The 57671-nt window shown below is 42.4% G+C and carries 54 protein-coding genes and 3 pseudogenes (2 of these 57 cut by a window edge); 17 read left to right on the top strand and 40 right to left on the bottom strand.

The window, feature by feature from the left end; all coding sequences use genetic code 11:
• The 3 genes from CWO27_RS08395 to bla form a co-directional block, all read right to left on the bottom strand.
• On the bottom strand, positions 1 to 846 hold the 5' portion of the coding sequence (locus CWO27_RS08395; RefSeq protein ID WP_048663438.1) for a microcin C ABC transporter permease YejB. The gene continues 243 nt to the left of window position 1, outside the view; 846 of the gene's 1089 nt are visible here — the first part of the coding sequence; the start codon lies at positions 844 to 846; its stop codon lies off the left edge, out of view.
• Positions 847 to 858: 12 nt separating this feature from the next.
• Positions 859 to 2751 (bottom strand): extracellular solute-binding protein, encoded by a 1893-nt coding sequence (locus tag CWO27_RS08390; RefSeq protein WP_102480808.1) that lies wholly within the window; start codon positions 2749 to 2751, stop codon positions 859 to 861.
• A 191-nt stretch (positions 2752 to 2942) separates the two neighbouring features.
• Positions 2943 to 3806 (bottom strand): class A beta-lactamase, encoded by an 864-nt coding sequence (gene bla, locus CWO27_RS08385; protein ID WP_102480807.1) that lies wholly within the window; start codon positions 3804 to 3806, stop codon positions 2943 to 2945.
• 192 nt (positions 3807 to 3998) lie between these two features.
• Here bla and CWO27_RS08380 point away from each other — a divergent pair, with 192 nt between their 5' ends.
• Positions 3999 to 5042 (top strand): endonuclease/exonuclease/phosphatase family protein, encoded by a 1044-nt coding sequence (locus CWO27_RS08380; RefSeq protein ID WP_107898837.1) that lies wholly within the window; start codon positions 3999 to 4001, stop codon positions 5040 to 5042.
• A 114-nt stretch (positions 5043 to 5156) separates the two neighbouring features.
• Here CWO27_RS08380 and CWO27_RS08375 read toward each other — a convergent pair whose 3' ends face one another.
• The gene (locus CWO27_RS08375; protein ID WP_107898836.1) at positions 5157 to 5753 is read right to left on the bottom strand and encodes a porin family protein; all 597 of its coding nucleotides are present in this window, start codon (positions 5751 to 5753) and stop codon (positions 5157 to 5159) included.
• 440 nt (positions 5754 to 6193) lie between these two features.
• On the opposite strand from CWO27_RS08375, the gene CWO27_RS08370 reads away from it, so the two are divergent.
• The 8 genes from CWO27_RS08370 to CWO27_RS08335 all read left to right on the top strand — a co-directional run bounded on the left by CWO27_RS08370 (position 6194) and on the right by CWO27_RS08335 (position 15656).
• A complete protein-coding gene (locus CWO27_RS08370; protein ID WP_057621940.1) occupies positions 6194 to 6508 on the top strand; it encodes a winged helix-turn-helix domain-containing protein in 315 nt (104 codons plus the stop codon).
• A 200-nt stretch (positions 6509 to 6708) separates the two neighbouring features.
• A complete protein-coding gene (rbsD, locus tag CWO27_RS08365) occupies positions 6709 to 7128 on the top strand; it encodes a D-ribose pyranase (RefSeq protein WP_102433585.1) in 420 nt (139 codons plus the stop codon).
• A gap of 61 nt (positions 7129 to 7189) precedes the next feature.
• Positions 7190 to 8695 carry a ribose ABC transporter ATP-binding protein RbsA gene (gene rbsA / locus CWO27_RS08360; RefSeq protein WP_048663433.1) on the top strand — a complete coding sequence of 502 codons (1506 nt, stop codon included), beginning with the start codon at positions 7190 to 7192 and terminating at the stop codon, positions 8693 to 8695.
• A complete protein-coding gene (gene rbsC / locus CWO27_RS08355) occupies positions 8692 to 9684 on the top strand; it encodes a ribose ABC transporter permease (protein ID WP_107898835.1) in 993 nt (330 codons plus the stop codon). The genes rbsA and rbsC overlap by 4 nt, the downstream gene beginning before the upstream one ends.
• Before the next feature lie 149 nt (positions 9685 to 9833).
• The gene (rbsB, locus tag CWO27_RS08350; protein WP_102478578.1) at positions 9834 to 10712 is read left to right on the top strand and encodes a ribose ABC transporter substrate-binding protein RbsB; all 879 of its coding nucleotides are present in this window, start codon (positions 9834 to 9836) and stop codon (positions 10710 to 10712) included.
• Between the two features lie 193 nt (positions 10713 to 10905).
• Positions 10906 to 11832 carry a ribokinase gene (gene rbsK / locus CWO27_RS08345; RefSeq protein ID WP_102478579.1) on the top strand — a complete coding sequence of 309 codons (927 nt, stop codon included), beginning with the start codon at positions 10906 to 10908 and terminating at the stop codon, positions 11830 to 11832.
• 152 nt (positions 11833 to 11984) lie between these two features.
• Positions 11985 to 12986 carry a substrate-binding domain-containing protein gene (locus CWO27_RS08340; protein WP_102530363.1) on the top strand — a complete coding sequence of 334 codons (1002 nt, stop codon included), beginning with the start codon at positions 11985 to 11987 and terminating at the stop codon, positions 12984 to 12986.
• A gap of 210 nt (positions 12987 to 13196) precedes the next feature.
• Positions 13197 to 15656: a CHASE3 domain-containing protein gene (locus CWO27_RS08335; protein WP_102480177.1), complete on the top strand. Its 2460-nt coding sequence runs from the start codon at positions 13197 to 13199 to the stop codon at positions 15654 to 15656.
• Between the two features lie 78 nt (positions 15657 to 15734).
• On the opposite strand, the pseudogene CWO27_RS08330 reads toward CWO27_RS08335, so the two are convergent.
• Together CWO27_RS08330 and CWO27_RS08325 are read right to left on the bottom strand one after the other, a co-directional pair.
• Positions 15735 to 16178: pseudogene (locus CWO27_RS08330) on the bottom strand (carbon-nitrogen hydrolase family protein); the annotation flags it as partial.
• Between the two features lie 73 nt (positions 16179 to 16251).
• A complete protein-coding gene (locus CWO27_RS08325) occupies positions 16252 to 16674 on the bottom strand; it encodes a lysozyme inhibitor LprI family protein (RefSeq protein WP_102480181.1) in 423 nt (140 codons plus the stop codon).
• 374 nt (positions 16675 to 17048) lie between these two features.
• Here CWO27_RS08325 and CWO27_RS08320 point away from each other — a divergent pair, with 374 nt between their 5' ends.
• A complete protein-coding gene (locus CWO27_RS08320) occupies positions 17049 to 18626 on the top strand; it encodes an EAL domain-containing protein (RefSeq protein WP_102480183.1) in 1578 nt (525 codons plus the stop codon).
• 82 nt (positions 18627 to 18708) lie between these two features.
• Here CWO27_RS08320 and CWO27_RS08315 read toward each other — a convergent pair whose 3' ends face one another.
• The gene (locus tag CWO27_RS08315; RefSeq protein ID WP_107898834.1) at positions 18709 to 19608 is read right to left on the bottom strand and encodes a LysR substrate-binding domain-containing protein; all 900 of its coding nucleotides are present in this window, start codon (positions 19606 to 19608) and stop codon (positions 18709 to 18711) included.
• 139 nt (positions 19609 to 19747) lie between these two features.
• Between CWO27_RS08315 and CWO27_RS08310 the strand changes: the two genes are divergently transcribed.
• Complete coding sequence (locus CWO27_RS08310; RefSeq protein ID WP_107898833.1) at positions 19748 to 20596, top strand: DMT family transporter; 849 nt, start codon at positions 19748 to 19750, stop codon at positions 20594 to 20596.
• Positions 20597 to 20783: 187 nt separating this feature from the next.
• Here CWO27_RS08310 and CWO27_RS08305 read toward each other — a convergent pair whose 3' ends face one another.
• Positions 20784 to 21263, bottom strand: a complete 480-nt coding sequence (locus tag CWO27_RS08305) for an Sbal_3080 family lipoprotein (protein ID WP_057621948.1) — start codon at positions 21261 to 21263, stop codon at positions 20784 to 20786.
• Between the two features lie 195 nt (positions 21264 to 21458).
• Here CWO27_RS08305 and CWO27_RS08300 point away from each other — a divergent pair, with 195 nt between their 5' ends.
• Complete coding sequence (locus CWO27_RS08300) at positions 21459 to 21857, top strand: hypothetical protein (protein WP_102480185.1); 399 nt, start codon at positions 21459 to 21461, stop codon at positions 21855 to 21857.
• Positions 21858 to 21924: 67 nt separating this feature from the next.
• Here the strand turns inward: CWO27_RS08300 and CWO27_RS08295 are convergent, their stop codons facing one another.
• The 3 genes from CWO27_RS08295 to CWO27_RS08285 all read right to left on the bottom strand — a co-directional run bounded on the left by CWO27_RS08295 (position 21925) and on the right by CWO27_RS08285 (position 24453).
• Entirely contained in the window at positions 21925 to 22476 is a 552-nt protein-coding gene (locus CWO27_RS08295; RefSeq protein WP_102433574.1) for a hypothetical protein, read from the bottom strand.
• A 134-nt stretch (positions 22477 to 22610) separates the two neighbouring features.
• Complete coding sequence (locus tag CWO27_RS08290) at positions 22611 to 23555, bottom strand: RDD family protein (protein ID WP_102433573.1); 945 nt, start codon at positions 23553 to 23555, stop codon at positions 22611 to 22613.
• Between the two features lie 127 nt (positions 23556 to 23682).
• On the bottom strand, positions 23683 to 24453 hold the full coding sequence (locus CWO27_RS08285; protein ID WP_102441112.1) for an alpha/beta fold hydrolase: 771 nt from the start codon (positions 24451 to 24453) through the stop codon (positions 23683 to 23685).
• A gap of 932 nt (positions 24454 to 25385) precedes the next feature.
• Between CWO27_RS08285 and CWO27_RS08275 the strand changes: the two genes are divergently transcribed.
• Positions 25386 to 27023, top strand: a complete 1638-nt coding sequence (locus CWO27_RS08275) for a methyl-accepting chemotaxis protein (protein WP_102431309.1) — start codon at positions 25386 to 25388, stop codon at positions 27021 to 27023.
• 127 nt (positions 27024 to 27150) lie between these two features.
• Here CWO27_RS08275 and CWO27_RS08270 read toward each other — a convergent pair whose 3' ends face one another.
• The 3 genes from CWO27_RS08270 to CWO27_RS08260 form a co-directional block, all read right to left on the bottom strand.
• A complete protein-coding gene (locus CWO27_RS08270; protein WP_102431308.1) occupies positions 27151 to 27738 on the bottom strand; it encodes an SAM-dependent methyltransferase in 588 nt (195 codons plus the stop codon).
• 47 nt (positions 27739 to 27785) lie between these two features.
• A complete protein-coding gene (locus CWO27_RS08265) occupies positions 27786 to 27965 on the bottom strand; it encodes a hypothetical protein (protein ID WP_102431307.1) in 180 nt (59 codons plus the stop codon).
• Between the two features lie 381 nt (positions 27966 to 28346).
• A complete protein-coding gene (locus CWO27_RS08260; RefSeq protein WP_107898832.1) occupies positions 28347 to 31235 on the bottom strand; it encodes an Ig-like domain-containing protein in 2889 nt (962 codons plus the stop codon).
• A gap of 755 nt (positions 31236 to 31990) precedes the next feature.
• Between CWO27_RS08260 and CWO27_RS08255 the strand changes: the two are divergent.
• Positions 31991 to 32277, top strand: a pseudogene (locus tag CWO27_RS08255) (helix-turn-helix domain-containing protein); the annotation flags it as partial.
• A gap of 254 nt (positions 32278 to 32531) precedes the next feature.
• A complete protein-coding gene (locus tag CWO27_RS08250; protein WP_102431681.1) occupies positions 32532 to 33575 on the top strand; it encodes an AraC family transcriptional regulator in 1044 nt (347 codons plus the stop codon).
• Here the strand turns inward: CWO27_RS08250 and CWO27_RS08245 are convergent.
• The 3 genes from CWO27_RS08245 to CWO27_RS23745 form a co-directional block, all read right to left on the bottom strand.
• The gene (locus CWO27_RS08245; protein WP_107898831.1) at positions 33553 to 34464 is read right to left on the bottom strand and encodes an alpha/beta fold hydrolase; all 912 of its coding nucleotides are present in this window, start codon (positions 34462 to 34464) and stop codon (positions 33553 to 33555) included. The genes CWO27_RS08250 and CWO27_RS08245 overlap by 23 nt on opposite strands.
• 540 nt (positions 34465 to 35004) lie before the next feature.
• Positions 35005 to 35364: a Ypar14, super integron cassette gene (locus CWO27_RS08240; RefSeq protein ID WP_107898830.1), complete on the bottom strand. Its 360-nt coding sequence runs from the start codon at positions 35362 to 35364 to the stop codon at positions 35005 to 35007.
• 144 nt (positions 35365 to 35508) lie between these two features.
• Positions 35509 to 35784, bottom strand: coding sequence for a hypothetical protein (locus CWO27_RS23745; protein WP_258185095.1), 276 nt, complete (start codon positions 35782 to 35784; stop codon positions 35509 to 35511).
• 215 nt (positions 35785 to 35999) lie between these two features.
• Here CWO27_RS23745 and CWO27_RS08230 point away from each other — a divergent pair, with 215 nt between their 5' ends.
• The gene (locus tag CWO27_RS08230) at positions 36000 to 36968 is read left to right on the top strand and encodes an IS30-like element ISVa6 family transposase (RefSeq protein WP_102479413.1); all 969 of its coding nucleotides are present in this window, start codon (positions 36000 to 36002) and stop codon (positions 36966 to 36968) included.
• A gap of 410 nt (positions 36969 to 37378) precedes the next feature.
• Here CWO27_RS08230 and CWO27_RS08225 read toward each other — a convergent pair whose 3' ends face one another.
• From CWO27_RS08225 to CWO27_RS08175, 9 genes and pseudogenes are all read right to left on the bottom strand, one after another.
• Positions 37379 to 38050, bottom strand: coding sequence for a hypothetical protein (locus CWO27_RS08225; RefSeq protein ID WP_107898828.1), 672 nt, complete (start codon positions 38048 to 38050; stop codon positions 37379 to 37381).
• Positions 38051 to 38177: 127 nt separating this feature from the next.
• A pseudogene (locus tag CWO27_RS08220) lies at positions 38178 to 38440 on the bottom strand (MerR family transcriptional regulator); the annotation flags it as partial.
• Positions 38441 to 38529: 89 nt separating this feature from the next.
• Positions 38530 to 38850, bottom strand: coding sequence for a hypothetical protein (locus CWO27_RS08215; protein ID WP_061031117.1), 321 nt, complete (start codon positions 38848 to 38850; stop codon positions 38530 to 38532).
• A gap of 229 nt (positions 38851 to 39079) precedes the next feature.
• Positions 39080 to 39985 carry a DUF4868 domain-containing protein gene (locus CWO27_RS08205; protein ID WP_239962153.1) on the bottom strand — a complete coding sequence of 302 codons (906 nt, stop codon included), beginning with the start codon at positions 39983 to 39985 and terminating at the stop codon, positions 39080 to 39082.
• Positions 39978 to 40565 (bottom strand): hypothetical protein, encoded by a 588-nt coding sequence (locus CWO27_RS08200; RefSeq protein WP_061031119.1) that lies wholly within the window; start codon positions 40563 to 40565, stop codon positions 39978 to 39980. Before CWO27_RS08200 ends, CWO27_RS08205 begins: the two co-directional genes overlap by 8 nt.
• A gap of 145 nt (positions 40566 to 40710) precedes the next feature.
• Positions 40711 to 42051, bottom strand: coding sequence for a hypothetical protein (locus tag CWO27_RS08195; RefSeq protein WP_107898884.1), 1341 nt, complete (start codon positions 42049 to 42051; stop codon positions 40711 to 40713).
• Between the two features lie 146 nt (positions 42052 to 42197).
• Positions 42198 to 42530 (bottom strand): hypothetical protein, encoded by a 333-nt coding sequence (locus CWO27_RS08185; protein WP_107898825.1) that lies wholly within the window; start codon positions 42528 to 42530, stop codon positions 42198 to 42200.
• On the bottom strand, positions 42530 to 43201 hold the full coding sequence (locus tag CWO27_RS08180) for a hypothetical protein (protein WP_107898824.1): 672 nt from the start codon (positions 43199 to 43201) through the stop codon (positions 42530 to 42532). The genes CWO27_RS08185 and CWO27_RS08180 overlap by 1 nt, the downstream gene beginning before the upstream one ends.
• A gap of 131 nt (positions 43202 to 43332) precedes the next feature.
• Positions 43333 to 43830, bottom strand: a complete 498-nt coding sequence (locus CWO27_RS08175; RefSeq protein WP_107898823.1) for a hypothetical protein — start codon at positions 43828 to 43830, stop codon at positions 43333 to 43335.
• A gap of 1200 nt (positions 43831 to 45030) precedes the next feature.
• Between CWO27_RS08175 and CWO27_RS08170 the strand changes: the two genes are divergently transcribed.
• Positions 45031 to 45318 carry a hypothetical protein gene (locus CWO27_RS08170; RefSeq protein ID WP_102265895.1) on the top strand — a complete coding sequence of 96 codons (288 nt, stop codon included), beginning with the start codon at positions 45031 to 45033 and terminating at the stop codon, positions 45316 to 45318.
• 62 nt (positions 45319 to 45380) lie between these two features.
• Here CWO27_RS08170 and CWO27_RS08165 read toward each other — a convergent pair whose 3' ends face one another.
• The 14 genes from CWO27_RS08165 to CWO27_RS08100 all read right to left on the bottom strand — a co-directional run.
• Complete coding sequence (locus tag CWO27_RS08165) at positions 45381 to 46145, bottom strand: hypothetical protein (RefSeq protein ID WP_107898822.1); 765 nt, start codon at positions 46143 to 46145, stop codon at positions 45381 to 45383.
• A gap of 254 nt (positions 46146 to 46399) precedes the next feature.
• Positions 46400 to 46903, bottom strand: coding sequence for a peptide deformylase (def, locus tag CWO27_RS08160; protein ID WP_102479337.1), 504 nt, complete (start codon positions 46901 to 46903; stop codon positions 46400 to 46402).
• Positions 46904 to 46996: 93 nt separating this feature from the next.
• Entirely contained in the window at positions 46997 to 47410 is a 414-nt protein-coding gene (locus tag CWO27_RS08155) for a nucleotide triphosphate diphosphatase NUDT15 (protein ID WP_102479339.1), read from the bottom strand.
• Between the two features lie 21 nt (positions 47411 to 47431).
• Positions 47432 to 48202: a GNAT family N-acetyltransferase gene (locus CWO27_RS08150; protein WP_107898821.1), complete on the bottom strand. Its 771-nt coding sequence runs from the start codon at positions 48200 to 48202 to the stop codon at positions 47432 to 47434.
• Between the two features lie 22 nt (positions 48203 to 48224).
• Positions 48225 to 49061: a GNAT family N-acetyltransferase gene (locus tag CWO27_RS08145; RefSeq protein WP_107898820.1), complete on the bottom strand. Its 837-nt coding sequence runs from the start codon at positions 49059 to 49061 to the stop codon at positions 48225 to 48227.
• 108 nt (positions 49062 to 49169) lie between these two features.
• Positions 49170 to 49508: a DUF952 domain-containing protein gene (locus CWO27_RS08140; protein WP_102479344.1), complete on the bottom strand. Its 339-nt coding sequence runs from the start codon at positions 49506 to 49508 to the stop codon at positions 49170 to 49172.
• A gap of 66 nt (positions 49509 to 49574) precedes the next feature.
• Complete coding sequence (locus CWO27_RS23895) at positions 49575 to 49898, bottom strand: hypothetical protein (protein WP_107898819.1); 324 nt, start codon at positions 49896 to 49898, stop codon at positions 49575 to 49577.
• A gap of 59 nt (positions 49899 to 49957) precedes the next feature.
• Positions 49958 to 50314, bottom strand: coding sequence for a DUF6404 family protein (locus tag CWO27_RS08130; RefSeq protein WP_102413573.1), 357 nt, complete (start codon positions 50312 to 50314; stop codon positions 49958 to 49960).
• Positions 50315 to 50402: 88 nt separating this feature from the next.
• On the bottom strand, positions 50403 to 50894 hold the full coding sequence (locus tag CWO27_RS08125; RefSeq protein WP_017106677.1) for a GNAT family N-acetyltransferase: 492 nt from the start codon (positions 50892 to 50894) through the stop codon (positions 50403 to 50405).
• 405 nt (positions 50895 to 51299) lie between these two features.
• A complete protein-coding gene (locus CWO27_RS08120; RefSeq protein ID WP_240699539.1) occupies positions 51300 to 52622 on the bottom strand; it encodes a hypothetical protein in 1323 nt (440 codons plus the stop codon).
• A complete protein-coding gene (locus CWO27_RS08115; protein ID WP_170960784.1) occupies positions 52615 to 53205 on the bottom strand; it encodes a hypothetical protein in 591 nt (196 codons plus the stop codon). The genes CWO27_RS08120 and CWO27_RS08115 overlap by 8 nt, the downstream gene beginning before the upstream one ends.
• Before the next feature lie 263 nt (positions 53206 to 53468).
• Positions 53469 to 53927, bottom strand: a complete 459-nt coding sequence (locus tag CWO27_RS08110; protein WP_107898817.1) for a hypothetical protein — start codon at positions 53925 to 53927, stop codon at positions 53469 to 53471.
• A 355-nt stretch (positions 53928 to 54282) separates the two neighbouring features.
• Positions 54283 to 54957: a hypothetical protein gene (locus CWO27_RS08105; RefSeq protein ID WP_107898882.1), complete on the bottom strand. Its 675-nt coding sequence runs from the start codon at positions 54955 to 54957 to the stop codon at positions 54283 to 54285.
• A 387-nt stretch (positions 54958 to 55344) separates the two neighbouring features.
• Positions 55345 to 57671 carry the 3' portion of a molybdopterin oxidoreductase family protein gene (locus CWO27_RS08100; RefSeq protein WP_107898816.1) on the bottom strand. 256 nt of this gene lie beyond the right edge of the window, so the window shows 2327 of its 2583 coding nt (coding positions 257–2583); its start codon lies beyond the right edge, outside the window; it ends in the stop codon at positions 55345 to 55347.

Raw genomic sequence — 57671 nt, 5'->3', positions numbered from 1 at the left:
CAGCATGGCGTTACGGAAAACGTGCTTATAGAGAATACTGCTCTCGTCCAAGCCTTTCGCTCTCGCAGTCACCACATATTGCTTATTGATTTCATCAAGGAAGGAGTTTTTGGTCAGCATGCTGAGTGTGGCAAAGCCACCGATGACCATCGCAAAAATAGGCAATGCTAAGTGCCAGAAATAGTCGCCAATTTGCTGATACCAATTAAGCTGCTCAAAGTTACTTGATACCAAGCCACGCAATGGGAACCAACTGAAGTAGTTACCACTCGCGAACAAAATAATCAGGATAATCGCAAACAAGAAGCCCGGAACGGCATAGCCGACAATCACGACCGCGCTCGACCAAATATCGAAGCGAGAACCGTGATGTATCGCCTTCATGATGCCTAAAGGTATCGAAATCACATAGATGATTAACGTACTCCACAACCCTAAAGAAATGGAGACGGGCAGCCGCTCGATGATTAAATCAATCACGTTACCGCCCTTAAACAGGCTTTCACCAAAGTTAAAGGTCGCGTAATTTTTCAACATATCGAAGTAGCGAACATGAATCGGCTTATCAAAACCAAACTGCTTTTTGATCTCTTCAACCACTTCCGGATCAAGCCCGCGTGAGCCTTTATAACCACTGGCAGATGCTTGGTCACTTTCGCTTAAATCAACTTCTTGTCCACCACCAGAAAAGCGCTCCATGATCCCAGAGTTGTGCCCTTCTAATTGGGCAACAGCTTGCTCTACTGGGCCACCAGGTGCAATCTGAATGATGAAAAAGTTGATGGTGATGATCGCCCACAGCGTGGGGATCACCAACAGTAAACGCCGAAATATATACGCGGCCATGCTAACTAACTCCTAGCGACGTTTTTCAGGAAGCAATGCCGCCTTCTCTTCTGAAATCCACCATGTATCGATACCTAAATCGTATTTAGGCAATACATCCGGACGCTCAAACTTGTCCCACATTGCTACGCGGTACTCGCCAACGTGCCATTGCGGGATGTTGTAGAAATTCCACTGCAATACACGGTCTAGTGAACGACCTAATGTAAGAAGCTTTTCAGGATGTTGTTGGTTACGAGCAATTTCTTCTGTTAACGCGTCAACCACCGGATCCATCACACCTGCAGTATTGTAAGTAGAATCAATGTAGTTAGAGTTCCAAACAATCATTAAGTTCGGGCTAGGATAAGGGTTGGCAGAAAATGACGAAGACACCATGTCGAAATCTCGGTCACGAAGACGCTTGATGTACTGAGTCGTATCGATGGTACGGATCTTCATCTCGATACCCATGCGCTTCAAGTTCTTCTGAACAGGTGTTGCGATACGCTCCGTGGTTGGACTGTAAATCAGCAACTCAAACGACATCGGCTTGCCAGTCTTTTCGTTGGTCATCACTTTGTCTTTCAGAACCCAACCCGCTTCCTTCAATAATTTGAAAGCTGTACGCATTTGGCTACGAATACGGCCGCTACCATCGGTGACTGGAGGCTGGAATTCTTCGGTAAACACTCGCGGAGGAATCTGATCTTTGTACTGAGACAGCAACGCTACTTCAGCTTCGCTTGGTAAGCCTTTCGCCTCATAGTCGGTGTTTTGGAAATAACTACGAGTTCGCTTGTACTGACCGTAGAACATGTTCTTATTCATCCACTCAAAGTCCATCGCGTAGGTTAACGCTTCACGAACTTTAGGATCAGAGAACACAGGAGATTGAATGTTGAAGACGAAGCCTTGCGTCGTTTCTGGCTTCTCATGGTTGATCTCTTCTTTGATGATGTAGCCTTTATCGAAGTTCGCGCCCGTGTATGAATTGGCCCAAAACTTAGCTGAGTTTTCGGTTCGAAGATCGAACTCCCCTGCTTTGAAGGCTTCTAGCATTACTGTGTCGTCACGGTAGTAATCGTATTGTACTTCTTTGAAGTTATTACGACCGACGTTAACAGGCAGGTCGGCTGCCCAGTAATTTTCATCTAAACCGTAAGTCACGCTTTGACCAGATTTGTAGCTGATGATCTTATAAGGGCCACTTCCTACCGGCGGTTCACTTAGAGGTTCAGACAGCTTCTTGTCTTTCCAATAATGCTCTGGCAATACGCGAGTGCTTTGGGCAAAGCTAAACAACTTCTCGCGGTTTGGCTTCTCCATCTCAATACGTACCACTAAATCAGAAACCGCAGTGACTGACTTAATTTCTTTGTAATACACTCGGTATTGAGGCACACCCTCGGTTGAAAACTTATTAAAGGTGAATGCCACATCATGAGCCGTAATAGGCTCGCCATCATTAAACTTAGCTTTTGGATTGATATCGATTTCCATCCAAGTGAAGTCACTGGCGTAGCGAACCTTTGAGGCGATCAATGGATAATAGGCATCGATCTCGTCGCTCGGAGAAAACATCAAGGTATCGTAAATCTCTCCGGTATAACTTGCAGCAACGCCGCGAGAACCGAATCGATTAAAGCTATCGTAGGTGCCAATGCTTCCATAGGTCACTTTGCCTAGTTTTGGCGCATCGGGATTAACGTAATCAAAGTGAGTGAAATCGACTGGATATTTCGCTTCACCAAAACCAACCAGTTGAGTGGTCTCAATTACGGTGACGGCAGGTGTTTCGGTATCAGAAGCTTGTGTAACGGAGGGATATAGAGCAATAAGCGGCAGCATGACTGCACATGAAGTTAAATTTAACCTGAAAAACTGAGTGCGCTGCGAGGCTTTGCTTAGGAAAACTGTTCCCATTTGACTCTCCCTTCAAATGTTATGAATTCGATATTCAACTTGATTAATCGGCTTTGAATGCACACCGCTAAAACAAGTATAGGTTCAAATCTAACATCATGTAATAACTAATAAAACCATCAGCACTTCATCTCTGACGGTTTATTTACAAATTACTCGGGTTCAGTCTAGAGAAATACGACACGCCCTAACTATTCAACGCGGTACTCATCAAAGATAAGTTCACCAATTTCGTTAATCACCGTGTCACGCTCTGGTATGGTTAACTCGGTTTCCGTAAGAGAGATACTGATGATCAACGGAGCGCGATTTTCACTCCACACGATAGCCGTGATAGCACGTGAGCCATAAGCGCCCGCACCTGATCTATCGGCAACCTTCCAACCATCAGGCAGAATCGAACGGATCATCCCATCAGAGACTTTGTTATCTATCATCCAAGTCTTGAGTTGAGCTTTGGATTCTTCTGATAAGGCGCTGCCATACAACAATTTATTTAACGTTTTCACCATAGTGTTTGGTGTTGTGGTATCACGCTCATCTCCCGGACGAGCATGGTTCAAGTCAGGTTCGATATGATCAAGGCGTGTTTTTCTGTCTCCCGTGGAACGCAAAAACTCAGTTAACCCGTTAGGTCCACCAATACTAGCTAACACTATATTAGCGGCCGTGTTGTCGCTCATTGCCATGGTTGCAGCACATGCGCCTCTGAGTGAGATTTCTTTACCGACAAACGCTTTAGTCACCGGAGACCAAGCAATAAGCTCATCAGAATTAACCCCAACCTTAGACTCTAAATCTAATCCTTCATTCTCATGGTCATAGAGAAGATTCGCACAAGCCAGGGTTTTAAAGGTACTCATCATCGGAAAGCGTTCGTCGCCCTTATAACTCCATGTTTGCTTAGTTGCAGAATCATAAACAGCAATACCAATGCGTGCCGATACACGAGATTCAATTTGCTCAATAGATTGAGGTTCTAAGGAATGACTCAACGATGACGTAGAAAAGAAAACGCTCAACAACACAAGAGCGAGAGAAGTATATTTTTTCATTGTGAAACCATAAAAAAACGATCGATTGATCGTATATAAAATTAAACTCGACACCTAAAGAGCATCGAATTGAGAGAATCTAAGCAGAAAGCGACAACCTTCGCTAGATCAAATGAAAATAACTAACTAAATCCGAACAATATCTCAGTATTTTAGATATCCTTAAAAGAGTGATTTCAATAGGATTCAACCTTGAACAAACCAAACCAAATAACATTCTCAACGTTCAACCTTTTGAACTACCTCGAACCACCGAATGCTTATTATGATTTTGAGAACATCTACAGCCTCGATGAATGGCAAAAGAAACAACATTGGATTGCTGAGGCGATTCGCTCAACAGATTGCGATGTGATTGGCTTTCAAGAGATCTTCAGCCCAGAATCTTTACAGCAGCTAATGAATGAGCTCGGTTACCCCTACTTTGCCGTGGTCGATAGTGCACACGTTGAAGATGATTACCTATACACCTCCCCTGTAGTGGGTATTGCTTCCCGTTACCCGATTGAAAATGTTCAGCCTGTCACACCGGATTCGAGCCTACTTGCCGCCTTTAACCTTAGCGACAATTTTTCATTCAATCGCACGCCAGTGCACGCCACCATTGAATTACCTCACTTAGGCTCAACCGATTGTTATGTCGTACACTTTAAATCACAACGCCCAACTGAGCCAAAAATTGAGCCAGCAGAACCCAGCGACAGTTCAGCAGAGCAAAAGCCACAAAGCGATACACTGATTAAACTTCACCAGGAACAACTAGGTTCTTGGCTATCGAGTGTTCAACGCGGTTTAGAAGCTCAACTGCTACACCAATACATTACCAATCAACGCTATCTCACCAACCAGCCCGTTGTATTGATGGGCGACTTTAACAAGCCCCTATTTAACGATGAGTTCAAAGGGCTGTTGAGCTATTCGTTGAATCGAGATGAAACCAGCCAACATTGGCTTTCACACTTTAGATTGAGAGACAGTTGGGATCTCTACCATCAATTACACGAAGAAGACCTGCTCGAACAACGTAAACCAACTCACTATTACGGCGCATCAGGCTCAGTCTTGGACTACATATTGATGTCGAACGAATGTGACAGCCACAACTCCTCAAGTTTGATGGAAATATCACACTACACCGTGCTCGATCATCATCTGATTAACCCAAGCTTCGAACACGACCAATTCAGTACCGATCACGCTGTCGTTTCCGTCACCGCTCATATCCGCGAGGCCTAAGTTAGACATAAAAAAGCCGCAGCAAACACTGCGGCTTTTCCACTTCAGACAAACGGGTTGAGCCAACCGACGCCCCATTTAGAAATCGATTTACCGTTTAACAAAGTGTGAAACTTAAAAGTTGTATGTTGCGCCTAGATAAAATGAATCAATCACGAGATCTTTATCATTTTCAAAACCTGAATCGCTCTCAATCGCAAATGCATCCGCTTCATAACCTAACCTAAAGCTAAAGTTTTCAGCCTGTTTTGGTGTGTACTCAACTCCGAAACCATAGCGAATAGCGTCACCACGATCATCATCAAGCAACGGAGCCGACTGGTCTAAATCAATCGTCGACAAACCCACGACGCCAAAAGGGCGAATTCCGTTGTCAAACGTGTAACCTAGATTAGCAACGATCGAAAATGCAGTTGGAGACCAAGTATAAGAATCTTTGGTTAATGCATCTTTTGCAACAACCTCGCCATAATTCGTATATTGCGCCTCTAGTGCGACGATGCGATTGAATTGGTATCCAGCAATTATCTTGTATGTTCGATCTTCTGCATCAACAGTAATGGGCCTTGAAGAGCCCTCATAAAGCCCACCATCATCAATACCAGTTGTACCAATTGCACCACCTAAGTAGAAACCATTGTCCTCTGCCATTACACTATTTGCCACAAGTGCAGACATCATCGCGATGCTTAAAATATATTTGTTGTTCATTACTGCTTGACCTTACTTATTTCAAATCAAGATTGCTACGTCTTCCCCTGCTACACAATCTTGTCAGAGTTATCCGACACCCCGTCGAATTGGCAAGCAGGTTAATCTCACTGAAAACAAAAAAATAAATAAAAATATAATCACTTTGTAACTTCAGCCAACATAATCAGTAATAACAAAATAAACACATGAATAATAAAGAAATAAAAATACATCTTTTCTAGATAAAACCTTCCACTCAATTTTCAAACCATCCCATTTTTAGATTTTATTCACGCAGACTTACGAACGCTTACTTTCAAGAGTGATGCGATTCTGCATAATTCGCGCGCTTTGACCATTCGTACACTTAAATAACCACACTTAAATAGTTATCCGATCCAAAAGCAGCCAATTTCGCTCAATCTCCACAATTCAGAATAAGACGATCAAAAAACACGATGAATCACACAATAGACTTCAACGGCTTAATCATTGATATCGACGCTCGCACTATTACCAACGAGCAAGGGAATAAAATCACCTTGCGCCCTCACCTATTAGCAGTGCTCTGCTTACTGATAGAAAATGTGGGAAAGCCGATTTCGAGAGAACATATTGTTGATGTGTGCTGGGGCGGACAACTCTCGTCACCGCATGCCCTTGCAAACGTCGTCTATAACTTACGCAATGTCTTCGCGCGATTGAGAACGCCAAACGTCCAGATCATTACCATCAGTAAGTTTGGATATGCGCTATCAATTGAAGCCACGTAAAAGGGTTTATGCAATCAATGTCGGTGACTGAGATCACCAAAAAACACCTCATCGAAACGTTTCGATGATCGTTATCACACTCTAAGAAAGTGAATAGTGCAAATGATAAATCAAACACTATTATCACTATCGAAACGTTTCGATGGCTTTTCTTGAGTTGTTCTCAACCCATCAAACGTTATTTTTCGATAGGTCGTGATATGAAAAAAAGTACTCTAATAAACTCTGAACTCTCTTACCTAGTGGCGACTCTTGGCCACACAGATGAAATCACGATTTGTGACGCAGGCTTGCCGATTCCAGACCACGTAACACGCATAGACCTTGCTTTGACTCACGGTGTGCCAAGCTTTCAGCAAACCGTAAAAACCATGCTGGATGAATCTCAAATCGAAGGCGTTGTAATTGCAGAAGAGTTTGCGAAAGTAAGCCCAGAACACCACGCAGCACTGATTGATTTAATCAAAACAGAAGAAGCGCGTTGCGGTAAACCGCTTTCGATTACTTACATCACTCATGAAGAATTTAAACAACGAACTCATAACAGCCGCGCAGTGATTCGTACTGGTGAATGCACACCATACGCAAATGTTATTTTCCAAGCTGGCGTGACTTTTTAATAAAAGCTAAACCATACACAGACACAACCAAATACAACTGGCCCCGAGTAAAGGAACCGACATGACTCAAGCCATTTTAGAACTTAGCTCAATTGAGAAAGCCTTCCCTGGTGTGAAAGCACTGGATAAGGCAAGCCTCAACGTTTACCCAGGACGCGTAATGGCGTTAATGGGCGAAAACGGTGCAGGTAAATCAACCCTCATGAAAGTGCTGACAGGTATTTATCACTTGGACGGCGGTACTATCGCCTACCAAGGAAAACCTGCCGCATTTAAAGGGCCGCGTGATTCTCAACAAGCAGGCATTAGCATCATTCACCAAGAACTGAATCTGATTCCTGAGTTAACCATCGCCGAAAACATCTTCTTAGGTCGTGAAATCACCGGCACCATGGGTCGCATCTTGTGGAGCGAGATGTACCAAGAAGCGGACAAGCTACTTAAACGCCTGAACGTAAAGCACAGCTCAAAAACACTTTTAGGCCAGTTGAGCCTTGGTGAGCAACAAATGGTAGAGATCGCGAAAGCCCTTTCGTTTGAATCAAAGGTCATCATCATGGATGAGCCGACTGACGCGCTAACCGATACTGAAACTGAGTCTCTGTTTAAGGTGATCAACGAACTGCGTGATGAAGGCTGCGGCATTGTTTACATATCTCACCGACTCAAAGAGATCTTTGAGATTTGCGACGACATCACCGTACTTCGCGACGGCAAATTCATTGGTCAATGTGAAGTAAAAGACACCGACGAAGATGGCTTAATCGAAATGATGGTTGGTCGTAAGTTAGACGAGCAATATCCACGTATCGGCCAAAGCCACGGTGAAACCTGCCTTGAAGTGATCGGCTTGACTGGTTCTGGTGTTCATGACGTGAGCTTTACGCTAAAACGCGGTGAAATCCTGGGTGTATCTGGGCTGATGGGCGCAGGTCGTACCGAACTGATGAAAGTGATTTACGGTGCCCTTCCAAGTGAACGCGGCGTCATCAACCTAGAAAACAAAACCATCAACCCTGTAAGCCCGAGAGATGGCTTGGCCAATGGCATTGCTTACATCTCAGAAGACCGTAAAGGCGATGGCTTAGTACTTGGGCTTTCTGTTAAAGAAAACATGTCTCTATGCTCACTGGATCTGCTGACTAAGAGCGGTCAAATCCAACATAAAGACGAAGTGATTGCGGTTGATGACTTCATCAAGCTATTCAACATCAAAACCCCAACTCGCGAGCAAATTATTGGCAACCTTTCTGGTGGTAACCAACAAAAAGTGGCTATTGCGAAAGGCTTGATGACCAAACCAAAAGTACTGATTCTCGACGAACCAACGCGTGGTGTCGATGTCGGTGCCAAGAAAGAGATTTACCAACTCATTAATAAATTTAAAGCCGACGGCATGAGCATTATTTTGGTCTCATCTGAAATGCCAGAAGTGTTAGGAATGAGTGACCGCATCATGGTGATGCATGAAGGCCGTGTAAGCGGTGAATTTGATGCTAAAGAAGCAAACCAAGAATTATTACTGGCGTGTGCGGTCGGTAAAAAGATCAACGAGGACGCAGCATGAGTACCAAAACCATGAGCAAAACAACTGAAACTGAAGCGCCTAAGAAGAAGCCGTTAATCAGCAAAGAGTGGCTGATTGATCAAAAATCATTGATAGCTTTGATCTTCCTGATTGTTGTCGTTTCTTTCTTAAACCCGAACTTCTTTACTGTCGACAACATCCTAAACATTCTGCGCCAAACCTCGGTTAACGCAATCATCGCTGTGGGTATGACGTTGGTTATCCTAACCGCGGGTATAGACTTAAGTGTCGGCTCTGTACTGGCACTTTGTGGCGCATTCGCAGCCAGCATGATTGGCATGGAAATCCCTGTGATGATAGCAGTGCCAACTGCTTTTGTAGCTGGTGCAGCATTGGGCGCTATCAGTGGTGTGATTATCGCTAAGGGTAAGGTTCAAGCCTTCATCGCAACGCTTGTAACCATGACACTACTTCGCGGCGTAACCATGGTTTATACCGATGGTCGCCCTATCTCAACTGGCTTCACAGACACAGCAGACGCATTCGCTTGGTTCGGTACAGGCTACGCAATGGGTATCCCAGTTCCAGTATGGATCATGGTCGTGGTATTCGCAGCGGTATGGTACCTACTTAACCACACACGCTTTGGTCGCTACGTTTACGCACTGGGTGGCAACGAATCAGCAACTCGCCTATCAGGCATCGACGTAGACAAAGTAAAAATCGGCGTTTACGCAATCTGTGGTCTGTTAGCAGCAGTGGCAGGCATCATCGTGGCATCTCGTTTGTCGTCAGCTCAACCAACCGCAGGTATGGGTTATGAGCTAGATGCTATCGCAGCCGTGGTTCTTGGTGGCACAAGCTTAGCTGGCGGTCGTGGTCGTATCATGGGCACATTGATTGGTGCACTGATTATCGGTTTCCTAAACAACGCCCTAAACCTATTAGACGTATCTTCTTACTACCAGATGATTGCAAAAGCAGTGGTTATTCTTCTGGCGGTATTGGTCGACAACAAAAACAAATAAAACCTATTCACATCCTAGGTTAATACAAGTAACACTCTAGTTTAATAAAAGTAACAGTTTGTTTTACCTTAAAATATTAGAATCTATAAATAATGTAACTACGAGCTAGGACTCACCTCCTAGCTCACCCTACACAAAGGACTTACACCATGAAAAAATTAGCGACTCTTATTTCTGCTGCTCTTCTTTCTACAACGGTATCAGTGTCTGCACAGGCGCAAGATACAATGGCAATCGTTCTGTCTACATTGAACAACCCGTTCTTCGTAACCATGAAAGATGGCGCAGAAGCGAAAGCGGAAGAGCTAGGCTACAAGCTTATCGTTCTTGATTCTCAAAACGACCCAAGCAAAGAGCTTTCGAACATTGAAGATCTAACCATTCGTGGTGTTAAGGCTATCCTGATTAACCCAACGGATTCAGATGCTGTGTCTAACGCTATTCGTATTGCTAACCGCTCAGACATCCCAGTATTAACGCTAGACCGTGGCGCAAGCCGTGGTGACGTAGTGAGCCACATTGCTTCTGATAACGTAATCGGCGGTGAAATGGCGGGTCACTACATCATGGAAAAAGTGGGCGAAAAAGCGAAAGTAATCCAACTTGAAGGTATCGCAGGTACTTCAGCAGCTCGTGAACGTGGTGAAGGCTTCATGAACGCAGTAAACGGCAGCGACCTTGAGCTTCTTGCAAGCCAACCTGCTGATTTCGACCGTACTAAAGGTCTGAACGTAATGGAAAACTTGCTTGCTGCAAACCCAGACGTACAAGCTGTATTCGCTCAAAACGATGAAATGGCACTGGGTGCACTTCGTGCAGTTCAAGCTTCAGGTAAAGACGTAATGATCGTTGGCTTTGATGGCACAGACGACGGCATCGCTGCAGTTAACCGCGGCCTACTAGGCGCAACGGTTGCACAACAGCCTGACCTAATCGGTTCTCTAGGTATCGAAATGGCAGACAAAGTACTGAAAGGCGAAACAGTAGAAGAGTACGTACCAGTACCTCTAAAAATCATCGCTAAGTAATAGTTACTAGATAACACGATATAAAGCAGGGAGCCCCTATCCCCTGCTTTGCTTAACTCATTAGCTCACTGACTCAATACAAAAAAACCGACAGTGCATCGCTGTTTCTCATAAGCCGCTAACAAGGCGAGCAATCAACGTAATGAGAAAGACCCATGCATTTTCAAATACGATATATCATAAGGCTCGTATCATGACTCAACTGATTGTTTTAGGTAGCGTTAACGCTGACCACGTACTGCAAGTTCCTTCGTTCCCTCGTCCGGGTGAAACCTTGATTGGCGGTAACTATCAGGTCATCCCTGGCGGTAAAGGCGCTAACCAAGCGGTCGCTGCTGCGCGATTAAACGCAGATATCGGCTTTATCGCCTGTGTTGGCGACGACCCATTTGGCATCAACATTCGTCAAGATTTCGCTAAAGACGGCATCAACATCGACGGTGTTATCGTTGCAAACAACACCCCAACTGGCATTGCGATGATCCAAGTATCTGCAACGGGCGAAAACAGCATTTGTCTTTCTGCAGAAGCTAATGACAAGCTGACTTGCGACCAAATCGAACCACATCTAAAGAAGATTCGCGGAGCCAAGTACCTGCTGACTCAACTTGAAACACCGATTGAAGGCATTGAATACGCAGCAAAAGTAGCGAAAGAGAGCGGAACTCGCGTGATTCTAAACCCTGCCCCTGCTCGTCCATTGTCGGATACCTTACTAGCATGTGTTGATGTGATTACACCAAACGAAACCGAAGCAGAAGTATTGACAGGCGTTACCGTAACCGACAGCGCATCTGCTCATCAGGCGGCTTTGGCTCTGCATGCTAAAGGCATCAAGACTGTGATGATCACACTTGGCGCTAAAGGCGTTTGGGTGAGTAAAAACGGAGAAGGTGAGTTAATTGCAGGCTTCCGCGTTGAAGCGACAGATACCACGGCTGCTGGTGATACCTTCAATGGCGCATTAGTGACGGGCTTGCTTGAAGACATGCCATTAGAACGCGCAATTAAGTTTGCTCACGCTGCGGCTGCAATTTCAGTGACTCGCTTTGGCGCTCAGACGTCAATCCCAAGCAGAGCTGAAACGGATGCGTTTTTATCAGAGCAATTATCTGCTTAGCTTGACACCTATTTGAAGGCTTAACTCCTGAGCTAAACCGTAGTTAACGGGTGTTAGCCTTCAATTTCGGTAACAACAAATAACAAGCATAAGCCCCTGTTTTCGGGCAGAATATCGCGCAACGTGGCAAGTTACTCCCACAAGGATTTTTTATGACAACAATGAAAGACGTCGCTCGGCTAGCAAAGGTTTCAACTTCAACCGTCAGCCATGTGATCAACAAGTCACGTTTTGTCAGTGAAGAGATTGCTGAGCGTGTTAACAGTGCGGCTAAAGAACTCAACTACGCACCGTCTGCATTGGCTCGTAGCTTGAAAATGAAGCAAACCAAAACCCTTGGGATGCTCGTGACGACCTCTACCAACCCATTCTTTGGCGAGGTAGTAAAAGGTGTAGAACGTCGTTGCTACGAAAAAGGCTACAACCTTATCTTGTGTAACACCGAAGGCGATAGCGAACGCATGAAATCCTCTATCGATACGTTGCTGCAAAAGCGTGTCGACGGCTTAATGCTGATGTGTTCAACCCTTGAGGGCGAGCACATTGATGTATTTGAACGCTACCCAGAATTACCTATCGTTGTGATGGACTGGGGCCCAATGTTGTTCGCGAGCGATAAGATCCAAGATAACTCGCACCAAGGTGGTTACATGGCAACCAAGCACTTGATCGATAACGGTCATGCTCAGATTGGTTGTATCACCGGCCCACTTCACCGCAATCAAGCCTCTTCTCGTTATCAAGGCTTCAAGCAAGCGATGGAAGAAGCGAATCTAGAGATCAATCCTAAGTGGATTGTTGAATCAAACTTCGAATGCGATGGCGGTTTTGACTCTTACCAAACTTTAAAAGCGCGTGGTGAAATGCCATCAGCACTGTTTGTTAGCAATGACATGATGGCAATGGGTGTAATTCACGCGGCTGCTCAAGATGGCACATCGATTCCAAACGATCTTTCGATCATTGGCTACGATGACATCCACCTGTCTAAATACATGACCCCAGCTTTGAGCACTATCCACCAGCCAAAACATCGTTTAGGTAAAGCGGCTGTGGATACGCTTTTGAGTAGATTACAAACTCCAGACGCTTACCCGCAAGTCGTTGAACTGGAACCGACTCTTGTTGAACGAAGCAGTGTAAAAGCGATTTAGTACTCGCCATACACATTACACCGTTGAAAGCTAGCTTATTTGTTTTTTGGAACATAATAACGCCACTTACTCGCCCCTAAAATGCCTTGAATATTCAAAAACTTACACTCTAGAATATGCACTTACGGAATAAGCTACTAATTACACACATTACGACTAATTGTCATCTACACTATCAATACATGACATGGACATGGAGAGTGCCGTTTTATGATTGCGGGTTGGTTTGACAAGATATCCCTACAGAAAAAGCTATTAGTCAGCTTTTTGATTCCTATCACCTTAATGGTTGCTGTTTCCTTTTCTGTTCATGAAAACAGCCAATCTATGGTCGAAGACAACCACTTGGTTGTCCATACTCACAAAGCCATTGCTCGAGCTCAGGAGTTACTAAACCTAGTCGTAGATATGGAAACAGGACAACGTGGTTACCTAATCACAGGAGACCCTGTCTTTTTAGAGCCCTACCACCTCGCACTCGATGTGTGGCGTCAAAAAATTCAAACCCTTGCTACTCAAGTTAGCGATAATCCACCTCAAGTTGATCGCCTAAACAGAATTGATGATATCCATAAAACTTGGCTCAAAGAATCCGGAGAGGAGGAAATCTTACAGCGCAACCTCGTTAATAAAGGTGAAGCAGACATGCAGAGTGTCGTAGAACTCACCAAGCAGCAAACGGAAAAGCAACTGATTGACCAAATACGACGTGAAATCGCTCGATTTATCGAAATAGAAGAACAATTAATCAGTGTTCGTGTTGTTAAATCTGATAACTCCGCCAAGCAAACCGATTACGCTCTATTAGTCGGAACGCTCTTTTCGACATTAATTTCTCTGATTGTTGCTGCGTGGGCGTCAAACCGTATTAATCAAAGATTACACACCCTACTTGAAGCCACTAACCAAGTTGCCGCTGGCCATTTGGATCAAGGCGCTGCGACTCTGGAGTTGGGTTCAAATATAAACACCCAAGACGAAATCGCTCACCTCAAACAAAGCTTTCAAAAAATGACAGCCAATTTGATCAGTAATGACAGTGAAATGCGAGCGAAAAATCAGGAGCTAATCGCCGAACGAACCAAAGCAGAAGCCGCAGTAAAAGCTAAGAGCGATTTTCTGTCGACCATGAGCCACGAGATTCGAACGCCCATGAATGGAGTGCTTGGCATATCTCAGATCATTGCAAGCCAAACCCAAGAGCCTGAAACAAAAGAGAACATCAACATCATTCTTGAATCTGGCCACCACTTAATGACCATACTCAACGACATTCTCGACTTCTCTAAAGTACAAGAAAACAAGCTTGAGTTAGACTTTGCACCCTTTCATTTTACCCAAGTTATGCAACCCGTCTGTAGCGCACTTAAGCCATTAGCAGACGAGAAAGGCATTCGCTTGTTAATCGAAAATAACATCCCAACCCATATTCAACTTATCGGAGACTGTGCTCGGCTGCGCCAAATTATGTACAACTTGGGGGGGAACGCGACTAAGTTCACCAAAGAAGGTCACGTGTCCATTCAAGCGGATCTCAATAGACCAAATAACCAGCTCATTATCAGCGTGACAGACACGGGTATTGGTATTCCTAAAGACAAGCACGAACAAGTTTTTAACTCATTTGAACAAGCAGATACATCAACAACCAGACAGTTTGGCGGCACAGGGCTTGGCCTCGCGATCGTTAAGAACCTTGTCAATCTAATGAATGGGGAAATCATCTTGACCAGCGCAATTGGCCTTGGAACAAAATTCCAAGTCTCTATATCTATTGCGTGGCAAGAAGGCAAAACCGGTGAGAGTACGACACAGATGACGAATACAGAAAACCTCACGTGTAATTCAATGAACATCCTATTGGTCGAAGATAACCGTATCAATGCCATTGTTGCGCAAGGCTTCTGTGAAAACTTAGGCCACCATGTCGATCTTGCTAAAAATGGTAAGCTTGCGATTGAGCGCCTCAAAACCACTCAATATGACCTTATCTTGATGGACAATCACATGCCCGAGATGAACGGGGTCGAGACAACTCAATACATCCGCGAGAAACTAAAGCTCGACACCTTAATTTTCGCCTACACAGCAGATGTGTTTCGTGAAGCTCATGACAATTTTATTCAGGCCGGTGTTGACCATATTCTTACTAAGCCATTGCAGCAAGAGAGTTTCTTTGACGCCCTACAACAGTTTTCAAATCGATTACCTAAGCAAACTGAAACTAAAGACTCAAATTATGATGAAAATATCGTTGAGCTTCACCGAAAACCAATTGAAACGTTGAGATTAACGGAAGAAGAAATAAGCCATTCAGAGGTAATACACATACTGAAAGACGACACAGAAGGGTTCAACTTGCTTATCGATTCAACCATTATTGAGTTTGAACAGTCTGTTGATCGAGTCATCGAATATTATTTGGCGAAAGAGTTGAAGCTATTGTGCCGCACCCTGCACTCCATTAAAGGTATGTCTCTAAATTTAGGTCTTAAGATGCTTTCTAAACAAGCACTGGAGCTAGAAGTACAAGCAAAAAATCAACAGCTGCCTGATATTGAACTGCTACAAAAGTTGCTCAATCGCCTCATGGTCAATATCCATCAAGCTCAGCGGATGAAAACCGGCAATTCATTAGAACGTCTTAATCAAATGAACGATAAGACTTAAGAAAATGTCATTCCTAAACCAAAGGGCAAGGTTATCTAACCTTGCCCTTTTCGATCAAACGCCATTAGACGAGAAATTCTAACGACTCAACACTGAAGCTATCTCTTGCATTTCATCGAACACATCAACACCATTGTATTGAGGCGCAATAGACAGATCCTGAATACTCACACTTTCTACAGATTGCTTGTCGCTGAGTTGAGTCACTAACTCACCTTTTGGTGAATAAACTCTACTGCCACCACAATATGTCGCGGAAAACGCATCTACCACATCCTGCCCAACGCGATTACACGTCACGACATTACACCCGTCTTCTAAAGCTCTCGCTTGAGCAATGGCAAAGCTATGATGACCACCAAAATTCGCTGGATGGAGAATAACGTCTACCGACTGATATGCCCTCATGATTTCTGGGAACCAAATATCAAAGCAAATCGCGACACCGAACTTCAATCCTTTAAAATTAAATGTCAGTAGTTCACTTCCTCTAGAAAAGTACTCTTTGTCGAATTTCGTTTGATCCCCTCTCACTTGCCTACGCGAACGCCAACGGTTGAAGCAAGCGCACACTCTCATAAGCATCTCAGCTCAACTACTTCATCAGCTTGGGCTCTGGTAAAACGGGCGGCGTGCTATCCATATAGGTTAAGAAGTTTTCCCATACCTCATGTGTTCTCTGCTTAGTGAGTTTGGTTTTGCAAGAAAGCGTCATAACCCCTCGAATGGAACCATCGCGCCATTGGGTGTATACAGAGTCACAATGAGCCAACATGTACGTCTGCCAGCTCTCCTGAGCCTTCTTCATTGAAGCCACCAGCTCAGCATCATAAGCATTGTGCTCAAAGCTGGCTGCAAGGTATTTATCCAGTTCCGCTTGTGCAGATTCCAACTCAATTGCGGCACACTGATTGATCTCGATGGTATTCATCGCATTCTCACAATCGATAGCACTTTGATCAGCCAACGCAGAGAATGAGAAGCACACGGCTATGAATGCTAATATAAGTTTTTTCATAAACATCCTAAATATTGTCACCCCTGAACGGTTCGATGATATTTCCATATAACCTTGTTTAACTTGTGACCATATCAGCTAATTAGATTAAACATGGCTCTATATTTAAATCTCTTTCGATCTTTAAGCAAATAACATCAAAATTTATCGGGATATAAGCGTTTTTTATACGTGTGAATAATGCAAAATATCACCAATCCCACCAATAAAAAAACGAGATAACATCAAGATTTCGCTGGTAAAAATGGAAAATATATTATCTTTATCAATAATTCATGCGCGCATTCACAATATTTATTATTACTATTGCTACGCAATCGTTAAATTTATAAATTAAATTGAATGCTCACCCAATCGGTAACGCTTCTCCAACTATGGATATCAAGTACCAACATTTTGCCAAGACTTCGCTCTACTTTGCCATTTCTTTCTTCTTCTCTATGGCATTGCTTATCCCGTTTACACCATCTCACTATCAGAATTTAACCCAAGACACATCAAAGCTCGTCGAAACACAACTTGAAGGTATCCAATCGAGGTTCGACCGTTTTTTATCAGGCATCACCCCTGACCAATCTTGCGATGTAATTGTTAGACAGATGCGACAAACCGTTTTTGATGCCGATTGGGTAAAAGAAGCAGCGGTATTCGATAAACAGAACCAGTTTTATTGCTCGACTACAGATGGTGAAGTTTCGTTTCGCCTTTACAGCACCATCAGACAAAGACTCAATGACGATCCAAATTTAACGACCCTGTCGTATTCAAACTCGGCCATCACCCAAGTTCAGTCCATCATGCTCATTTTCTCGAACAAAGAAAATGCCGGTGTGAGCCTGATGATTCCGCCACACTTCATCTATGACATTGTCGAAACAAACCTTAACAGCCATGGAATACAGGCTAAAGTCGAAGTGATCAAAAGAGACATCCACCCTACTAACATTGACTCATCATTAGCCAAGGTGCGTATACAATCAAACATTTACCCGCTGACCATCACCTCATACATTGGGTATCAGTATTATCTTCACTTCATGTTGAGCTATTTATGGTTTGGCTTTTTGATGGCCGGAATTACGACCATTATTCTCCTTTCCGTCAAACATAAGAAACAGAGCCAACGTAGCTTAGAGTATTCGCTTTCAAGTGCACTAAAAAACAAACATCTACATGTTCACATGCAGCCCATCGTTAACCAAAACACCAACGAGATCGTTGGCTGTGAGTCATTATTACGATGGAACGACCCAATTGAAGGTAACGTATCCCCTGCTATTTTCATCCCACTAGCTGAAAGCTTAGGGCTGATTGAGGAGCTCACTTACTTCGTGCTACGCAAAGTATTAATGACGCTGAAAAGCAATCAAGACGTGTTCGAATCAAAGTACATCAGCGTCAACATCAGTCGCAACGTTGTGTCCAACAGTAACTTCTCCAACAAGGTAATTAGCATCTTTAAAAGACACCCTGAGATCCTCAAGCAGGTGGTATTTGAAGTAACAGAAGATGGTGAATGTTCTGATGCCGATATGGTCAAAATTAGAGACAACCTTACCAAGCTATCGAACATGGGCGTGAGAGTCGCGATTGATGATTTTGGTACAGGCTACGCCGGATTAGACTTTGTAAGACAGTTCCCGTTTAGCATTCTCAAAATCGACCGGGTGTTCGTGAAAAACATCTCCGACGAATCCATCTTTGGTCTCCCTTTACTCGAATCCATGCTTCAACTATCACGAACCTTAGGTATGCAAGTCATCGTCGAAGGTGTCGAGTACGAATCACAAGTAAAAATCTTGTCTAAGCTAGGTGTCGACTATATCCAAGGCTTTTATTTTTATAAGCCGATGCCGATAAACCTGACGCTAAGCTTGCTTAAGCAACAGCATTTTGAGTCTGATAGCATTGAGAAGCCTTCGGCATCAACGCCGGAGTGTGAGCAAATTTAAACTGTTTGATAATTGCAGCCTGCGTAGACTCTTTTTACTACGAGTCTACGCTTACCGCGAGCATAAGGGTCTTGTTTACGGCTTACTCATAATCAAAACATTGCTGTTTAAGCCAATGGCCTAACGTTTTGATTTCAAACTGCTTAGCTCTCGACTTTTTGTATACAAAATACATGTTGTCGCCAGTCGGCAAATCGTGCATTGGGATACGAACCAAGTTTTGTTGAAGATCTTGGTCGTTAAGAAAGTAGTCGTTCAGGAACGCAATACCTTGATGGTATTTCACGGCCTCGGCGGCCAGTACCATGTGGCTGAACTGGCTAATTTTCACATCCTTTGGCAAGCTGAAGCCACCGCGTTCACACCACTGAACCCAGTCTTTCGCTTCACCGCCATCCTTGAAGATTGAACTTACTGAAAGTAATTGCTGATCCCACAGAGCCTCTGGCAAAGGTTTATCTTCGATCCTCTGCCACACCTTTTGGCTACAGAACGGATATAACTGCTCTTTGTATAGGAAGTCACTAACGTAGTTTTTCTTAGGCGGGTAGGCAGTGATAAAGCAGTCGGCAACTTGATCTGAAAACTCAGGCTCATCGGCTACCATACTTAACGTTAAGTCGATTTCTGGATGCTGTTGGCGTAAGTTTTCGAGCCTAGGTACCAACCATTTCACGGCCAGAGAACTGTACATTGCAATCCGAATTTTGCCACTGTCACCTTCGCGGATTTGGTAGCTGGCTTGCGCGATATTCTGTAATGAATGAGACACATCTTCGTAGTAACGCTCTCCTATCGGGGTGAGCGATAAACGCCTTCCCTGACGCACAAACAAGGTTTCACCTAAGTATTCCTCCAGCAAGCGAACCTGATGACTCACCGCACTTTGAGTAACATGAAGCGCTATAGCCGCCTGAGAAAAGCTATTAAAACGAGCGACTGACTCGAAACATTGTACTGCTCTCAATGGTGGTAATTTCATTATTAGTTCAGCTCATACTAAGTGAATTTTTATCATTATATATGAAACGATTTTATGCATTAAGATTACGCCATCACACTTCTTCACTTTCTTTTTAACTCACACTGAACACGCGTCAGTCAATGATAGGAGCTTCTTCATGCCTACAATGTCTGTTGGAATGGCAATGAGTTTACTCATTGTCGGCAATCTAATTGCGGTTTTCTCTGATGCCTTAATTAAAACCTTAGGCGAAGACACTGCTGTGTTTCAATTTGTCTTCTTCAGACAACTAACTGCCGTGTTAATCCTTCTGCCTTTTTGTTTTGGCGTGAGTAAAAAGAGCTTCACCGACGGGCTAAAATGGCATGCCTTGCGCGCGCACATCTGGTTACTGGGTGCAATCTTTATGGTGTTTGCCATCAATGCCATGCCATTGGCTACCGCTAACGCGATTTTCTACGCCGCACCTTTGATGATGCTTCCGTTAGCCTTGGTCTTTTTCAAAGAACAACTCAACCGCTACTCTGTTGCTGCTGGAATATTCGGCTTTATGGGCGTTCTGGTCATCATTCGCCCGACAGAGATCGATTGGGCGGCCATTGCTGCGCTTATCGTGGCGTTAACCATTGCCAGCAATAACTTATTAATCCGCAAACTCCCGAAGCACCAAACCGTCGCACAAACGTTGCTGTTAACCAACTTAGCAGGCGTTCCGGCATCACTTGGACTCGCTATTTGGGAAGGCCGAGAATGGGATTGGTCACCACTGATCACTGCCGCAGGTTCAAGCAGCTTCATCCTCATCTACGCGGCGATATGTGTCGTCACTTACCGATCGGCAGAAAGCAATAAAATCGCCAGTGCTGAATACAGCGGCTTACTCGGAGCGGTGGGAGTTGGGTTGGTCTGGTTTGGTGAAATGCCTGATATTGCAATGGTGATTGGCACTGCGATGATCATACTGCCACTCATCTGGCTGGCTCGAAATGAAAAGAAGCAAAGCTAACAAAGTTTATTGATACCAGGCCTGAATACCAAGCGAAATGAGTAAGATATCACTTCAGATAAGAGCTTTAATTAATATAAACGATGTGAAGCCGTAGCTGTAAAAGCAACGGCTTCGTCTGTTCGAACAGAGCTTAAAGAGAAATAGAAAGCGAACAAAGGGTGAGTGAGTTAGTCAGCTAATTAGGCTAGTTCGTCGCTTTTGAATCTGATGAATTGGCCGCTTTCGTCGCTTCTTCAGCGGTTTTCTTACCAAACACCGTATCCATCATAAAACCAATACGCTTAGATGCATTACCGAACTTATTCGGGTTAGCCGTATATGGAACTTTAAACTCTACTTCACCTACTCTTTGCCCGTTCTGATAAGCATTGATCTCCGCTTGCTTTAAGAACAAGGCTAAGTCCCAGCCCCAATGGCCTTCATACTCCAATGTTAGCTTATCAAGATCGTGCTGCGACTTATCTGGTACGACGGTGTAAGTATAATCGTTATCTTGCAGCCACGTTTCCATGGTATTTAAGAACCCTTCACGTGTTTCAGCGTCTTTAACAATCACAACATCCACTTCAGTCGTAGGTTCTGGAATCGCGCTCCCTGTGTAACGAGGGGCTCCACAACCAGCCAAAATTAAAACCGAAAGCGATAATAGTAGGTATTTTTTCACGTTACATATCCATTAATGATTATTTGGGTGAATAGTACCATAAAATAAAAACAGCATGTCATATACCAAGGAGTCAACAAGACATTCCTTGTTACATAAAGCATTGAAAAATAGCGAAAGAAAAACCAACGACCATGGGTCTCCTTTGATGGACATTTAACTTCATCGCATCTTGAGTACATTAAAAGGAATACCATGGAAAAGACACTTCAAACCAAACTGGCGACCAGCCTACTACTGCTGAGAGTCGGCATTTTTATCGTCTTCTTGTTCTGGGGCTTGGATAAGATCCTTGTGCCTGAACACTCGACAAAAGTACTGTTCGGCTTTTACGGCATCGACGTGTCGAACAATGCGATGATGGCGCTGGGTGTCGCTCAGCTTGGATTTTTAGGCGCATTCGTCGTCGGCATGTGGAAAAAGTACACCTACGGTGCGGTTTTGGTCCTGCACGCAGGCTCAACTTTCGCCTCTTTTGGAAAATACATGGACCCGTTCAACAACCTACTGTTCTTTGCCTCTTGGCCAATGCTCGCAGCCTGTATCGCACTATTCTTACTGCGCGACTACGACACTTACAGCGTTGCCAACTAACACAAAGGGCGCCTGTTACTGGCGACCTTTGTGTTTAGCTTGATTATTAAACGTTTGTTATAGCTCTTTATCCTCGGGTAAAAGCTTTAAGAATGTTATCTGCAACAGAGTTACTTTCGAAGTAATACTCTAACGAAACGTATGGGGAGCTTTCATAAACTAAACATGAAGCACCGACTCGCAAATCTCCAACGGTTTTAGAGTAGCTCGATTTACCAGCTTCAATCTGAAATGCTGGATAATACTCCTGAAACTTGTCAACCAAATAGCCTAAAGCTGAAATGCATTCACTCTTACTGATAAAACCTCGCTCGACTTTAACTCGACCCACCAATCCAGAGCCATTGTCTATTGTAACTTCGTAGTCTGATACAAAACTAAGCTTTGAGTCAGTATCTATCTCTAAAGGCACTCGAAAATTAGTAACTGGACTATCAGTAGCAATATTGAAGTTTTTCAAAGGTACGACTGGAAAAGGTTTAGCTACTTCAACTTCAAATATAGGGAAACCTTCACCTTGAGAGGTTGTGTGTTGTTCTACTGAACTAAAACCACTCCCCATCATATAACCAAGGGTGGTCATGCAGGCCATGACTAAACCTATTTGCATTTTGTGCATCTGATTCCTTAGACTATCGTTGAGCTATAACGAATGACAGGGATCCCCTTTCGGAGGATCTTCCACAATTGTGCAGTACCTAATTGCACCGAAGCTATCATTTGAACAAAATTTAAAGCCTTGTTAGATGACGATTACTCCGAACTTTTGAGTTCTTGCGGATTAAACTTGTAGTTATAACTATTCCACTTTGAAGCAATACCAATATCATAACCGTAGGTAAGAGTTACTTTAATCAAGTTTTTATTTAGTGACTCTGGGTAAGTATAAATTATAGTTTGGACTAGTTGCTTTGCGATCTCTGAATCTCGAACACTATCTTTATAAAGAAAAGCTTGAGCTTTCACATATGTCGTTGTTTTACTGCCAGACTTTGATGAAGCAAAAGTTGTTGAACCTTCTGTGACCCCTGCATATTTTACTGACTCATTATTATTGATTGCTTTCTGTGTTACTAACAGTCCCTTGAACGATTCTGATTCAGTTAAGTCAGAAGTAAGAGCGGGGACAAGGATCGCAGTAACAAATAAGCCGGTAACCACCACTAAGTGAGGTCTCCAGACTGATGGCAACTCTTCAGAACTAGCCTCTGCATTTACGACATAAGTGCCTACGGCAAGATCATGTAATGACTGTCGGGTTACGCGATTAAAAATATATAAGTAAGTAATTGAGCATAAGCCACCAAATACGATAAACGATAAGAGGTACATTAAATATGGGATTACTGCTTCGTTAGTAATTTGTGTTCCATTCAGAGAAAATGGAACGGCAAGGAAGCTATACCTCAAAAAGGACTTCGGTAGGCTGATAGTTGAATTGCATGAGTCAACAACTCTTATATTTAGAAGCTTTTTCCCTATTGTCTGGCCATTTAATAAAGAGCTATTCATTACACCAAAATATGTAATTGACACAACAAAGCCAATCAACCTTCCCCACTCACCAAGCTGGACGAAAACATCTTCTAGAAATAAGCCGACAACATACCCCAATACACCTAAAAATATTGTGTCAATAAACAAGGCTCCGATTCTCGTCCAGAAACCACAAATCCATTTTTCTTGTACTTCTTCCAAAATATAATCCTTACTATGATGCTTGAAAGTAATCTAACGAATGACATGGATTCCCCCTACCGAGGATCTGCCACACTTATGTGGTGCTCAATCACACCGGACACACCATGTCTACTTGAATTACTGATTAGGTTATTAGTATCGCTCGCTTAATAGCTTCAGCTAGCCCATCGGCGTTTTCCCACGCCATTGAATGCCCAGCATCAGAAACAACGCTGATCGCTATATCGTGGTTACTCAGCTCTTCTGTATCGCGGTCAGGTAAAGATTCACTACCAAATATATAAGTTCTGTTTACGTTCAGAGAATACAACCTATCACGCCAACTCGGGAGTTGCCCTTCTATCAAGGACACGGCTTGCCTGTGTGTACCTATCGCTGAATTCACGGCTAAACTGGCAGCCCATTGAGTATTTTGGTCATCGATGCTGTGTTGCACTATCTGGGCGTGACCGTGATTGGCATATTCAAGCTCGGTGTAGCTCGCAATCTTCTTGCTAAAGAACCCGCCACCGGAATCAAGATTGGCCTCACTCAACACCAAGGCCTGCAGTTGTGGTTGAACTTTTTCAGCCAACACAACCGACACAGCGCCACCCATGCTGTGACCGTAGATAACAAACTTATCCAAACACAAAGATTGAATAAACGCCTCAAGATAAGCCGCGTGGCTACAGATGGAATAATCGAAGTCCTCAGGTTTATCACTAAACCCAGAACCTAACAAATCAACAAGAATGCGCCGATGAGGAAGCAACCAATCACTAGCCGCAACGGCCGGATAATCAAACGAGGAAGCACAGCCAATACCATGTATAAAAATAATAGGCACTTCCGAACCGGGAAGATCATGATACCTGAGTATCGCGTTGCTCCCCTTAACCTTAAACTCTTTCATTTATTCCTCTGAAACCAACTGAACACAACACTTAACATATACATACTTCACATACCAAGCGTGTCGAATTGCTTGTTATTGATTAGCCAATCAAGCCACTGAAAACACAATGCGCTCTTGGCTTTCATCATCTTTCAACTCAAGTAAAATGCCTTCGGCCTTTGCGTCTTTTAATGCGTTAACTAATGCTTCTAATTACTCCCCGTTTTCGTCAAATTTAGACGATATGTTCTTGGGTAAGAGTGTCACAACCAACTTTGCCAAGCCTAAAGGAACCACCAAGCTGTCCTTTAGCTCACTAGTTTCAAAGCAATAAGTGTCCATTTTGAGCTTACGCATGCAAAAATACTCGCCGAACACATGGACTTACTAGAGTACCTTTTCTTTGAGATTTGTCTGTGAGTTACATGCGAGAAATGAAACATTACACATATTAAAAATGCATTGATTGGCCCACTCTAAAACTGCGACAGCTCAGGGCCATCTTGAAGGTGACAATTACATGTATGAGAAAGGTGTTTGTTGGATTGGATGCTAAGGGAGATTTTGTTAGGAGAAGTAGCTCCGTGGCCGTTTACATGGCGTATGAGGCTTGAAAAGCGAGTTTTATTAAGTAAGCCAAGTTTAAATTACTGAAAAATGTGGATTTAATATCAAACCACCAAATTATATTCGACTATGTTGAAAATGCTAATCATATATTTCACTTTAAAGAATATTTCTTTTGAAATGAATTTTATCAACTTAATAATCAGTTAGTTTAATTATCCATTTTATCACTAATTAAAAATATTTTTTAATTTTACATCATGCACCAAGATAAATGGTTTTTATATGCTAATTTTATAATATAAAAATTAATATCCACTGGTTCTGCTTTGATATAACAGCTTTGTTGTACGTTGGGAAATTTTTGGTTAGGGGATAAATCCATGATAATTAAAGAAGTTAAAAACGTATCGATTGCTATTAGAGTTTGGGCGATTCTCGCTTTGTTTGCAATCGCTTTACTTGCAAATACCATTTTAAATATAGACGGCTCACGCCAACATGTACGTGAGAGTTATCAAAAAGGGGTGAAAATTCTAGTTCAAAGCGCCGTTAGCGTTATTAAGCATTATGAAAATCAAAGTGCAATAGGGAAATTAAGTGAAGAGGAAGCACGTGCACGCGCATTGGAAACCATCTCAAATATGCGATTTGATGGTGGGAATTATATCTTCGTAGGTGATCGAGAAGGAAAGCAAATAGCTACAGGCGTCCCCTCTCTTTTAGGAAAAAATATTATGGACCTTCAAGATAGTAAGGGTAAATATTTTGTCAGAGAGATGTACAGCATTTCGAAAAATGGTGGTGGATTCATTGATTATCATTGGAAAAACCCGAACAAACAAACGCTAGAGCCAAAAACCAGTTATGCAATAATGTTAGAGCCTTGGGGATGGATGGTTGGTTCTGGTGTAAATATGGTGGCCTTACAAGCGACGACTCACCGAGCTGAGATGACATCGATAGGTTATGCAATAGGCATTTTAACGGTTCTCTCACTGATCGTTGGTTACTTCATCAAAACCATCACTCTCCCAATAAATCGTACTTTGGCTGCGATGAAAGCATTATCAAAAGGTGAAGGCGATCTAACGCAACGTATTCCCGAAGAAGGGAGCAAAGAACTGATTTTCTTGGCTCGTTATTTCAATCAGTTTGTAGAGTCTATTCAATCAATGATGCTAGGGATTCAGGGAATTGGGACTCAAGTATCAGCGTCGGCAACGCAACTCACTGATTCGGTACACCAAATAGATAATAGCCTTAACCAGCAAAGAAACGACGTGGATATGCTTGCGACAGCCATGACAGAAATGCTTGCTACCGTTGAGGAAGTTGCTGGGCGAACCGTTGAAGCAAATGAAGCAAGTCGGTTTGCAGCGCAGGAGACACAGAAGAGTTCCTCAATTATTCAAAATAATGTGATAGAAGCTAACGAAATGGCGGAAGTCATTACCTCTGCAGGACAAGCAGTCCAGAAGCTGGCGCTTGATGCAAAAAATGTGGATACGGTTCTAGAAGTTATTCGAGGAGTCGCAGAACAGACAAACCTCTTAGCACTCAACGCCGCCATTGAAGCCGCTAGGGCTGGTGATCATGGTCGGGGCTTTGCTGTGGTAGCAGATGAAGTAAGAACCCTGTCTCAACGTACTCAGGAGTCCACACTTGAGATTCAAAATATTATAGAAAAGTTGCAAGTTGGCGCTGAAAATGTCGTTACAGTAATGCATCAAGGGGTTGATAAAGCGAATAAAGCCTCAGAGCTATCAGCGCAGGCAGGATGCAAGATTGACGAGAGTAACAAGCAAGTTAATAAGATCGAAGGTATGGCGCAACACATTGCAACTGCTGCTGAAGAGCAAACACTCACCGTGAACGAAATAAACCGTAACGTAGCCAGCTTGAGTGATATGGCGACTTTAGTGTCGAGTGAATCTACCGAAATGGCTAATTCGAGCCGGGAACTCAGAGGTATCTCGGAAAATCTCATGTGTACAATTAACCGATTCAAACTTGCATGATGCAAGAATTTGCTTTGAAAAGCGGAAGTTTCCTACGCGTAAAAACGAATAGCAGTAGCTCACGGAGCTACTGCTAGAACTGATTTCTTCCATTGATTGCAAAGACAGCTTCCACAGGAGAATCAGTCTAAACACGAACATAAACCCCTTTTTTCAAACACCGCATCCCTTTAAGTTCTAGTGCATGAGAGTTATCACAGATAAAAACATGCCCTCCGGGTATGAGGATGTCTTGAGCATACTTACGGACAATATCGTGATACTCATTGGTTAATGATGCGATAACAATCGCATCTAACCTACTATTGTACTGATTAAAATTAACGTGGTCGAAGTTATTAAATGTGATTTTATTTTCTATTTTTCGATTGATGGAAAAATGACTATTCTTCATTTTAACTTTGTTAGACTCTAGATATTCAGCTAATTCACCTCGGGTGTTACTAAATAACCTTTCTTTGAAGTTCCCTTTACAGTTGATTTTTCTAAAACTATTGTTGTCAACCAAAGACATAATCCGACAAAAACCAGATGAGATCATCTCTGTCTTTTGTTCGTAATAAGAATGTAACATTGCCAATGAAAAACTATCGTAATATTGACCTGTATCTAAACAACAAATAAGTAAATCACTCCCCCGTATCTGCCTTTCGATCACAAGCTCACTGTAGTCTCTATATAATTCAGCGTTATAGAAAAAGTTGTCAGTTACCATATTTAAACCTTGAGGTTTTGTTTTACTCGATTTAAAAAAGAGGCGAGTTAGCTAGTGGGATAAATTTTTTCGACAAGCGATAAATTCACACAAAAAACAAGATTATGTGGTAAGTCTGAATATGCCACTCCAACTTCACCAGTCACAAAGTTAACGGACTTTGCTATATCTTCTTGAAAGTGTTCAAGTACTAATTGCAATAAGCAATCTTTACCCAACATATCCATCAATACTCCTTTAGAGTTAGAAGTGAAATTATTATATAAGTATAGAACCTAATAATGGTCAAACCTGAATATATATTTTTCAGATTAAATGCGATGTAAAGCAATGATTTTCAACTATATTAATTTATTTTTAAATTTGTCCACGCCCTTTACTTTTTCCGGCCATGAGTTCAAGTAATGAAAACCATGTATCCAAATCAACGAGGAAAATCGTGCTGACGCACTTTGGGGGCATGCGATGTGAAGTGTTATGAAGCACTATTCACCGCTTTTGGCTAAACCCCTTTATCACAAGGGGAATCTGGGGCTCTGAATGATTGGGGAACAAATAACGGAAGGCATAAGCGCCTTCCGTCGTTCAAGTAGGTGATAAGGTAAGTACTACTTACTTACGCTGATCATGTCGTTAAAGTAATCCACTTGCTCTGCCATGCTCACACTTTGGTTGTTATAGCCTAGCGCCCACATAAAAAAGCCACCGTAACCGTTATCTTTCTGCCATTTAGCACGGTCTAGGTTGTTCTGACGTGTTTCAACAAAGTTACCACCGGGTGCCCACTGACTGTTGATCGTATTACCTAGAACAATCTTCGACTTGTCTCCGATGTACTCAGCGTAGTTTGCCATCGCGACTTCGTATAAGAAGTTTCGACCGGCGTCGTATGTCATCACGTTGAAGAAATCAAAGTCGTTCTTGGTCGCTTTCAACAGATCAATCACTTCACCGTGGTGAGATGAACGACCAGACTCTTCAATGTAAGAGCAGTTTTCAAACACGCTCGCATCCATACATTCAACTGGATCCGCGCCTACGTGGTAAGTCGTCAGAGACAGAACCTTCTTATTACCCACTTTCTCACGGATAAGTTTGATCAAAGCCGTTAAGTCTTGGTTCTCTTTGTCTGAGATTCGTGCCGCTTTCTCAAAGTCGAAGTCCAGGCCATCAATGTGCACGTAACCCGCTAATTGGTACTTGCTGTAATCACAGCTACCGTCTGAATTTGTTGCAAGACACTCGCCTTCCACCTCTTCAGGTTTTAGGTTCTTTTTGTACACAGGGAATGGCGTATGCACCAAATCAACTAACCCGTTCGCAACCGATTCACGGCTTTCAGGTGTACTGATCGCCGACCAAATGCTCTCGTAAGTTTGACCACCAAACGCTACCATCATGGTGGCATTTTCATTGTCATGCTTGAGCGTTGACCATGCTAGGTACTGTGTTGGCATCCAGTCCGGATTGTAATTCGGTGGTGTTAGCATACCATCAGAAATCGTGATGTTACCGCTTGCGTCCCACTTACCAAATGACAATAGATAGCCATCACCTTCTGAGTTAAACAACTCTTGGTAGTCATTCAAACCCCAAGACGTTAGGTAACTAATAGAGCGATCAGGGTTATCGACTAAGCCGCCACCGCCCGTACTTTCTTTTACCGTAATGTTAGACGTTGCAGAGGTTTGCTCTTGGTTGGCCGTATTCACCGCTTTTGCCGTGACAGCATATGTACCCTGCTGAGCACCTAGCCATTCATATTCATAAGGTGCTTCCGTGTCTTTAAACAGCTCGTTACCATTTGCAATGAAGCTAACTGAAGAAATATCGCCTTCGTAACTCTTCGCGTCTGCTTTGATCGAAATCGCACGACCTTCGAAGTAACTTGAGCCGTCGACAGGAGATGCGAGAGAAACAACCAAGTCTTTATCGGTAATCGCTAAAGAAATTGGCGCCGCCTCCGCACTCGCACCTTGGTCATCGTAGGCAACAACCGTCAATGTGTACTGGCCTTCTACTTGGGCAGGCACCGTGATGGTGTAAGTATCGCCTTGTGAAGGCGTGTTTGATGACGCAACCACTTGACCATTCAATTGAACATCAACGCGAGCAACTTCAGTATCATCCGATGCATCGACTACAACTTCGAATGCTTGGTTAGGTGCGATTTTCTGTCCATCTTGTGGTGATTGAACGTCTACCACTGGCACTGGGTTCGCATCACATTCACCCGTTTCATCCCACGCATCTTTCCACGCATCTGGATAACTTGGATGACCGGTTCCTGGTGTCCATACTGGGTTACCACACCAGCCCGCTACCGTACATGAGTAGATATTGCCGATGTTAGTGACCTCATCACCGACTTTGTAGGCCACACCATCTTGGTACTGAGGTATGTCACCACAACTTGTACTCGTATCTGTCACCGTGATGGTTAAGTTCTGACTAGAGACATGTTGCTCATCATCTTTCGCTTCCGCACGAAGCGCAGTAGAGCCTGCCGTTTGCGCTGTCCAGTCACAAGAGAAATCTTGCGTCGTTTTCGCATCAAGAGAACACACTTCTGCATCGTTAGCGAAGAACTTAACCGTCGCTAAATCATCATCTGCATCTGTCACATGCGCTGAAATGGTAATGCTGTCACCTTTTTGGTGAGAAGAGCCTGCGTCTGGCGAGATAAACTCAATCACAGGTGGATTTGGCGCCGTCGATTCTGACTCTACCGTCACTTGAACTGCTTTTTCTGTGAGTTTGTCGCCATTGTCATTGAACGCCATCACAGTGATCGACGCTGCACCAACTTCGCTTGGAAGCCAAGCTTGTTGGTATTCTGTTGCACCTTCTACAACATTTTGCTCACCCAATTTGGTACTGTTTGCCCAGAACTCGAGTTTGCTTGCACCCTCGCCTTCGACACTCGTAATGATGTCAACATTCGTACCTGTGTAAACCACTGAGTTTTGAGCAGGCGCTAAAATATCCAGTGAAAATTCTGGTGGAGGAACAACTTCGCCATCCACTTTCACCACAACAGAATTCTCAAACGCATTCAGATCATTCAGTTCACCACCGAAAGAGATAGTCAATGCCGCAGATTCACCTGAGGCCAGCTCACTATCAACCCAAGAGCCTTCTGGGAACGTTAATGTCACTGCGTTCAATACCCCATCCGCTTGCGTCGTATGAGAGATTTCCCATGATGGGTAAGAAAGATGGTTCGACGCCCAGTTGATCTCGTTAATCGCTACTGGCAATAAAAATTCGATCACGGCTTCACGCATGTCTGCGCTATCTGAGCCCGTATTGGTGATATCTAGCTTATAGGTGCTCCAGTATTCACTTTCTGACTGAGCTACCGCATCAGTACTGAACTCGCTAGCCATGGCTTGTGAAATTGGATTCAACAATAAGCCCGAGCAAAGCATTGTTAGCCCTAACGCGCGATATCCAATAGAGTGAATCTGTTTAGCACTGCTCTTTCTTAGATACATACTTGATTCCTTAGCTTTATATTAATTATTTTATTTCTGCAATAAACCTGCAATTGGAAATTCTTCCCCCCGTTGCAAGCACACTTAATTTACACAGAAAATTAACCAGAAGGGAATTAAATTTTTACTTATTGAATAGATGTCAAAGTTTATTTAATTATGAGATAAAGCCCAAAACTTCTGAAAATACAATTATGTAAGGCCCCTTTAAACCATGCACTTAGAACGAACTAAATTAGGTTGAACTAATTTATAAAAGGGAGGAGTGATTAAATTAAGCTGGATAAGAAAAGGTCTTATCAGCATAACTAGCAGACAAAGAAAACCACGAACAAACCCAAACTTTACAATAACTTAAAAAAAATACTCATCTAAAAGCATCTATAAAAAGAACAATTCTCATACTAACCATGAAGTCTATTTCGCTAAAAAAGGTTCATCGAACACTAACTCCCATCTAAATACCAAATTTTAATATGACGTTTAAATTAAAATAACAGCAACAACTCCAAGTTGGGTTTTATTTTTATTTTGAATTAAAGTCACAACTTATTCATGAGAAAGAGTCATGTATAAAACGGTATTATTTAGAGTATTAGTTCCATTTCCAACTGAATTATTCAATTAAAAATTTAATTATCTCTCTATGACTTCAATGTCTTCCATTAAAAACCGAACGTCACGCCTGTGTTTTATGCTTGTTCTGTATTTATTTTACCCGACGATTAAAAAGGCAAGCCGAAACCCGCCTCTCACAACTTCAAAAACAGCCTGATTTACCGTTTACATTAAAAGAATGGGCGACAACAGTCGGTGCATCTGAACGCACGCTGTCTCGATTATGCTCGAAAGAGTTTTCTCAATCTTTTTCACAATGGCGACAAAACATTAGGCTAGTTTTATCTTTGCAGTTGTTAAGCTCGAAAATGAGCATTCAAGAAATTGCTATCAAATCGGGATATTCTTCTGATTCCGCTTATGTACAGGCATTTAAGAAATTGTTTAATCAGACACAAAAAAATACCGAACAGCAAACCTTTAGCACGTATTCTGATTCGTTGTTTTACAAACCCAAATGACACCTGTGATGATGTGACTCTTACCTAACCTTTTGTGGGGCAAATGCGCCCCTAGCCCAACTTGAATATCGGACATAGTTCGATCTTTGAGAGAATGGTTGATAACCTCAATCAGCTAACATGTTGTGAACTGACCACTTTTTAGAAGCACTCTAGATTGATAGACGATGAAAATTGCGATATTAGTTAGCTATGACTTAAGATTTTGGTAACACTCATGGCAGATAACACTATCGAAAAATCCGTTTCATTCGCCTCTGTCATTGATTTAGTAAATGCCTATTCACTGTTGCCTGCCGCTTTGCGTAAACAGGTCGAAGCATCTAATCACCTTAACGGTATAATCCTTGAGGCCATTAAAAATAGCGCTAAGCTATCGCTATCGAATCGGCTTCCAGAAAGCCAAATGGTTGCCTTATGGTCACTGCTCGAACAGCACCATCCGTCGCCCGAAATTGGACTCATCATTGGGCGAACTATATCCCATGAATCAAAAGGTGTGCTCGCGAGTTGGGTGAGCCAATGCGCGACGTTAAGGGACGCATTCAACACGTTCCAAAGTAATATTTTTCTGATGAATTCTTCGGAATGTTGGCAAGTGGATGACGATGGACAGCAGTGCCGCTTAACCCTCTCCATTGAATCACGCCATGATTACCCTAGAGCCGCCATTGAACGCAGCATGAGTGCAGTGGTGATGTGGGCAAGAATGCTGAGTGCCCATTCCTTCCCGCTAACCATAGCTAAGTTTGGGTATTTAGCTCCGCACTATGTGGATAAATATCAACCAGTTTTTGGAGAAACCATTGAATTTAACAGTGCTTATCACCAGCTGATATTTGAATCGAAATGGCTTAACCTTCCCATTGCGACAAGTAGTGAGTATCTGAAAACGATGATGGCAAAAACCGCACAAAGCCACCTTGAGACATTAACGCAAACCCAGCCTCTCCAGCAGCAAGTCAGGACCATAGTAGTAAACGGACTAGAAAATGGAGAACTACTTAGCATAGACAAGGTTGCACAGCAATTACACTTCAGCCGACAAACGCTCTACCGGAAACTGGAAAGAGAGCATACCTCTTTCCAGAGTATTCTTGATGATACAAGAAAGCAGTTAGCAGTCCGTTGGCTGACTCAAACCCCGCCTCCAAGCGTTACCGAGTTGAGCTATCGTCTTGGTTTTAAAGATACCAGCAGCTTCTACAAAGCGTTCAAGCGCTGGCACCAGGTTAGTCCTAAGGCTTACCTTTCGAGATAAACTGTTTAAACGCCTCTGCTGATCGCTCAGGGACCTCTTCCATCGGTAAGTGTCCAACGTCGTCATACACTACAGCATAAGAGCCTCGAATATCACGCTCAAACTTTCTCGCATTTTCAGCTGGAAAATAACGGTCTTCCTTCCCCCACAGAATAAGAGTCGGCTTGGCAATTTGTGTTATCTTATCCGAATCCTGATCCAGCGATGCCTTGACGCGACGTGTGAATCCCTGTCGATTTTGTTGGTAGGTAGTCAGTTCGTAGTATCGATCAATCAACGCCGCATCCACAAGTAGCGGGTCGAAGTAAACTTCTTTAAGCCCATCTTCGAACATAAACCTTGGAGTGACATGTTCCATTATTTTGTCGATGACTGGCCACTGGGCCATCGCAATGCCTGGTGGCCACGATTTTTGTGGATACCCTAAGGCATTTATCAACGTAAGCGTTATAACCTGCTCTGGATGTTGTAAACCGTATTCCCAAGCTATGCGTCCTCCTAAAGAGCTACCGACAAAATGTGCTTGTTCGATGTCGATCTCTCTCATAAAGGCACTTAAAAAGGCAATATCGTCAGCGATTTCGTACTGGTTTTGAGGCAGATGCCCAGTTAAGCCAAAACCCGGTAAGTCCATACGTACGACGCGATAGTCTTGTTTGAGGATTTGAGTCCATTGCTCCCACGCGTGAAGTGATGACGAAGTGCCATGCAATAAAATCACCACCTCACCCTGTCCTTCATCTCGATAATGCACTCGTTTGCCTTCAACAGTGGCAAATTTAGAAGCGTGATTTGTGTATTTCTGTTCAATGGCTTGCGAGCTATTTTGTGCGCCACATCCTTGCAGAAAAATGACCAAAGCCATTATTGGTGCCACATTCCAATTCATACTTCCCTCTCCTCATTTAATGTGCTTTCTAGCCTGGAGACTTGAGTGTAGAGACTATGGTGGTGAGAAATAGGTCTTAAGGTTGCAATATTGTGTTTTTAGGACTCATTTGACTTTAATGGGGGAAGAAGAAAGAAGGAGTTCAAGAGAAAGAGCAATTTGACACACGAACCAAGCCATGAAAGCTTGGTTTATGCGCGGCTAGGTAGCTGACTTTTGAAACATTAACAAGATGAAAAATCGAGCATTTTACGAGTCTAACCCCCGAAGGGGGGAGATGTTTGATGGATTTGTTACGTGTATTGCGCAACGTAGTCCGCAATATTGCCGCTAGCTGAGAAGTATTGGCTTATAGGTAAGTTTAAACTTTGTAAGTGTTTTGGCGAAACTAGTAATGGGATACTTTCGAGCTAGAAAGTGCCACGGGTAAAAATTCAACCTGAGAAGCTTTTGGACAAAACCTTTTTAGCTCATCTGACCTAATGCCATCAGTTGAGACAAGAAAAAGTATCTTGAAACCTTAAATGCTTGTTATGTAGATCAACCGTATAATGCGATATTAATATTTGGATTCACGGCTACCCTTACTCCATAAGGAATTGGTGATATTCCATCGTACCTACTGCCAAAACTTTTCGCAGGTGCAAACTCTAGGTACTCACCCTTTGAATCCAGTTTCCTTATTACACCCTCACAACCTATTAGTCCCATTGAAAATATAGTAGATTGGTTGAGACAATTGATAAGCTCAAATCGCACGTCGCCATCATATTGATACACCGTGATAGAAAGCTGTATCCCCCCTTTTTCTACAATGTATTTATGCCAGATTCCATCTACCTCTTCCTCAGGAATAACCTCTAGGACCGTCAATACATCTATTTCATCCCAAACTAACATTTAAACTCCCGATATATATAACGCGCATTAAGTAGTGAGCAATGCAGACCACTGAACCTAAAGCATTGTGCTGTAGACACAAAAGTTGAAGCAAACCAAAAATGCCGAGCGTTGGGAATCACTCTTAAACAGAGTGTTGAACGTTTAGTCAAGTGAACCGTAAATCGCATTACAGCCATTAGTTCTCCAAAGCTCTTGATGAACTAGTTTCCAGTCGAAACTGTGTGCCTCTTTTAACTGAGCTTTCTCAGCTTCGAATGCTATGTCAGGTTCAGACATTTTTGCGACCATATAACCCAGTAAAACCTTACGGTCATGTAGCACTTCTAAAAAAGCCAACATCCCTTCATCATTGGCTTGAAGCTGCAACTCTAGGATCTGCTCCGTATTGGCAATGAGAGCTTTGTAAAATTTGGACATTGCTTCTTGGGCTTCGGCATCTGATTTAAAATTGCCTAATAGAACATCCAAACACTTTGCATAGTCTTGGTTCACAGCATAGAGTTGCTCCGCAGAATCCGTATTCGCATGACTATTAAAAGACTTGGATTCAAGTACGAAGTGCGACACCTCTGAACATAAAAACAGTGAGATGCGATAATCATGAAGTTTGCTCCCGCCAAGAAGTAAAAAACATGAGATACACGCACCTCACTGAGAACGAAAGGTATATGATTTCTGCACTCAGAAAGCAAGGAATTAGTACCGCTATAATAGCTAAACAACTGGGTCGTCACAAAGCTACTATCTATCGAGAAATTGAACGCAATTCCCGATACAACAGACACTTTAAAAGGTACTCCTATCAGGCGTGGAGAGCCCAACAAATGGCTCGCAACCGGCTGAGTCGCTCGCGCAGAAATAAGCGCTACAGCGAAATCGACTTCAGGTTACCTGAAGCCTTGCTACGACTTGATTGGAGTCCTGACCAAATCGTCGGATACCTGAGGGTAAAAGGCTATCCAACAATGAGCCACGAGCTCATTTATCAGTACGTTTGGAACGACAAAACTCTCGGTGGAACACTATGGAAGCACCTACGCCAATCCACTAAGAAAAGGCGGAAAAGGTATAACTCAAAAGACAGCCGTGGACGGCTAGCTGCAAAGCGTCATATTACCGAAAGACCAGCAAATGCTGAGCATAGAAAAGAGCCTGGTCATTGGGAAATTGATACCGTCGTTGGCCGCGGAACCAAGCACTGTATCGTGACTTTAGTCGACAGAATGACAGGCTACACTTTTATTGGGCAAATGGACGACAGAACAAGCGAGTCGCTCAACGTAAGAATGAGCAAAATCATGACCCGCTCTGACTTACCTTTCAAGACGATAACTGCGGATAACGGCACTGAGTTTCATGGTTATGCACAACTAGAAAAACATCATAACTGTCTGTTTTACTTTGCAAATCCATACCACTCATGGGAGCGAGGGACTAATGAAAACACCAATGGCTTGATACGACAATACTTACCAAAACGAACTTCTATGTCACACGTGACACAGAAGCTCTGCATTGAAATTGCACATAAATTAAATACGCGCCCACGCAAAAGGCTTGGGTATAGAACACCAACGGAGTATATTCATGCGCATCTGTAAAAAGTGTCGCACTTCAAACTTGATACTAAGAGACACTGTCAATGCAAGCAAACAAAGACTAGTGAGAAACTTCATATATTTTTCCTCAAAAGTATAACGCTTTCAAAACGGCTTTCGCCGTCTTTCATCGTCCTATAGTGCGGTATTCATTATCTTAGTTCCACTGATAATCAGTAAGGTATCTAGAGGTATGAGTGATTATACCGTCAAATGTCACATTATTTTGAAAAAGCTTGATTTTGCACTTCATCGAATAACCACAGGTAAGGCAAACGTACAGCCGCAAATTTTGAGTAGATATTCGCGCTGAGAAGGAATGGGGCAAAAGTGAGTTAGGGGCGAAGCTCTAACTCATACCATGAACATTAGTAAAAGTATCTTGAGCCTTAGTCGTTTGTTATATGCATAGCCTATTCAGCACTGAATACATAGCCCGGATACTCATCATTAAGTGTTTCCACCACTTCCAACCACGCACTTTTATCGAGTAATTTAGGGGAAAGAGCTTCTGGAGCTAAAGACCAACTTTTTAGATTAAAACCCCAAGACACCGCGCCAACTGGATAGAATACCCCTCCTATTTCAGATAGCCCAAACAACTTTCCATTCCAAGTTAAAGTGATATGGGGAGCCGAAGTCCAACCTGGATTATCTCGAAAAACCTCTCCCAAACTATAAAAAGGATAACTACTATCACGCTTCTCTTGGCTACCAACATCAACAAAAACCCAATTGGGACCAAAGTTTCCCAAGGACGCATGTTTACCAGAAAACTGCGCGCCGCTCGATGTTTCCACAATATGTAGCCAGTGTGTCACTTTTGAGGACGAAACCTCAATTGCTGGAAACTTTGGTGCAAAGCAATGAGAATTACCTGATTCGACAAAACGAATATCAAAAACGTCATCTCGATCCCACAGATCAATACTGTATTTCTTTATCGCAGAGTCATTCAGACACTCACCATAGCTGCCATTTTCAATATTGGTTGAGAAAGCAGAGTTCCGATAAACGCCAAACGATAAGTAGGCACCAACAATAACGATCAATAAAAATAACGAACCAAAAATATATTTTTTCATACCTTTTAAGCTTGCCTCCCTCTATAGCTTACGACGCCTAATTCTTATAAGTTCCCTCATCACTTCGATAAAACCCTTGAGAGGAAAATACAAAGTGCGCCACCTCTGAACATCAAAACAGTAACTCTAAACTCTGTTGGTGTTGTTCTAGCAGCGCTGACGTTCAAGTACCGCGCTGCTGCCCTGCTCCCTTAATCGAGCGTATTCCAATATCTCTTCGAGTGGCATGGCCGTTTCTTTTAGTCGAATGACAAACTCAAACCACTTTACGTCTTTCGCGCTATACACTCGGTGCCCACTGCTATTACGCTGAACATTATTAAGCAAACCGATTTTTTCATAGTACCTAAGCGTATCAGCGGACAAAGCCACCAAGCCAGAAACTATCATCCAAGAACGCGTTACGCTAAAAACACAAAAACCCAACGATAGCTTGCTGCCGTTGGGCTCTACTTTAAAATGCGGGTTATAACGCTATGTTACTTAACTGTGATACCAAAATCGCTCCATTGAGCTTTACGCTTGGTGGTAAAAATACAAGAAACACCGCCCACGGTATGAGTAATTGGAGCTTCAAAATCGCAAAACAGTGAGATATACAAAATTGGTAGCTGTTCGTTACCGAATGAATTTGGTGTCCACATGGCTACATCACCATCTTTACATTTAGCATTCGCTTCATCACCGTTAGCAAAATGACAGATCTTGTCTTGCTTTAAATCACTTAGCCCAAATGCAGCCGATGAGTTGAATGATATTGCTGACAAAGCAAAAGTAAGTGCTAATAGAACTTTTTTCATAATAAGGTTGCCCGTAGTTTGATATATACGAGTTACTTTAACATGATGATAAACATACACTTAGCCAGATTATGCAACCTATGACACAAGCCACAAATTGCGTTACTCATACCCAATTAAGGTTTGAGTAACGCAATATCGAAGCCAGAGCAAACTACCTTAAACACTAAAATAGTGCATTTAAAATGCCATGTGTTGGGAATCGTTCTTAACCTGTTTGTATAGCGAATCATACTGGCTTCGCATCTGGAACATCGTATATATGATCCGTGATTTCACTAATCAGTCGATGGTCAAGGAGAACCTGAAGAATGACTTTGACTGTTTTTTCGCATGGTATAATTTTGTCATTTTCAAAGTTAAGCCCCCAATTTCTTTTACTGTTTACTGAAATAAGGTTTTTGATAAAGTTAGCTTGTTTATAAACCCCTTTCTCTTCAATGATAGCCATGCGACGTAATTGAATAGAATTAGAGCCTACGTACTCAACGATTGATGAAACATCAGAAAACAATGAACTAAAGCCAGGATTTTTTTGAAGTGTATCAAAAGCCTGAACATATTCTTCCTTGTGCTTCATTGATGACTCGAAGCCTTTTTTGTTAGCAATAAACGCAGTATCGTTAACCACATAGAAATCAAAATTTTTCTCAATGGAAAAAGCATTGTTCTCAACACCTTTAAGCTCACCATTTTTGAACACCATATTGACGAATTTTTTAGGATAAGATGTTTTCCAAGTTGATGTTGACCTTTTAACAGCGTAAACCACCACATCATCTTTTATAAACTTTACAACGTAACCTTTAGCACCAACTAGATCGCTAACGCTTTTAACACGATGTTCAACTTCTGGTAAGTCAACCTGTGACTTAAGCAATGTGAAGTCTGTACTATCAAAAGCGATCGTTAAACAGCTATTTTCATTTGTTTGCGATATGTATGTGTAAGGAGAATGCTCAGTAATTCTGTTTATTTCAGCACAAATAAAAGCTTTTAAGTCTATATTTAACTCTGTTTCTGTTTGTACAAATTTAGTTCTAAATTTTTCTTTAGTAGTACTTTCTTTAAATACCCATAAGTATGTATCAGCATTTGCGAAGTCAAATGCTTTAAGCGTATCAAAATCAACCATTATCATTTACCTGACCAATGTAAAACTCTTGAACCTTTTGGATTCTGTATTCACCTGGGGACAAATCCCCTTTAATCAAAAACCTGACGTCTCGCTCTTGACCATTAAAGTCCACTTTAGCTTCATAAATTTTCCAGCCAAACATTAACAAGAGAGGATTCATTATTATCTGTCCAGACTTATACGTAATAGCAAACATCCATAGTAAGAACACCGCAAAACCAAGTAGCTTTTCAGGTGTGTCATAACTAATTCCCATAAATGAGACAACGTAAGGGAAAACATAATTAATTATGTCGTTTGGAATTCCTTTTGATGACTTAACCTTAACTGGGAAGGGATAAGTAATCTTAGCCAACGTTAAGTTTGAAAAAAATACAGATAACGTAGTAATGACAATAAAGGCAATAGCAATGCACATATTTGTAAATGGGATAAAGTCGCAATTACTTATATCATCAAACTTGCAAATAGGACGACTCCACCAAGAGAACGGAATATCTTGGACGGCCAAGATCAACGCTAGTGGTAAGTATGAACCAATAAAAACTGTAAATGCTGCAATTAAGTTAAATTGCATAGCCTCTCCTTTCGCCTAACGTCCTGTTAGGGGGTGAACAACGCAATACAAAAGCCGCCCGCATACCACCGTAAACACAAAACCCAACGATGGAATGAAAAATGCCATGCGTTGGGAATCTGTCTTAAACGCTTGTATGGAATACTTACGTGTTGAACATGCGTAAGATAAATTGCCGAAAATAGGTCTGAGATTTCAAAAAATCGACTCCTAAATAAGGCATATCTCCGTGTATAGGGTGATTTTCTAATCCCACTTTATTACAAACATCATAGTCAAGCTTAAGTATGTCTGTATAAAGGTGCCGCATTAAGCCTGTAGATCTGATTGCAAAGTTATGGCAATAAACATCCTCGAGCATCGACCTTTGATAAGTTTTCCAATCCATAAAACCATATTCGATATGGATATACTTCCCATCCAAATTTTTGGTCGTTAGGTCTATGACTTGCTTGCCAATTCTAAATAACTGCGAGTTCCATATTCGATGTAAACCACCAAGAACATCATCATTGGTGTCACTAAGGTCATCAACACCTAGTTTGGGTATTAGTTCACCTATGTGAGGGAGATAGATGTCAGGGTCCGGTATTTCATGTTCGGTACCAGTGCTGTTAGCAGACAAAAATTGAGCGCCACCAACTGCATATGGATTCAAGCCAACCAAAACTAATGAGTTAGTATAAGGTAGTGATTCAGATAACTCTGACCACAGTTGTGAGCAATAAGTAAAGCCATGGACTCCTGTCTCTTCCATATATTGTGCAGCTAGGCAGGATACATTATTGAATTGACTTACAAAGTAATGAGGAGGATTGCTTCCCTTCTCTGCATCCCAACGCCCTAGGTCGTATTCCCAAGACAACTTGCAGACACTAAAATTTTCTTCTCGGAATGCTATATTTGAAAATGACGCTAGTTCAGAGTTGCTTGGAATCCACAGTTCAAGTTTTAACGTAGTTATATCTTTTGGATCGGTCAATTTAGGGACAAGTGCTAAAATTGTTCTATTGTCAAATGCTAAACTTTGAATCACTGCGTCTCGGGCAATCCGTGTTTCCATTGGAGAAATTAAGATATAAACACTATCATCTCTAGTCATAGCAGGAAACAACGTTGTCATATGATTTGAATACGCTAAAAGCTCCGTAAATGCTTGTCTCTCTGTCTGTTTACTTTTTTTAAGCTCTATAACAGCTAGACCAGTATCACCCGGAAAAACAGCCAAAAAGTCTGCCCTTATGGTTGAATTTGAATGTTGCTCTAAAGCAACCTCACAACCAATTAACTCCATATCATATAGTTTGGAGTGTAATTGTAATAATTGACTGTTTATCTTATTCTGTATTAATCGCTGTGCGGTTACATCAGATAAATCATCGTTAAACTCCACTAATTCAAGACCTTCAGGTTCAACGAGTAACTCTACGAACTCCTCCCGCTTCTCCCAGATATAGTCTTGAATTTCTCTTTCAGTAAACTGCACTGCCAACTTGCTCCTGTATTCCTAACGCCCTGTTAAGGTATGAGCAACGCAATACCGAAGCTCCCGCATACCACCTTAATCACTAAAACCAACGCATAATAAAAATGCCACACATTGCGAATCACTCTTAAACCGTTTGTTGCATGCTACTTCGATGAGCCTGCTTTTTCTCCAGTTAAAAAAGCCAAAGTACCAGTGAGACCTGCTGTAATAATTGGAGCGATAATAACCCATATATCTTTAGCATGTTCAGGTGTTCTTACAAAAACCACGCCCTCAAAAATAGCCAAAATTGCACAAGTAATGCCAACTAACCATAAGACTCCGACTTTTACTTTGATGTCTCCAGCAGCTCGAATCTGAGCTGGTGTTTTTGGCTTAGCCGCATCAGAAACTAGTTTCTGCCATGCTTGCGTATCACTAGGTTGACCTGAAGAGCTAGAAGGTGGTTGAAACTGACTTGTTGATGATGAACTCATTATTTTACTAACCCTTTCACCTTCTCGGGTGCAAAATTTGGTAACTGTTTACTAACTAACTCAATAAGGTTCTCTATATCAAGTCTTCGATTGTCAGGAACGTTATTAATATCTAGTTCAATAAAAACACCTTTGTTGGGTACATTGTTGATTTCAGCTATAACAGTATTTATTGAAGTTATATTGTTCAGGTTCAACCCATATAAACTATTACGCTTGTTAAAGCGCAGGTTGATTTCCTCAGCCGAATTAAGATCAACTTTTAAGTACTTTCTAGTAATTGACGCACTATTAACGTTATCTGGTATGAAAAAGTTACCGATTAGACCAAATCGAATGCTAGCGGCTTTTGAGTTTACAGAGCGTACAAACAAGCGAAGTTTTGCAAGAAAATCATTTGTTAGCTGTACCCAAGACGACTCATTGCTACCGTTACCATTGATTATGAAATCAACTCTCGACGGAGCAATATTACAGTTGTAGCGGTTGTTCTCAGACCTAAGTTGAACCCTTGGAATATCGAGAGGTGCATCTTCAGGCATTGGGATTATTTGTGGCATTGCATCAAACAAGTTCCCCATGTCTGAGTTGATACTATGCATCAAGTTATCTGGTCTCATTTGGTAAGACTCGAAAAACAGCGCCAACTGAAGCTTAATTACTTGTTCCATTTTTATCCTTATCTTTTATTGGACCTTATTAAACGTATAAAATCGCATGAAGGTCTGAGCGGCGTTTGGCTATACTTGAGCGAAGCGAAACCGCCAAGCGTAGCAAATCACTCTTAAATACTTTGACAGCATTATACTGAAAGTGGAATTAGGGCTTCTAATAAGTCGCCAAAACCCCATATTAACGTGCCGATTGTTGCAATCGTAAACTCAGTTCTTCTTAAGTTTTTATAGAACTGATTACTCGCAATATTACCAATATCTGTTAAACGCCTTGAGTTCTCTTTACGTGCGATTTGGACCAATTGATCTTTAGACTCATTCCCCTTTAAACCATACATATGCTTATTTTTCATCACTTGCTTCAAGACAATTTCAGGAAAAATGTCGTTAATCATATTTAGAATTTTATCTAAATACTTGTCGATATACCCCGAAGCTTCAAGCGCCAGCGAGAGCACAACTATCACTGCTCCAGCCCTTGCAAAGTGAATCCAGTCCCCCCAATGGAAGCTTGCATAAACACCAAGAGCACAGATAAGGATAGTGAAAGACCATGCAATTATTTTGAATAGAACGGGAACTTTAAATGCTTCTAGTATTTCTTTAGGTATTTCAGTTGGACTCAATATATTTTCCTCAATAATGCTAAGCCTATTTAAACCGGATAATTCTGTACTTTGTCCCTGAGACCATTCTGCTTAGTAATCTGATTCATTCAGGTTCTGTATAATAACTAATTTAATAACAAGACCTTACCTGCTTGCTTCTGGCGCAAACATGATGAAACACAGAGATTTTCGATATAGTTTCGGCAAGATACAGAAAATGGCGCAATGTGTGAGTGAGTCGTCATCTTGTTGAGCGGTTTCTTCCCCGCCGCCTTAGCTTTTGGGTTACAGAACTGTCGATAGCATGATGATTAAGCCGCAGTATCGGCGAGTCTCTCATTGATAAATTTACAGAACGACATTCAAGCTTCGAGAGATGGTATGTGAAACTGATCGTTTAATCAATCGGTATTTCATACTTAAAATAAAATTATCTTATTGATATTTCTAACACTTTAACGCCGCGTGTAACGGTTCATTTTTAGTGGCTCACAAAGCCTTGGTACTCGTCCACTTGGCTTAGATTTGCTATGGCGTTACATCGCCGCTTTCAACACACTGGTAGACCTTGGTATTTATACTTATAAATTCAGTGGTCTTTATCTTCCTGAATTCTATACCTAAAGTTCCGCAGCCATGAAGCTTTTTGTGCACTGATAATTTTTGTCATCACGATTAATTTCATGGTGCTTAGTGCTCGGTTAATCCTGCTAAGTACAGTGCCAAACGTTTTGAAGCGCTAGCTTGGCTACAAACATTACTGGCAGCAAAAGCACCGCGTGTTATGAATCGATGATGGATGTGACTGAGACGATTAATCCACTCTACTGTTCGTGTTATGAGCCCACACCGATTCAGCACTAAATACCATGTGTTGTGAATCTATCTTGATCGACTGCTCCACACATTAAGCCAGTAGCCCTCCACCACCAGCGAATTCCCCCACAGAACAGATACATCAAAAGTCATCAACAGGTTTAGCTGCGTAAAAAATGACGCAGTGAGAACGCAGGCACCAAAAAATCTCACAACCGAGCAAAGAGCTAGTTAGGAGCGTATAGCCCAATAAAACCGGAGGCTTTCACCGTTTTTGCGCATGGTAAAACAAACACAAAACAACAAAAATTTATTGTTATTCGATAATTTTTTGTTGATCTACAAATATTCCGATGTATATTAGCCCCTCAACACCAACCCTAAACTCTTACGAGGTATACAATGAAAAAGGCTTTACTGTTTCTTGCTCTTGGTTCTATTTCTGTTTTCGCTCACGCTAAAGCAACACAAAATTCCGACCAGATGCTTGCCCAAATCGATAACGTTATTGTTTACGCAGGTGAAAATGTAGACAGCTCAGAAGAGGTATATGAAACGATCAATTCAGCTAACTCTGCTGGGTTTGAAAACTGCGCGGTTTATTTACCGGAGGGGGAATTAGAGGCCAGCACGACGATCACTTTACGCCGCACTGAAGATGGCTTTATGTTGGAGTGTGGCTCTAATTAGAGCTAACAAATAAAAATACCGACCTTTAGGGTCGGTATTTATTCATTTATTGTCTTAGCTGCCTATGTTGCGGCATTTAAAGCGAGTGACTGAGCAAACTCTCGCATGTGCCTTGCGTTGTCTGCTTTTTCTGCATCACCACATGCTTTTCCGTAGTATTGAATGTTTGGCGAGGAATACACGGGCAATACTTTTTCAGCGTAGGTCATCACGGTGCCCGCTTCCCGGCACAAAGCGCCGAAAGAGTAAGGTTTTATATAATCATGGTTTTCTTGTAGCAACATACCTTTGAGCCAGTGATCGGGAGTGTCGTTGTGCCACGCCCAAGCCAAATGACCGAGTTCATGCTCAAGTACCCCTACCTCTGCTGCAGATGACAGCACTAAAAAGCTACGGCTTAAATTCAGATCAACCGTACCAAAGGTTCCGTCGTCTGAGAACTCGTGGTCTTCAGGAAGAACCAGTGCATAGTAGCTACCCTCTCGCTGCATGTGTTCCAACACCTCGTCGCCAACCAGCTTAACTAACTGTTTGTGCAGCTTGCTACTTTCCGCATCTTGGAAACCAGAAAGGTCGATTCTAGTGATGCCTGATAATGTTCGCTCCATTGGTACGCATGAATTTTGAAGAACAAGATTAGAGTAGCCTATCATCTTCTGAATTTTTGACTCGCTCATCGATGCGTCGGTAAAGAAGTGAACGGGAGTTTCGACTTTTTCACCCATATCACAAGGGGCAAGGGTCAGTTCTTCGCCTCTGTTTTTACCAACGAAAAAGAGTGCCACAACACCCAGCAAAGTGCCGCCAACCACTAGGTTTTTCTTCATTATATTCCTTTATTGCCTTATCGCTTTATTACTTACTTTTTATAGCTTCGGTGCTTGCTGTTTATTGCTTAAGTGCTTAGTGCTTAGTGCTTTGGCAAACCATGTTTCTACTAGGGGAACGGACCAACCTATTGAAAAGTCGCATAATATGAAAGGGGTGGCACACTAAATTGAGAAGGACAGCGACAAAACCCAACGCTGATGTGTTGAAATTCACGCGTTGGGTTTGAAGAGATAATGGTTTATAAGCCGGATTAAGCGTGCGATTTTAGGTACTTTTTAACTTTTTTCATCGCCATTTGACGCTTTAGTGGCGACAGGTAATCAATAAATAGGTTACCCGATAAATGGTCAATTTCATGCTGCATGACGATAGCGAGAAAGTCATCGCTTTCAATGGTGATTGGCAACCCTTCTCGATCGAGAGCAGAAACAGCCACAGACGTAAAACGCTCGACATCCGCATAGTAGTCAGGCACTGATAAGCAGCCTTCTTGGCCCAAAGCTTTGTTGGTGCCACTTGCGACGACCGGGTTCACCAAGATTAACGGTTGGTCTCGGCTGTCTGAAATATCGATAACCACCACGGCCTCTTTACGACCGATCTGAGTGGATGCCAAGCCGATACCATTATCAGTGGCATAGAGTGTTTCTAACATATCGTCGATGAGTGTTTGTACCGTCGATACATCTTGCACCTCTTCCGCTTTCACTTTGAGCCTTGGATCCGGTGCGGTAAGAATGTCTAAAACTGCCATGTTTTCCTTTGAATTTTCAATTTAATCATTATTTTATAACAGAGTGAGAAAGATAAACCAATATAGCTTGAGTACCAAGTATGAGCGTTCTGGCTAGTCAAAGTTCTTAAAGTTTACCGGCTCCTTCAACAAGTTCACCAAAGGTAAGAATAGAGGTTCTGGCAGTTCATCTAAATCGAACCATTGCCACTGCTTACACTGATGAGGCTCCATGACTTGAGGCTCACCACGAGAACTGGTCGCGACAACATACAAGGTGACGTAGTGCTTGCCTTCTTTTTCGAAGATATCGTTGGTAAAGCCGAGCTTCTTAAACGAGCCGACCTCTAAACCTGTCTCTTCAAGGGTTTCTCGCTGCGCGCACTCTTCAATGCTTTCACCCAGTTCAAGGTGCCCACCAGGCGTCGCCCACGTATTAGCACCATGAGAGCCAATGCGCTCGCCAAGTAGAATGCGTCCTTCCCGGAAAATGACCGCAGCAACACCTACACGTACTTGATTATTCACTCTTTACTCCTTTAAAACACATTACTCGCTACTTGGTGAGGTATACCCTGTGGTGGTCGCGATCACTTCAAAACCACGTTTGGATACAATGGGTTTACTCATATCAGAAGCATCGATGGTAAGGTATTTAACCCCTCTCGATTTGGCTTCCTCAATGCGCTTGTTCAGTAGCAAACTGTAATAGCCATTACCTCGAAATACTTCGATGGTACTTCCGCCCCAAATACCTGCAAACGGGCTGCTTCCATTAAATATGATCCACGCTGAGGTCACAGGCTGGTCGTCGACATACACGACATAGATAGACACTGAATCGGGAGCGTGCTGTTTAAGGCTGACTAAATGATTGTAATGCCATTCGAAATCGCCACCCCAAACTTGCTCTTGGACTTTAATCGCATCGCGAATGCCTTTGCTGTCCGCCACCTCGGTGATCTTACCTTTATCAAAGGGCTTGCAGGTGGCCTTAGACAGGTCCAACACCATGAATGACTCGCGCTCATCCTGCTCAAAACCATTCTCGAGCAATACGGCACTGATGTTCTTTGGTATGTCGGTACTGTACGTCTTCCATTCAAAACATAGGTTACGCTGCTTAAAGTACGCGAGTTGCTCTTTGACGATAGAGTCTGTGAGGCTTTCATCGAAGTCGAAAAAGGAGATATAGCTACCATGACGATCGTTAGATACGAACTTAGTTAGGTTGTTCTCTGTGACCTTCATACCATTGAATGAGTTAAAACGCTTTCGCTCGAACTCGTTGTACTCTTGCATTACATCCGTTGTATTCATAATTTTCTCTTGGTAGATAGCCCTATGCCTCGTCTTTGCACCATACACTTCGTACGCCAACAGAGCGAAAACCGATCGATTTACAATTTTTGCTACTGGTGCTGTTTGCCATTACGTCGGTTAAAAGTACCTTTGCCCCTAAGGCGATGGCATCTTCGATTCGAGATCTTAATAGCGCCGTTTGGCATCCCTTTGAACGATAGCGCTCTTGTGTATACGCATTGGCAAGTATTGCGTGTTCGTTGTTGATGAAACTCGTCGCCCAAGCGCACGGTTTACCCTCTATTTTCGCAACGTAACAACGGAAAGTATCGGTGCAATAGAGCGCGCGTTTCTGCTGCCAGATTTGGTCTGAACACTCTAAACCGGATGTTTTGAGCAAAGCCAAAAACTCATCGGCATTATCTTGCGTCCATCGCTCAATCGTGACTTTACCTACATCGCTCAACGGTTCTACGCTGGATGTTTCTGCAATCAATGTTTCTGCACTTAGTTTTTCAGTACTCGGCTTTTCTACATAGCCTTCTGCGGGTAACTCAAGAAACTCATGCTCAAAAGCAGGCACAAACTGACGTTTCGATAACCATGATTTCAGCTCTGTCGTTAAAGCGTTAGGCGCAATAGAAATCTCAGGTGAGATACCATCTTTAAATAGTTTGAGGTCTGCCTCTAAGCTCGCGGAATTGCAAACGCCATCAATGAGGATCTGGTTGTCGTACTTACGTGTTTTATCGATAAAGACAGAGAAGCCATCATCTTCAATTGAAATCAGTTCACTGGCTAAATCGGTTGAAAGGGTTCGCTCATTATTAAAATAAAAGTATGCGTTATATGCGTCTTTAACTGCTTTAACTTGCATTGTTTTCCTTAACTTGATGGAAACAAAAAGCTCTGTAGAGCCAAAACAACACACGATTAAGTGCTGCTTGCTTTGAATGGTACAGAGCCGATAGGAATACTGCGATTGTTACAGGTTTACTTTTAGCGCACCTGATGAATCCGCGACTAACTTTATTGTTCTAATCACGGCTTGCTTAGAAAGTGGACTATATAAATGTGGGTAAAGTGCCCCATCATCTTTAGTCCCTACAGGAGGCTCATCTCTCAAATCTCTAGCAACCGCGCTTTTGTCGATTTCTAGAAGATATGCTTGCGTCACTCCCACAAAGAAACAATCAACAATTTTTTGCAGTTGCTCTTCATAAGCAAGGTGGATAAAGCCTTCGTCCTTCAAGGATGCGGGTTCATAGGTTTCTGTGCTTTGGTATTCTTTGTAATCACTTTCGGTCAGTAAGTGGTATAGCATTTTTATTTATCTTACTTTCTAAGACTTTGAGTCTACTTAAGAAGTTTAGCGACCACCAAAGTACCTTCAAAGATCGAACTCAGAGTTATAGATTTTGAAAACATTGACTAAAGGTTCCTCCCAGCCGAGGGACTCTCTAAGCTGATCAACAATTGGTTTCACTTGGCTCTTTGCCACGTTGATTTCAACTTTTAATAGCGGGTAATTTTCGACTTTTCCTTTGCTCCCAAACACAGGCGTAGATCTATCAAGCGCTCGGTGAGACCCGGTAACTGACCCGATAGCCCAACAGTGGTCATAGTTTCCAATCCTGTCGACACCGGACTCATGTAAAGTGCTAAGAACTCGCTCTTGTTGTTCAGGCGTACAGAAAATCTCAAGTTTGTACATCTAATTCAAACTCCTAAATGCCAAGTATTACGAATCATTTTAATTGCTTGTTATTGCGCTTATCCGTAGTTTTTCTTACACCAATTTTCCCAACTCTTTTCACCCAATTTTTTTCGTGCCTTGACGATTCTGAACACATTAACAAGTCCCATAAAGAAACCAAAAATAGCAGATGAAATAAGGTAAGTTTTCCAATGTTCGGGCTCTGAGTGCCAAGTAAACATCCACATCAAAGACCCCCAAATTACGGCCATCGATAATCCATAAATCAAGAATACTTTTTGAAGCGATTGAAACACCATAGGCGTTTGAGACACGTTAGTGTATTTTGACCAAATAAAGGCATTTGGCCTCGTTAAGTCTGCAGGGACGCCCTTTTCAATAAGGTGCTGCTGAATGAATTTCGCCTTGTCCATCTTTACCTCACTATGCCTATGTCACTTGAATTCTATGACTATGCGACGATTTACCGAGAAGTGTTACCCACTAAAGGACTAACCTGGTTCAATGTGTGTGAGCTGATTGATACACATTGTTTTCTATTAACGCTCCAGAAAACTCAAAAGTCAGTAAACCTATTCGACTAAAACCTAAATGTTCATAAAAGCCATTCGATTCATTTTCTACCCACGTGTACAGCCAGTATTTATTACCAAACTGATTCTCGATTCCATTCAAAAGCTTTCGGCCTATCCCTTTACCTTTGAAAATGTTATCTACATAAAGTTTTTCTACTTCAAAGCCATTGCCAGGCGTTTGGTAGTGCGATTCAAGGTTAACCATTACGTAGCCTTGAATAACCTCATTTTCTTCACTTACAAACACACGATATTTAGTGGTATTCAATATTTCAAAGAAGTAGGCTGCCGTGAAAGTAGACAAGACATACTCAGCGTATTCAGTTTTGACCCCTTCTCTCGCATATGTGTCTAGCCAGACTTTAATGGACAATGCCGCTAACTTTACACAATCGTCTTTTGTCGCTTCCCTGACCATTTCCTCTCCAAACACAGCAGTTAATAAACTGAATAATTATGAGTTTTATCACTAGAGCATTTCTGTCTAGTAATTAAACCATCTCATACTTAGTTAAATAACTCATTTAATAACAGTACCTTACCAAGATAATCGCATCATACATGACGAAAAGCAGAAGTATTCCGTATAGCTAAAATTGAATGCAGAAATTATGTGAATGTGTGTATTACTTATCATTTTATCCATACACCTCCTTGTTCAGACGGGATAGTTGATTTTAAGTTTGTTTGTGACGCGATGATGGATAGACGAAGTGAGGTTCGATAGATGAAAGCTAGCGTTGCCGTGGCGAATGGAAAAACGCCGACAGAGTTGTCGGCGTTTGGATTTCAGCGTGTTGTGTTAAATTAACGAGTGCACATCTTACTCAATACTTGCGGTATATTTTCCCGTTTCTTCGTTTTTAGTAACTAGCACATTAAACAAGTGGTATTCAGGCTTAGCACCTGTCGCTTCACCTAATGTCACACTTTTTGTGCCAAGTGCTCCATTGGTCGTCGAATCAATCTGTACGGTTGCTAACCGGCCATTAGCACGAGAAAAGTTCGCGACAGACACTGAATAAAGTCCTGTTTTAAGACTAGCTGGATCACACGAACTAAAATAATGCTCAGGACCGTACTCCCTAGTATTGTCTACATCTAAATACCCTGATGAACCTTGCTTGTTGCTGTAATAAACATGCTCCCCACTAGGCTCTGTCACATGAAGATCCGCATCTCCTTTGCCGTCCCACGTTAATTGTGCTGTAAAGAAACCTTGAGACGCTTCTGCGGGAGGTGCGGTAAGTGTATTCAATGCATCATTGATCTGCGTTCTCACTCTGTTCGATATATCTAGCTTTTGGTTGATGTATATTTCAATAAAGCCATGACCGAGAATATCCTTACTACCATTAACACCACTCGGCCTGAACAAGTAGCCTGGAATATTGTCTGTAATGTTCGGTACACTGCCCACAAGTCTTAACCCATTTATCACCAAATCCAGATCAGCCAATGTATGCTCACCACTAAGAGACGGTGATGCCGGAGCTACGTGAACAACTTTAACGGAGTCTTCATTTACCTTTGTTGTTGTATATTCGTAGGCGGCATTCGCAAAAAGGTTACCCTGAGAATGGGCTACAAAAAGTAGCTTAAAGCCTTTAAGGACCCAGTTATCGATCTTGGCCTGATGTTCTGAATAGTTAGCGGTAGTAGGTGGATTTCCCATCAATGATGTAAGGCTTTGAATAGTATTAGCCCGAAATTTATCACCAATAGCTTCATATAGAGCAGCAGTCGAAGAGGCAGCTTCAATAATACTCGACCACCAAGGACCATCACCTCTCATAATTTCAAAAAAGAGCTCATAACGCCCTTCCAATATGCGGTCTTGCTCCAAAAGACGTTGTTCGAAGGTTTCAACAAAGTCTTCAAAACCATCGGTGTAGTTGTAAAAAACCTCATACTGGATGGAGTCTCCTGTAACCGACTTTTCGCCATGGATTCTTTTTAGCTCTTCTTTTGCTCTGTTTGCTCCACTTGGCGTAGTGTTAACGCCATTAAAAAAAGCGACGACCACATCTGTGTTTCTACAAATATCTCCTTCAGTGTTTACCTGTGCAGACGCTGAAAAACTCAATATCGATGAGAGGAATAGGCAAATGCTAAAAGATGATATGTATTGAATAACTTTATTCACAAGTATCTCCTTTTGGAATCGACCAGGAGGTACCATCCAAGGCTCTGGCAAAGGCGAGATACGCTAATAATCTTTCTTTTGTATTCGTTGTTATGGACTCAAGCTCTTGGGATACTTGCGCAGGTTGCGTGCTATTATTACTTCCATCAAAGCGGCTATAAATACAATGGTCAGCTTCTGAGAGTTTTCTATTAGCACTTTTGACCGCGTTGATATCTGTTAGATCAACAACCAAAGTATGCTGTAGAGCTTTGGCATACTGTCCGGCTGCCTGTTTCTGGTCCAGCTCGAGGTAGTTATTATCGATATATCTTTCAATATCATCCCTAATGCCATTATCGTCATTATCCACACCAACGAGTGTCGGCTCTCTTTCCAAACTAGGGAGGGTTTCTTGCAACTCCAGCTCTTCTTCTGATACTGGTGCAGCAGGAGGCAACTTATCATTCGGCACCTCCTCTATTTTTCTTAAATCATTACACCCCATAAACATGGAAACTAATGGGACAATTAAAAACCTTATTTTCATATAAATCTGCTTTATTAACTGAAGTGCTAATTCTGACGCATGTCCCTTACTCATTGAGTACAACAAGCAAATAATGCCATGCATAACGAATCATTTTTGTTACTTGAACTTATGTTTATAACTAGCTTTTCGCACATCAAACATGCCTCCCACTTCACCTAGCACGGATATTGAGATCTAGGTTTCCATGTGGAGTTATAGTTGGTAAGTGGCGCTGAAATAGCGGCTAAGCTAGTCGCTGACAAGTTGTCAAAGAACGCCGATATGGTTGTCGGCATTTCCTTATTTAACTCGCTAAATTACTACTATTTATAAAATTAGTATTTTCTACGATTAATAGTGAAGGTAACTTTTGCGTCTCCAGTTACAACATTGAAATAATCAAGTTTTCCGGTACAAATCGCACGATCTCGGTAACTTCTGCTCTCATTCTCTGCGATTACTTTTTGAGGCAACATAGTGCCTGTTCGCGGATCGATTAAAGCAACAAAACGGAAATGACAGCGCGGTGCGTCATAGACTGAACTATCACTATACTGATATTCAAAATCAACCAAACGAACTACATTGGGATAATTACTAGAGACATTAAAACGGTCAATTGATTTAGCGATAATGGTGTCTTGAGGGTTTGGTGAGTATCTAGATGTTTGATAATCTTTACTGGTTAATTCTACATCATAGATTCTAGATTCATTCTTAACCTCAACGGCAATATTAGCGAATGCAGAAGAACTTAAAAGTAAGGCTGAAGCAACAATTGCTCTTTTGAACATGGATTTGTCCTTTATATTATTGTTTTAATGATGACTTTTTAATTATTAATAAGTCGTAGATAAATACCCATCTTTTACGTCACACAGGGGGAATCTTCGTCAGAATTTACTTCTAACTCAATTAAGTATTTATAGAGAATAGGCAGCTAAGGCATGACGGAAAACTTAGGTTCTCTGATACAAGAACCCGAATATAACCGGCTCACCAAATTTAAATTTGATATTATTTTTCTAGATGATAGTTCGAAGATATTTAGTTAATACGGGAAGTTAACCCCACCTTTCTTGGTTTATTTTTAAATTTAGGTTTTAGACCCTATCAAAACCTAATTATTTAGGCTGTTTACCACCCTTGTTATGCCTCATTTCCTAGTGGCATTTCAGCAGCATCAACATTCGTAATGTAAACTCTAAAGTAGACAATAGAGCCGAATATCAATAAAACAGGGGATAAAATTGATGTTAGTATCCCTGTCGCTACTTGTAACGTCGGGTAAACCTCTCCAATATACCCAATCACGAAATTAAGGATAAAATTAAGCCCCCCCAACAACAGAGATATTTTAATCAACTTCATAGTGATACCTTTGGTATCCCGCCAACTTTTTTCCAACGCAACCAGTGGAGATTTATTATTTAGTACAGCTTCGAACTCTACGAAACTGTATCGCGCAGCTAGATACAATCCCGGGATAATCAGTGCAATCGTTCCAACTAAAACAATTAAAGAATAGATAATATAAACGATCATTAATCTGGACCAAACTCTCCAAGATACGGAGCGTTCTATATCAAACCCATTAGTAGACGAAGCCATAAAATTGATAAAAATAGCGATTAGATAAGTGTAAATAGAAGAATATACACATAGGTACACCGCGTAGGCCCAGAGGTTTTCTGATACATAAAATGAATGTTCAAGCCACACGCCTAAACATGACATCGTGATGATGAAACCGCCAAAAATTTTAAATATGCTTTTAAAATTTGAGCAAGTGAAATGTAAGCATTCAGATAGAAGAGTTCTCATAAACTGGTCTTTATTTAATGTAATTTGAACAGGATTCATCACCCAATAAGCATTGGGTAGTTCCGAGGCACTTCGCAAAGCAATCTCACCACCGATTAAATTGACAAATAAATCATTTAATAACAGTACCTTACGAAAACCCTGACATCATACACCACTAATAAATAGAAATATTGTATATATTCACGAAAAAATAAAGAAACAGCATGAATATGTGTGTTACTTGTCATTTTTTATATGACTCTTCTGGCGAACCGAGGTATTCGTTCAGTTTTTCATTTGGCACGATGATTGGTAAATATGTTCAGAAATGTTCATCAGAAAACAAAAACGCCGACGTAATTGTCGGCGCTTAACTCTATGTATTAATAGGTTAGAGGTAGTCAGCTACTTTGCCATAGTACTCAAAAACTCAGCTTCAAACTCTTCATCGGCTTCTCGGGTTAGACATTCTACCAGCCATTCGATGCTTTGATGGTCTAGCTTACTGTTCACCACAAAGGCTTGCTTTACACCAGACTGACCCAGCTTTGCAGAACCATAGTTCTTGAATGATTTGTTGCCGTGGTAATGGAGTGATTTGATCGCCTCCGCGTTGGGTTCTGGTAAAGCATCGAGTGTGTTGGCAAGCTGAATCACCAGCTCCATTGGGTTCTTAGATGATGAGATGCGATACAGAAAACCGCCCTCCACTCTTTGGCGAACCCAATAATCAAAGCCGCTGCAATCCATCACCTTATCACTGACCAGTGCGGCTTCACTGCGATAACCACACGGCTCTACCACAACAGGTGTGTGTTTGAATTCTGGCTGACCAGAGGCTGCATCGGTATGAGGCAAGATCAAGTCACACGGTTTGCTGTCTTTGGCGGTTGGGGCATTCCAATGAATAGGCATAAACACCTGTTCACGGCGCATCTCTTTGGTTACCACTAAGCGCGCTTGGCACTCGCCTTGTGCGCTGCGCACTTTCACTACAGGATTAATAGTGGCGTGGTTGAAGGCGTCTAGCCCGAACTCTTCTAAGCCAAGCTCTGCAACCGTATCTGGATGCATGGCGACAAAGGGTTCTGGTGTGTGTTCGCCTAAACCTGCGGCCAAGCCTGTGCGGCTCATGGTGTGCCATTGGTCTCGGATTCGCCCTGTGTTCATGATAAGTGGGAATTCAAGGCTGGTATCGGCAATCGGCTTGTCGTGCTCAACTGCAATAAACTGCGCTTTGCCAGATTCGGTAAAGAACTCGCCAGTGGTAAACATGCGCTGCTCAATGATCTCTGGTTGGTACTCTAGCACTGGCCATTGTTGCGGAGTAAGTTCGCCGTAGCCCTTCTCATCCAGTTGCGTGAGTCCAATTAAGCATAAGTCACGCGCTTTGCCTGTCTCATTGCCGAGCGCTGTCATCTCGCAATACTCTTTGAAGATCTCGCCTTCGTGACGGTAATCAAACTGGTCATTGAATCCCATTTTTTGCGCGACTTCTTTTAAGATCCACCAATCTGGTTTAGCTTCTCCTGGGCTTGGTAATATACGGCGCTGACGTGAAATTCGACGCTCCGAGTTGGTTACTGTGCCGGACTTTTCACTCCATCCTTGTGCGGGCAGCACCACATCAGCCAAGCGTGTGGTTTCCGTATCGGCAATACAGTCCGACACCACCACAAACGGGCACTTCTCTAATGCCGCTTTGATTTTTTCGCTGTCAGGCAGGCTCACGACTGGGTTAGTTGCCATGATCCACACCGCTTTTATTTTGCTGTCGTTCATGGCATCAAATAAGTCTATAGCTTTCAAGCCAGCGTGAGTCGCTAAGCTATCGGCTTGCCAAAACTCGCTCACCGTTTGGTGTGATTGCGGATCACAAAATTCAAAGTGCGCAGCTAAGGTATTGGCTAAACCTCCCACTTCTCGCCCACCCATCGCGTTTGGTTGGCCCGTTACAGAGAATGGCCCCATGCCCGGCTTACCTATTTTCCCAGCGGCTAAATGGCAGTTAATAATGGCATTCACCTTGTCACACCCTTGTGTAGATTGGTTCACGCCTTGGGAGTAAATGGTCAGCACCTTCTCGTTCGATGCAAACAAACTGTAGAATTGTTTTAACTGCTGCTCTGTTAATCCTGTTAGCTCAGGAACGCTTTTGTCGCCCCAGCCAGATTCGGTATAGCGATATTGAGTTGCAGATCGAATCGATTCGGTAAAGCCTTGGGTGTGATTTTCTATGTAGTCGGAATCAAGCTTATCGTTATCATCGAGGTAGCCTAATAAACCATTGAACAGCGCCACATCTGAGCCGGATTCCAATGCCAAGTGAATGTCTGCAATTTCACATGTGTCGGTATAACGCGGATCTATGACAATAACTTTCAATGCAGGGTTGGTTTGTTTCGCGGATCTTAATCTTTGGAAAAGTACCGGGTGACACCAAGCGAGGTTTGAGCCAGTGATAACGACGACTTCTGCTTGTTCTAAATCTTCATAACAGACAGGAACGGTATCGGTGCCGAACGCGCGTTTATGCCCAACCACACTCGATGCCATGCAAAGGCGAGAGTTACTGTCGATATTGCCACTGCCGATGAAGCCTTTCATCAGTTTATTGGCAACGTAATAGTCTTCGGTAAGCAGCTGACCAGATACATAGAAAGCAACCGAATCGGCCCCAAATTCTTCGATCGTTTGATTGAATTTATCTGCGACTAACTGCGTGGCACTGT

Source organism: Vibrio sp. 10N.286.51.C3 (genome assembly GCF_003050065.1).
GTDB lineage: Bacteria > Pseudomonadota > Gammaproteobacteria > Enterobacterales > Vibrionaceae > Vibrio > Vibrio crassostreae.
This window is presented reverse-complemented; position numbering and strand designations above follow the sequence as displayed.

Excerpts from the sequence above, each read along its gene's own strand:
- CWO27_RS23895 (WP_107898819.1), bottom strand. The coding sequence starts at position 49,898 with ATGTACAAACTTGAGATTTTCTGTACGCCTGAACAACAAGAGCGAGTT.
- CWO27_RS08320 (WP_102480183.1), top strand. The coding sequence starts at position 17,049 with ATGGATATCAAGTACCAACATTTTGCCAAGACTTCGCTCTACTTTGCC.
- CWO27_RS08335 (WP_102480177.1), top strand. The coding sequence starts at position 13,197 with ATGATTGCGGGTTGGTTTGACAAGATATCCCTACAGAAAAAGCTATTA.
- rbsA (WP_048663433.1), top strand. The coding sequence starts at position 7,190 with ATGACTCAAGCCATTTTAGAACTTAGCTCAATTGAGAAAGCCTTCCCT.
- bla (WP_102480807.1), bottom strand. The coding sequence starts at position 3,806 with ATGAAAAAATATACTTCTCTCGCTCTTGTGTTGTTGAGCGTTTTCTTT.
- CWO27_RS08250 (WP_102431681.1), top strand. The coding sequence starts at position 32,532 with ATGGCAGATAACACTATCGAAAAATCCGTTTCATTCGCCTCTGTCATT.
- CWO27_RS08370 (WP_057621940.1), top strand. The coding sequence starts at position 6,194 with ATGAATCACACAATAGACTTCAACGGCTTAATCATTGATATCGACGCT.
- CWO27_RS08185 (WP_107898825.1), bottom strand. The coding sequence starts at position 42,530 with ATGAGTTCATCATCAACAAGTCAGTTTCAACCACCTTCTAGCTCTTCA.
- CWO27_RS08145 (WP_107898820.1), bottom strand. The coding sequence starts at position 49,061 with ATGCAAGTTAAAGCAGTTAAAGACGCATATAACGCATACTTTTATTTT.
- CWO27_RS08170 (WP_102265895.1), top strand. The coding sequence starts at position 45,031 with ATGAAAAAGGCTTTACTGTTTCTTGCTCTTGGTTCTATTTCTGTTTTC.
- rbsD (WP_102433585.1), top strand. The coding sequence starts at position 6,709 with ATGAAAAAAAGTACTCTAATAAACTCTGAACTCTCTTACCTAGTGGCG.
- CWO27_RS08125 (WP_017106677.1), bottom strand. The coding sequence starts at position 50,894 with ATGGTCAGGGAAGCGACAAAAGACGATTGTGTAAAGTTAGCGGCATTG.
- CWO27_RS08315 (WP_107898834.1), bottom strand. The coding sequence starts at position 19,608 with ATGAAATTACCACCATTGAGAGCAGTACAATGTTTCGAGTCAGTCGCT.
- CWO27_RS08140 (WP_102479344.1), bottom strand. The coding sequence starts at position 49,508 with ATGCTATACCACTTACTGACCGAAAGTGATTACAAAGAATACCAAAGC.
- CWO27_RS08230 (WP_102479413.1), top strand. The coding sequence starts at position 36,000 with ATGAGATACACGCACCTCACTGAGAACGAAAGGTATATGATTTCTGCA.
- CWO27_RS08300 (WP_102480185.1), top strand. The coding sequence starts at position 21,459 with ATGGAAAAGACACTTCAAACCAAACTGGCGACCAGCCTACTACTGCTG.
- CWO27_RS08240 (WP_107898830.1), bottom strand. The coding sequence starts at position 35,364 with ATGTTAGTTTGGGATGAAATAGATGTATTGACGGTCCTAGAGGTTATT.
- rbsB (WP_102478578.1), top strand. The coding sequence starts at position 9,834 with ATGAAAAAATTAGCGACTCTTATTTCTGCTGCTCTTCTTTCTACAACG.
- def (WP_102479337.1), bottom strand. The coding sequence starts at position 46,903 with ATGGCAGTTTTAGACATTCTTACCGCACCGGATCCAAGGCTCAAAGTG.
- CWO27_RS23745 (WP_258185095.1), bottom strand. The coding sequence starts at position 35,784 with ATGTCCAAATTTTACAAAGCTCTCATTGCCAATACGGAGCAGATCCTA.
- rbsK (WP_102478579.1), top strand. The coding sequence starts at position 10,906 with ATGACTCAACTGATTGTTTTAGGTAGCGTTAACGCTGACCACGTACTG.
- CWO27_RS08265 (WP_102431307.1), bottom strand. The coding sequence starts at position 27,965 with ATGGATATGTTGGGTAAAGATTGCTTATTGCAATTAGTACTTGAACAC.
- CWO27_RS08165 (WP_107898822.1), bottom strand. The coding sequence starts at position 46,145 with ATGAAGAAAAACCTAGTGGTTGGCGGCACTTTGCTGGGTGTTGTGGCA.
- CWO27_RS08295 (WP_102433574.1), bottom strand. The coding sequence starts at position 22,476 with ATGCACAAAATGCAAATAGGTTTAGTCATGGCCTGCATGACCACCCTT.
- rbsC (WP_107898835.1), top strand. The coding sequence starts at position 8,692 with ATGAGTACCAAAACCATGAGCAAAACAACTGAAACTGAAGCGCCTAAG.
- CWO27_RS08340 (WP_102530363.1), top strand. The coding sequence starts at position 11,985 with ATGACAACAATGAAAGACGTCGCTCGGCTAGCAAAGGTTTCAACTTCA.
- CWO27_RS08225 (WP_107898828.1), bottom strand. The coding sequence starts at position 38,050 with ATGAAAAAATATATTTTTGGTTCGTTATTTTTATTGATCGTTATTGTT.
- CWO27_RS08245 (WP_107898831.1), bottom strand. The coding sequence starts at position 34,464 with ATGAATTGGAATGTGGCACCAATAATGGCTTTGGTCATTTTTCTGCAA.
- CWO27_RS08285 (WP_102441112.1), bottom strand. The coding sequence starts at position 24,453 with ATGAAAGAGTTTAAGGTTAAGGGGAGCAACGCGATACTCAGGTATCAT.
- CWO27_RS08205 (WP_239962153.1), bottom strand. The coding sequence starts at position 39,985 with ATGGTTGATTTTGATACGCTTAAAGCATTTGACTTCGCAAATGCTGAT.
- CWO27_RS08150 (WP_107898821.1), bottom strand. The coding sequence starts at position 48,202 with ATGAATACAACGGATGTAATGCAAGAGTACAACGAGTTCGAGCGAAAG.
- CWO27_RS08390 (WP_102480808.1), bottom strand. The coding sequence starts at position 2,751 with ATGGGAACAGTTTTCCTAAGCAAAGCCTCGCAGCGCACTCAGTTTTTC.
- CWO27_RS08215 (WP_061031117.1), bottom strand. The coding sequence starts at position 38,850 with ATGAAAAAAGTTCTATTAGCACTTACTTTTGCTTTGTCAGCAATATCA.
- CWO27_RS08130 (WP_102413573.1), bottom strand. The coding sequence starts at position 50,314 with ATGGACAAGGCGAAATTCATTCAGCAGCACCTTATTGAAAAGGGCGTC.
- CWO27_RS08105 (WP_107898882.1), bottom strand. The coding sequence starts at position 54,957 with ATGAGAACTCTTCTATCTGAATGCTTACATTTCACTTGCTCAAATTTT.
- CWO27_RS08260 (WP_107898832.1), bottom strand. The coding sequence starts at position 31,235 with ATGTATCTAAGAAAGAGCAGTGCTAAACAGATTCACTCTATTGGATAT.
- CWO27_RS08110 (WP_107898817.1), bottom strand. The coding sequence starts at position 53,927 with ATGTTCAAAAGAGCAATTGTTGCTTCAGCCTTACTTTTAAGTTCTTCT.
- CWO27_RS08115 (WP_170960784.1), bottom strand. The coding sequence starts at position 53,205 with ATGAGTAAGGGACATGCGTCAGAATTAGCACTTCAGTTAATAAAGCAG.
- CWO27_RS08325 (WP_102480181.1), bottom strand. The coding sequence starts at position 16,674 with ATGAAAAAACTTATATTAGCATTCATAGCCGTGTGCTTCTCATTCTCT.
- CWO27_RS08180 (WP_107898824.1), bottom strand. The coding sequence starts at position 43,201 with ATGGAACAAGTAATTAAGCTTCAGTTGGCGCTGTTTTTCGAGTCTTAC.
- CWO27_RS08375 (WP_107898836.1), bottom strand. The coding sequence starts at position 5,753 with ATGAACAACAAATATATTTTAAGCATCGCGATGATGTCTGCACTTGTG.
- CWO27_RS08310 (WP_107898833.1), top strand. The coding sequence starts at position 19,748 with ATGCCTACAATGTCTGTTGGAATGGCAATGAGTTTACTCATTGTCGGC.
- CWO27_RS08275 (WP_102431309.1), top strand. The coding sequence starts at position 25,386 with ATGATAATTAAAGAAGTTAAAAACGTATCGATTGCTATTAGAGTTTGG.
- CWO27_RS08200 (WP_061031119.1), bottom strand. The coding sequence starts at position 40,565 with ATGCAATTTAACTTAATTGCAGCATTTACAGTTTTTATTGGTTCATAC.
- CWO27_RS08270 (WP_102431308.1), bottom strand. The coding sequence starts at position 27,738 with ATGGTAACTGACAACTTTTTCTATAACGCTGAATTATATAGAGACTAC.